Below are 57,158 nucleotides of genomic sequence, written 5' to 3' on the forward strand. Positions count from 1 at the left end.
ACGCACGACCCTACGGGTCGTAAAGACGATAAAGCCCTACGGGCTTTCAGAAATCCCTACGGGCTTTCAACCCCATTCCTTCGGAATGGGGTTGGGAATTCCTCCGGAATTCTCGCACTACACCGGAAAATGGTGTGACTGGTGCTCAGCGCCTGCGGGCCCCCGGGGTGACGGGAGGTCAAGATGCGGTAGGGCGCCTGCCCGCACGGCTCCGCAGTGCGGGCAGGCTCAGCCCCGGACGACACGCACCGCAGCATTCGACCCACCGTCACAGACAACTACGCACCAACAAGAGAGGATCGGGTCGTCCGAGCCGGAAGGTGAACCGCGTGCATCATTCTCGGCCGTAGCTAAGGACTGGACTCAATACACACCACCTGCATCACTGACAGCCCGGGGTAGAGACCGTTAATTTCGATGGCCCCCGCCGAACGGCACGGCCCCCGCCACCACATACCGAGGATCACTGAAACTGCGCAGTACCCAACCAACCTGCGCAGGCACGGCAGGAGCCAAAAACACCACAGGCCAAACGGCTGGACCATCCCAACCCTGCACAGATTCAGTGAGCCACCCAGCCAAAAACCCGCTCACCCGAACTGCATAAAACAGGGTCAGAAACATGGCCACCGCGCAGGTTCACCGAACCTCCAAAGCTCACCCAGTTGGGAAACACTCGGCACCACCTCGGTGATGATGCATCAGAAAAGTGGCGACCTGCCGCATGGTCAATCAACCAGCTCCGGTTTCCCCTAACTGAATTCCCCTTGCAGCTCCTGCTGTCCACGGCTTGGTTCGGTGCGGGCGGATATGTTCTATCCGGCGCGCGCCGGGTACGAACTTCGGAACGTAAGAGGACTCGCCGAGTGAGGTAGCTCTGATGCGGGCTTCGATCCAACGATCGCACCACCTTTTGTTCGCTCGCACGAAGGATATACCTCTGAGGAAAGCGATCATTTGTTGATTGTCGGCGGGAATCGTCTGCTGACTGGCGATCCGGGACAGGCTGCTGAGGGGGAGGAGCATCTCTCCGCCGCTCCGTGCCTGGACGGCGCGGAGCGGCGGGGCTCCGGCCCGTTCGTAAAGAGTCCATAAAGCGTATTTGAGTTCGTCTGAACTGATCACCTTCTCAGGTGTGATTTTTTCGACTTCGAGAGTTCCGCGCTCTTCCCTACGTGCCATGATCCAACGATCACGTAGGCCTTCCTTAATGCTGAATTCATCCAGGGTCCTGCCTCTATTTCGGAGAATGGCGTAGTGGAACTGCATGACCCTGCCCCACTTAGGTACCGTTGCGCCCGCGGCAGTTCGCTTAAGCGTCGCCGGGGAGGCGTCAACGTGCTGGGCCATTTCCTCATAGGTGACACCTGCGTTGTCGCGGTACGACCGCAGGTAAAGAGCCAGGCTCTCCAGGTGCGGGGGGCCATTCACCGGGCGTTCTGGGCGTCCCACTTCGGGCGCCCTTACCGGTTGCCCGAGGCAGCGAGGATGCCGTGCGCGATGGCGACCGCCACGCGCCGGCCTCCGGTGACCGCGATGGTCGCGAGTGCCCCGATTCCTCCGCAGCCTCCGAGGAAGGTGAAGACGTCGGTCACCGGCATGTCACCCACGATGTACAGCAGGCAGCCGATCATGGGGAAGGCGATGAGCGGCAGCACGTGTGCCGCTGTCAGGCGTCCCTGCCCGGGCAGATCGGCTTGTACCGGGAGCGCCGGCAGCTGAGGGGCGGTGATGCCGGTGTTCTTGGGTACGGCTCGGACGCTGTTGTTCTTGGTCATGAGAAAGCCTCTGTTTTCAAGGGGCGGGTGCGTCGACACGAGGTCGACGAACCCGCCCGCCACTGGATGCAACCCGCTTTTCTCGTGGCGCAGTTGGCGCTGCGTCACGCACGAGCAGTACCAGTGTTCCAGGTGACTCGATGCCGCCCCAACCGGATGCCGCACCCCATATGACCGTTAAATTTGTATTGTGAAAAGTTGGCTCATCCCTGTGCCAAGCGGTGCTATGACGTCATCGCAGTACTGCCGTGGGCTGACCTGGGGAAACACAACCGCCGACGGCCTTGTGCGGGCTGCTCAGCCTCCCCATCCGCACGATTGGCTCGCCGCTGTCCAAGTTGGCTTTGCGCTGTACTACAGAACTGAGCAACACTTAGGAGCGCATTGCCGTACGTACGGCAGTGCGCGAAGCCCTGGTCCACTGGATGCAACCAAGAACGAGGGCACATACGGCGGGACCCGTGTTGGCGCACGCCCCACCACACAAGAAGCCTCCGCAGCCACACAGCTCCGGAGGCTTCTGTGCGCCCTGGCTCGATGGCGCGCAGAAGGTGGGCCATTCTGGTCTACGGCCTCTGGGCAGGGAGGACGAGGCGTCGTCGGTGTCCGGGTCGTAGACAGTGCCAGGTGCGGCGGCGGCGAGCAGCTGGGCGAGGTGTTCCCCCCTCCGCGAGCTCCGCCCGGCCGTGGACGTCGTCGGCCAGGTCCTCGTGCTATGCGCTGCGCCATGACCAGCCGCCGGAGCGCCGTCACCCGGACCGGGTGATTGCCGTCGACCGGATCGACTACTACGACGAAGAGGCGGTCGTGGCGTTCTGGGCTTCGCACCAGGAGGGCGTAGGGACAGCCAGGTTGGGCGTCTCCGGGCGCAGGAGCGGGGCCGAGGGCGGAGGGCGCGGCGCGGGGCGTCCGGTGTCTCAGAAGCGCGCTCAGGCCGTTGAGATCGCGCTCGCGGAGCTACGCCGGGCCGGGGGCTACCAACGCGGCCTGGCCGCGCGGTTGGCCCGCACGCACGGCGGTGGCGCGAGCACGTGGGAGCGGGCCGTCGCCGACGCACGGACCACGTACGCCGCCGAGGTCAACGAGGACTAGGACGAGGCGCAGCGGCCGGCGTCGCAGCTGCGCGGCGTCGAACCATCCGGCCGCTTGGGCCAGCACCGGGTGGCTTTATCGAGCGGTAGTGGCTCTGGCACAACTTCTGTGAACTCGTACCGGCCTCGACCATGGCCTGCCTCGGAGTAAGCCGTTAACCTGCCGGTTCTTCAGGACGGCCGGCCTCCGTCGCCGAGCGACGGGTCGCCTTCACGGAAGTTGAGCCAGAACCGCGGTAGTGACGTCACCTGTCGATGGGTTTGGGAGGCGCCCCGATCTGCGGTGGGATGATGTTGATGAGTTTAGGGTTCTGGCACAGATCTTGGAGAGCGGTCGCGGAGGGTGACGGTGGCGTTCGATTGACTCAGAGCGCGATCGGCCGGTACTTCAGAGCCTCATCGACAATCTGCTCCGCAGACGGGTCCTGAGGGATGTCCGAGGGATGGAAGACCAGGCCACTCACCCGGGGATGCGACACGTTCGCCTCAAGGAGCCGCAGATAGTAGCCGCTCTCCGCAGAGGCAGACAGGAGTCTGCGAACGATCTCAGCGAGCTCGTCCCGGGTGATGTCCGCAACCACGGGGCGAGCCGGCCGGGCCGCCTCCCTCGCGAACTGCTCCAGGCTCCTGCTTCCGCCGTACTCAGCGAAGTCGAGAGCCACGTAGTCGTGCCCGGTCATCGCGTTGAACGCCTCGATCGCCTCGCCCGCCACTTCTGGGCGGGCGACCAGCAACTCAGCGATCCGCTCAACCTCAGCGCACAGCTCGTTCAGTCGCTGCTTGCTCACGGGCGGGGGCAACAACTCCGGTCTCAGGTCCACAGCGGCATTATGTCCGTCGGTGCCGACACGCCCCAGCCAACCTCTCTGGGTTCTGTCAGTTCTTGGTCTTGGCGAAGGGTTCGGAGGGCTTGGAGTGCTACTGGAGCAGGATCATCTTGCGGAGTAGTTCGAATCCGGCTCGGCCGTAGAGCTGCCTCTTGATTTTCTTGATGCGGTTCACGGCGCCCTCGATCCTGCCAGAGCTCCAGTCCAGAGTGAGCCCTGCTGTCACGGCGTCGAGGTCTCGGAGCAGGTGGAGTGCGAAGCCGGTGAGGCCGGGTAGCTGGCTGGCATCGACGGCGTCGATCCAGGCAGGGAGCGTGCTGCCGAGGCGGTCGGCAAGTATCTCGCCGAAGTCGCGGACGTGTCCGGCGGCCTTGTCCAGCTCGGGGCAGCGGGCCAGGACCTCCTTCAGGCCAGCCCGCTCTTCTTCGGTCGGGGTTGCGGGGTGCCGGGTGAGCCAGCCGGTCACCTGCCGCACCGTCGGCGGCCGGGGCGGCGCGCCGGCCGGAGCCCCGCGGAGGGTGGCGATGTGGGCGCGGACCATCTGGTAGGTGACGGGCGCGTTGGCGGCGACCAACTCGCTGTGCAGTCGGGTGACGCTGGTGCACCCCTCGGCGAACCGCCGCTCCAGGTAGGGCTTGTGGAGGTCCAGTCTGCTGGGCCGGGGCCGATTCTCGCGGAAAGTGTCCTGCCATCGTGCGGCGTTCGCGTACCGGAGCACGGTGTTGAGGCCCCAACCCAGGTGCCGGGCGATCGCCCGGCGTGAGTGGCCTTGGGCAAGGAGCCCGTGGACCAGTGCGTGTGCTGCCTTCTTCCGGTCGGCCCGTCGGCCGACGGGCGCCGAGCCGTCCTGCGGCCGACCGGGGTCGGGGCGGGTCGCGTCTGGCACCGTGCCGGTCGATGGGTTGTTCAGGCAGTCGCGGTGGGCGGCGACACAGGTCTCAACGGCTCGGCCGAGGCCCTGCCACAGATGGAACCGGTCGGCGACCTGCAGAGCGTCGGGGGCACCGCGGCGGGCGCCTTCGGCGTAGGCGCCGGCTCGGTCCCGGCAGATGATCTCCACGCCGGGGTTGCGGATCAGCCAGGCGGCCAGTGGCCCGGCCTCGCGAGTCGGGAGCACATCGACCACGCGACGGTCTTCGACGCTGGTCAAGACGGTGGAGTAGGTCTGGCCGCGACGGATCGCAAAGTCGTCCACGCCGAGCACACGCGGCGTGCTGAACCGGGGATCGGGCAACGCCATGACCCTGCGTAACAAGGTCATCCGTCCCGCGCCGAAGCCCAGCTGGGCGGCCAGCCGGGCCCCGGCACGCCCGGCCAGCGCGAGCCCCACCCGCTCCGGGGCGCGGTTGAGCCGCGTTGTGAATTGTGCGTGCGGGGCGGCCAGCCGCGAGAACGGCTCGGCAAACGTCCGGCGCGGGCAGTCCTCCGCTCCGCAGATGAAGCGCCGGACCGTCAGCCGGATCACAAAGCCCTGTTCAGCGATCGGAAGGTCTCTCAGCCTGCGCTGGTACCGGTCGTGGACTCGGTCTGAGAAGCGGCCGCAGCCCGGCCAGGCAGACCCAGCCGCGCGGCCTCTCGCCACCACCTCGACCGTACCGAACGCGGCCGTAACCGCCTCGACATCCACATCGTCGATCCCGGCGAACACCAGCGAGTCCCAGAACGGTGCATTGGTCTGCATGACCGGCACGATCACGGTCAACAACCGACCACAGCAGCCGCCGGCAGACACCTGAGGGAGCGTCAATTCCGATCGTCGAACGACAAGGCGTACGCGGGCTCACGGGAACCAGTCTCCTCGCAATCAACAGCGAGGTAACACTCCGCGACGACTCCCCAAGATCTGTGCGAGAACCAAAAAAGGGGCGAACTTGCAGGTCCGAGCCCCGTGGACCGGGGCAAACCAGGTTCCAGGATGCACGTCCTGTCCGACGCGGACGGACTGCCCCTCCGCGCCGGGCTCTCCGCGGCCAACACCCACGACAGCCAGGCCCTGAAGCCGATGCTGTCCCATTTCCACATGGGACACGAATCCCCCGCGACGGAATCCCAGCCCCGCCGTCTTCACGCAGACAAGGCGTACGACATGCCCCACCTGCGGCGATGGCTCTGGGGCAAGCACATCGGAGTCCGCATCGCACGCAAGGGCATCGACTCCAGCGAGCGGTTCGGCCGGCGTAGGTGGGTCATCGAACGCACGATGTCCTGGCTGACCGGCTACCGCCGACTCAACCACCGCTACGAACGGAAACCAGGCAACTACCGGGCCTTTCTCGGACTGGCAGCCGCTCTCTGCTGCTACAAACGATTCCTCAAACTGACCATGTAGAACACGGTCTAAGAGCGGATGTCGGCATATTGGGCCATCGCTGTCAGCCGACCGTCGTGATGTGAGGGGGTGAAATCAGCGTGATCGTGACGTCCCCGGTCATCGCAGTGACGCCACTGGAACCCGAGCACGAGCCGGCAACCTGTGGGTTCATGATGCCCCTCGGGTGCTCGGAGTAGCCGGCGAAGCGGGTGCTGCTCGAGTCTGCGACGTCCTTGTTGGCGAACTGGTGTGAACCCGCGGCGGTGATGCTGGCGCTCTCGCCCAGATTGATGACGGTCTCCCCTCCGATGGCGTCATGCCAGGAGTAAGTGACCTGACCGCGGAACTTCCCGTTCTGAGTGTTGCATTGGCCCTTGCTGAGGACGAGGTCCGTGTAATGAACCTCGACGACGGACGATCCCTCTCCTGGCACCGCAGAGAGCGTTTCGGGCAGTCCAATCTGCTCATCGGTGACGGCGTTCTTATGTACCACGGCGCAGGTGGTGAATTGGTTGCTCCCCGTCACGGTTGAATCCTGGGGAAATGTCTTCAGGGGCGGGCTGAAGTTCATCTGCGCCGGCCCGGTGCATGTGACGACGGTTTTGGCAACGAGTGGGCCTGGCGAGGTGTCGGCCCATGTCGTGCTTGCCGTCAGCGGGACGAGCAGCGCGGCTCCCACCACCACACGCAATGGCTTGGTGTACATCGAGGTACCTCCTTCTTAGGCGTCGGCGCGCCTAGTAGGCGTCGAGAAGTAAATTTAGGGATAGGTCGCGTGATCCATCTCGCAGGCGGGACTAGCAGTCATGTCGGATTCCCTCTTTCGGTCGCACCCGCATGCCCAGGCCCCTACCCACACGCCGAAAGTGCAACTGCGGTTTCCATATCACCGCTATGGCGCGATATACGATGACGCGGAGCGTGCGGAGGCCGAGAAAGTCCATCTAGGGAGATATTGCTATATGCGAATTGTCATTGTAGGCGGCGGTATCTCGGGGCTGGTGGCCGCATTGAGCCTGCAGGCAGTCGGACTGGAGGCCGTGGTCTTCGAGGAGGCCGAAAAGCTCGATCCTGTGGGCGTCGGAATCAACCTGCTGCCTTCCGCGGTGCGCGAGCTGAGTGAACTCGGGCTGGGTGCGGCGCTGGAAGAGGCTTCCGTGATGCCTCACAGGCTCGCGTACTGCGACCGGGCTGGTGATCTCCTTTGGCAGGAGGCCCTAGGGCGCCCGGCCGGTTTCATGTGGCCACAGTGCTCTGTGCATCGCGGCGTATTGCAGACTCTTCTGCTGAGGGAGGTGGACCGACGTATTCCTGGAGCGGTGCGCACCGGAAATTCCCTGCTTGGTTTTGAAGCCGACGAGACGGGGGTAGACGCTCAGTTGTACGACCGGGCCGCTGGTCGGAACGTGACGTACCGAGCCGATGTCCTCATTGGCGCCGACGGCATCAATTCACGGGTCCGTGAGAAGCTCTACCCCTCAGAGGGACCGGCTTTGTGGAATGGTGTGCACATGTTGCGCGGCCTGAGTACGGGCGTGGGCCTACTCGATGGGCGCACCGTCATCGTGGCCGGCGGCACACCCGGTGCCAAGTTCATCGCTTACCCGATCCTCGCACCCGCTCGGCCGGGCGATGTAAGCCGTCTGGAGCCTGCGCTCAACTGGGTTCTGGAAACGCGCCCTCCGGAGCCGAACCACGAAGATCTGGTGGTGCAACGCATGACCGCTGGTCAGGTGAGGCACCAACTGCGGGACTGGACTATCGACTTCATCGACATGGACGCCCTGCTCTCGAGTGCAGCAGGCATCGCTCGCTTCCCCATGCTCGATCGCGACCCACTACCGCGCTGGAGCTTTGGACCGATCACGCTGCTCGGCGACGCCGCTCACCCGATGTACCCGATGGGGATGAACGGTGGCACCCAGTCCATCATCGACGCCCGAGTCCTTGCTCACTGCCTTGCTCGCACCTTGGACCCGTGCCGGGCGCTTCATGACTACGAAGCGATCCGGCGACCGAGACTCAACCGCCTCGTCCGCGCCAATCGCCTGCTTGGCCCCGAACGCATCATCAAGCTCGTTGAGCAACGGGGCAGTCACGGCGCATCCGAGAGTCTCAACCGCATCGCGGCCCATTACAAGTCCCTGACGCAGGCCCTCCCCGCGGACGTCAACCATGCCCCCTCCTGGTCGTACCAGCTTGGGTTGGAGTAACCCGCTGCTGATCAGGCCGCTGGGGCGGCGGGTGAGCGAGGCTGACCTGAGCGAGCATGGATGGAGAGTTCGTACGGCATCCTGCGGTTGTGCCGCGAGAAGGGACGGGCGAGTGCGGAGCGGCGGTCTGCTATCCCGTCCGGTACTTCCAAGCGATGGCGTTGATGACCTGCCGATGGTCACGCCACCTTCCACCTCTACGAGGAGTCCGGTCCGGCAGCAAAGGCTCGATCCAGGCCCACTGGGCGTCAGTCAACACACCCGTACAACGACGGGCAGCCTTCGCCGCAACGCCTGAGAACCCGGCCACGGACTTGTCGAGCACGCCGCCCACGGCACCGTAGATGCTGCAGCGAACGGAGTGTCCGGCCCTACGGCGGAGCCCGAACCCCACGACGAACGACGTTGCGAAGAGTCCGCCGAGGATCATGGCCACGACTGGGCCGTAGACGAAGTACACGACGCATGCGACGACAGCCCAGACCAAGATCGGGAGGAGCGAACCACGCAACACTGCCCAGAACCTCACCTGCTCTGGAGCTCCGGGCAGGGCACGTTGACGCCACACCTCTATGTGGTTCCTGGTCGCACAGTTCTCACGCCGCATGGACCCATCACACCACTGGCTGGTCGCTGATCCGTAAGAAACGGCCTAGCCGTGGGTGCGAGTCCTCTTGGGGGGTGTGCATCCCCCAAGAGGGCCATATACGCGTCTCTGCCGGTGTGGCAACGTGAAAAGCGCCGTAAAACCGCTGCATGAGTTGACTCCGCACACACCGGACCGGCCGCCCTCTGATTATACCTACGTGGTCCCGCACTCAAGCGGCGCACTTGTGCAGCAGTCGGTCAGGCGTCCTAGGAGGACACTGTGACGAAAGGCCAGTGCATGTCACGTATCCGAAGACTTCTCACCTTCTCTTTCTCCCTAGCCGCTCTCACCGCAGCGGTCGCCCTCCCCGCCGGTTCGGCCCAGGCCGCACCGGCGAAGGCCGCCGCCACGGTGGTCTGCACCGGTGGAGATTCCACGCACTACTCGCCCCCGCTCGGCCCGCTGCCGCGGACCACCAACGTGGGCATCACCGAAGAACTGACGTGCCTGGGTGGCCCGTTTCTCACCGGCGTCGCCACCGCATCCTTCATTCAGCAGGCCAGCTGCCTGATCCCATGGCTCGCAAGCACGATCCCCCCGGCTGACGTGATTACGTATCACTGGAACAACGGCCAGAACAGCACCATCACCTACACGCTCACCACCGTCACCCACGCCGCCAACTCGACCATCGTGACTGCGACAGGCACTGTCACTGCCGGCTACGCGCAGGGCTCGGCTGTGGTACGCGAAAAGGTGACCATCGACCTCGACGTTCTGGGCTGCCTTACCTCAAGCATCGACGAGCAGAACGCCAGTGAGGTCCTCACCATTCTCCTCTGACAGTGAACCGATTTCATCCTTTCCTGCAGGGTGATGGTGCAGGTCAGCGGGGTGGTGTGACGAGGCGAGGCTCCTGGTCGTTGCGGTGGTGTTGTCTACGCACCACGCTTCGCCCGAGGAGCCTCGGTTGGTCCCGTATCGTGCCACGCTCGACGTCCCTCGTGAGCTGGTCGAGCATGTCTCATGGTGTTCTATGCCCGAAGGTGTGAACGCGGCACGCGGTCGCGGAGGTTGGGTTGCCTCCACCAAGCGCTGCTGGCGCTGGTGCATCTGCGCTAGTGCTGTGACCGGATTGGTTCGCCGGGTTGGTGGTCGGGGCGGTTGGATGTGCGGTGACGTCCGATCCGACCCGTGGAGGTGCGGTGGTCGAGCCTGTCCGTGTACGCAGACTGACCGACCAGGAAGGGCGGAAGCTTCAGCAGATCGTGCGCCGTGGTGACACCAGTTCGGTTCGCTACCGGCGGGCGATGATGCTGCTGGCCTCGGCCGGCGGGAACCGCGTCCCGGTCATCGCCCAGCTGGTGCAGGCGGACGAGGACACCGTCCGCGACGTGATCCACCGGTTCAACGAGATCGGCCTGGCCTGTCTGGACCCTCGCTGGGCGGGAGGCCGTCCCCGCCAGCTCACTCCTGACGACGAGGACTTCGTCGTCGCGACGGCCACCACCCGCCCGACCAAGCTCGGCCAGCCCTTCACCCGCTGGTCCATCCGCAAGCTCGTCATTTATCTGCACCGGGTCCATGGCCGCGTCATCCGGATCGGCCGCGAGGCGTTACGGTGCCTGCTGGCCCGCCGCGGCGTCACCTTCCAGCGCACGAAGACCTGGAAGGAGTCGCCAGACCCGGACCGTGACACCAAGCTCGACCGGATTGAGCACGTCCTGGACCGCTTCTTCGACCGCGTTTTCGCGTTCGACGAGTTCGGTCCGCCGGGAATCCGGCCGACCGGCGGCTCGGGGTGGGCCGCTGCCGGTCATCCTGAACGGTACCCCGCGACCTACCACCGCACCCACGGGGTCCGGTACTTCCACGGCTGCTACTCGGTCGGTGACGACACGCTCTGGGGCATCAACCGGCGAAAGAAGGGTGCCGGCAACACGCTGGCCGCCCTCAGATCGATCCGGGCGGCCCGCCCAGACGGCGCCCCCATCTACGTGATCTTGGACAACCTGTCCGCGCACAAGGGCGAGAAGATCCGCGCCTGGGCCAGAAAGCACCGGGTCGAACTGTGCTTCACACCGACCTACGCGTCCTGGGCAAATCCGATCGAGGCGCACTTCGGGCCGCTGCGGCGGTTCACCATCGCCAATTCGAACAACCTCAACCACACGGTCCAGACCCGGGCTCTGCACGCCTACCTGCGCTGGCGCAACGCCAACGCCCGCCATCGAGATGTCCTGGCGGCCGAACGCCGCGAACGCGCCCGTGTCCGCAGCGAGAAGGGCGTCCGCTGGGGCGGACGAGCGCGGATGGCAGCCTGATCACTCGCTGACATCCAAGGTCGCGTGGTCCGCGACTCCCAATTCAGACAGCACAGCCCGGAGCCGCTCCAGGACCGCGGTCGCGTCCGAGCCCTCCGCGATCTCAAGGTCAAGATGGCAACGACCCATGCCGCTGCCCGCGCCCGTGATCTCGCCGTCGAGCTCGAACGCCGCTTCCAACGCCTCCTCGACCTCATCACGGTCGATCGGCAGCCCCACGAAGACGATCTCCACAAACACCACGGTCCTCCGTCTCAACCCGGCGAACCTTAGCGGTCACAGCACTAGTGTGATGCGCCAGAAATCCTGAGGGTTAGTAAGTACCCTGTTGTCATGTCGCATTCGGGGCCTTCTGCTGTGGCGATCACGTTGTCCGAGGCCGAGCGTGCCGAGTTGTTGCGCCGGACAGAGATGCCGCACCGGCGCCCGGCTGAGAAGGCCCGCATCATCCTGGCGTGCGCTGAGGGAATGTCAAACGCCGGTGTCGCACGGCTCGTGGGTGTCCAGGCCAAGACGGTCGGCAAGTGGCGTCGGGCTTTCGCGGCGGAGCGAATGGCCGGGCTTGAGGACGCCGGGTGGATTGGCCGGCCGAAGGCCGACCTGATCCTCGACGAGACTGAGCGCAGGCAGCTGCAGCAGTGGGCGCGGCGGGCCAAGACCGCTCAGTTCCTCGCGTTGCGTGCCAGGATCGTGCTGCGCTGCGCGGAGGGCGGGACGAATCAGCAGGCTGCGGCCGACCTCGGCATCGACAGGTCGACCGTGGACCGCTGGCGGGCCCGGTTCATCGCGAAGCGCCTCGATGGTCTGGATGACGAGCCGCGCTCGGGCCGGCCGCCCTCGATCCTCCTCGACCAGATCGAGGAGGTCGTCGTGGCCACCCTGGAGTCGGTCCCGGGCCAGGATACGCACTGGTCGCGGGCCTCGATGGCCCAGCACACCGGCCTGTCGAAGTCGACGGTCGGGCGCATCTGGAAACGGTTCGACCTCAAGCCCCACCTGCAGGACTCCTTCAAGCTGTCCACCGATCCGCAGTTCGTCGCCAAGGTCGTCGACGTCGTCGGCCTGTACCACCACCCGCCCGAGAAGGCGGTCGTGCTCTGCGTGGACGAGAAGAGCCAGATTCAGGCGCTGGACCGGTCCCAGCCGGTGCTGCCGATGATGCCGGGTATGCCCGAACGCCGCACCCACGACTATCTGAGGCACGGCATCACCAGCCTGTTCGCCGCCTTCAACATCGCCGACGGCACCGTCATATCAGCACTGCACCGCCGCCACCGGGCGATCGAGTTCAAGAAGTTCCTAATCCGGATCGACAAGGCGGTGCCCGCCGGACTCGACGTGCACCTCGTCTGCGACAACTACGCCACCCACAACACCGCCGACATCAGGACGTGGCTCGGCAAACACCCCCGTTTCCACGTCCATTTCACCCCCACCGGCTCCTCGTGGATGAACCAGGTGGAGCGGTGGTTCGGCCTGCTGACCGACAAACTCATCCGCCGCGGCGTCCACCGGTCCGTGAAAGCCCTGGAGGACGACATCACTGCGTGGATCGCCACCTGGAACGAGAACCCGCGGCCCTTCACCTGGACCAAGACAGCCGACGAGATCCTCAACTCTCTCGCCGACTACCTCACCAAGGTCGGAACTACCAGCCAGAAAACAGAGCAGAACTAACCCTCAGGATTTCTGGCGCATCACACTAGAACGAGACGCTGCCCCAGCTCGCGGCGGAGTTCGGGATCTCCACCGCGACCGCCTGGCGGTACGTGGACGAGACCCTCGAGGTCCTGGCCTCCTGGGCGCCCGGAGTGCAGGAGGCCCTCGTCGGCCTGAGCGAAGGGGACTTCGTCATCGTCGACGGCACCCTGAACCCCATCGAGCGCGTCCGCGCCGATCAGCCGTACTACTCCCAGAAGCACCGCAAGCACGGCATGAACGTCCCGGTCGTCGCACGACCGGACGGCACCCCTCCGTGGTTCTCCCACCGCAACCCCGGGCCGCACCCACGACCTGACCGCCGGCACGGGCCCACGGCATAGCCTGCCTCACCCGGCAGATCCTCGTGCTCGCGGACCGCGCCTACCAGGGTGCCTGCGCCACCTCTCGCAGCCCGAACTACCACCACAGCGAACACCCCGAGCACGACCAGCAGTTCAACCGCGGCCACGCGTCGCCTGGCGCGATGTTCCGGCCGAGACTGTGGGCTGCTCCGGGGCGACGGCCTGGCGCCGGCTGCGGGACTGGACCGAGGCTGGCGTCTGGTCGCGTCTGCATGCCGCCCTGCTGACAGAACTGCGCCGCGCTGAGCTACTGGGCCTGGACGACTGCGCCGTGGACGGGTCGCATGTCCCGGCCCTGAAGGGGGGATCACGTCGGCCCTTCGCCCGTCGACCGTGCCCGTCCCGGCTCCAAACACCATCTGATCGTCGACCGCCACGGCACACCGCTCGCTGTCACGCTCACTGGTGGGAACCGACATGATGTCACCCAAATGCTGCCGCTGCTGGACGCAGTCCCAGCAATTCGGGGTCTGCGAGGACGCCCCCGCCGCAGGCCCCGGCGCCTGTATGCCGATCGGGGCTACGACTTCGACAAGTACCGCCGCGTGCTGTGGAAGCGCGGCATCAAGCCAATGATCGCCCGACGCGGCGTCGCACACGGCTCCGGGCTGGGCAAGGTGGGCTGGGTCGTCGAGCGCGCCTTCGCCTGGCTGCACCAGTTCAAGCGGCTCCGCATTCGCTACGAACGACGCGCGGATCTACACCAGGGACTACTCGAACTGGCTTGCAGCCTCATATGCCTTCGCCGCCTCCGGACTTCCTTCTGAGTGATCATCATGGGGAGGCAGCCGGAGTCGGTGTAGGAGGTGCCAAGCCGGGTTCCTGCCCTTGAGGGCTGCTCTGAGGTGAGGTCGAAGGTGACGTTCCCGGAGCCGCTCCAGTCCGGTGCTTCCACGAGCGTGAGGGTTCCATCTTCTGCCTCAACGACTCGCACCGTGATCCCGCCGCGGGAAACGCAAGGGAGAAGTGGGGATCCATCTCCATGAGAAAGTCCCAGCCCTCGCTCTGCGTCGTATCGAGAGCGAGGGCGTGCCGACCGGTTGCCCGCCCTTTGCCGGCCCCGTCGACAGTGACGGTGATGTTGACGTCGTGCATCTCAAGGCATGTCGATTGATTGGCCCACCATTCGAGGCGGGCCTGACCCACGAATCGATCCATGAGCACACTATGCACGGTGCCTAGACCGGACGGGCGAGTCGGTGCGGCCGCCGACCGGCGTGGTCAGGCCGCGAGACAGAGTCTGCCCTCGCCCGCACCAGCAATGCTCGCCACCCTGATTGCATTTGACCCGCCGATCGCATCTGCGCCCGTCTTGGATGCGGGCCGCCCGGGCGCGGGTTCTGGATGCTCGGAGTCAGACGATGACTAGCGTCGACAAGCCGGACACTCGGGTCAGGCCGGTGGTGGTGAGACACGGCAGGGGGTTGAGCAGATCGGGAATGAACTCGACGGTGACGTTGACCGTAGACCCGGCGTACCGGCCTGCGGTGACCGTCCCCAGAGAGGCGTAGACCGAAGTCGCTCCGGCGACATCGATCTCCACACCGGTGACCTGGACGGTGGAGTTCTGCCCGTTGCTCCAGTGCAGGTTCGCTGTCGCCGTGCTCGGGAAGGCGACGCAGGTGGCGCCCGGCACGAAACCGCTCTCCGTGTAGGTGACGGAGGTGACGCCGTCGTTGAGCGGGCAGGAGGAGTAGCTGCCGTTGGCCTGGTACGTGACGTCGCGCGGTTGTGTCAGCCGCAGGCCCGGGCTGTAGTCGATGACCTGCTGCCCCACACACGTGACCAGCGCGGACGGCCCCGCGGCGGCGGCCGGGACGGACGTGGCTGGCAGGATCGCGCCGAGCAGTGCGACCAGTAGGGCGCCCACCCGCAACAGCCGGACCCCCGGCCTGCGGAGGATGCGTATGAGAGGACGGTCGGTTAGTTTCATGTCTGCTCCAGCCAAGTGCACTCGGACGAGGTCTGCGCCTCGGGACAGCCGGGACGGCTGCCTCCGCGGGTTTCACCGTCCGCCTGGCGTGAGATGGCGTCCAGGGAGTGTGCAAGGGCAGAGAGAGCGGGCGTATTCACACGGGCGCGTAGCCGCGAGCCCCGGCGCGCGCAGCATGCGACCGCGCGAGATCTGGTTCAGCTGTGCCGGCGGCTTGCGGGTGGATCGGTGGTCCGGCGCGGCGGCGACACGGGATTCCCCCGATGTCCGGCCCGACCAGTGCGATGTGTGCCTCTCAAGTAGCTGCATTCTCGTAGAGATCGTCTCGCGGTCCCCTCGGATGCATCCCCTGCCAGGCGCAACGAAGACGGAACGGCCCTTGCACGCATCCCGTCATCGGAGAGAACCCGGTCATACCCCTGTGATTTGCAGGGTGACGGTGGAATTTACCGATGGCACTGTCCCTACCCCTAGGGTGCAGGCGAGAATGGTGGTTGCGGGCGCGATTTGCACTTGTTGCACGGCGGCTCCTTCGAAGAGGCCTTCGGTGACAGTTCCTGTCGTCACGTTGACGACGAGAGCACCGACGATCGTCGCCGTTGTTGTCGCTTGGTAGATACTGGTCTCACCGCTGTTCCATGTGATCTTCTGCTGGTTCTGCACTTGCTTCAGCAAGTCAAGGCAGGAGAGCTGAGAAGAAGTCTGACCGCTTGCGGTACCAGAGGTGATATCTGGATGGGTGAGTGACACGCAAGGGCCATAGTTGGCCTGCGTACTGATCGTCACAGCCTGCGGGGTTCCGGTCAGCGCCGGACTGAATGTCGTCACTCTATTACTGGGAACTGTACAGGTGACCTCTGTCAGCATCTCAGAAGCGGCTCCGGCCGACGTCGTTGTTGCGGCCACAAGCAGGAGAGCTGAGCCAGTGACCACTCCCCATGCCCCACGTCTCGATAAAATTCCCATCAGCTGATCCTTTCGCGCATATATCGATACCCCGTGGAGACTCATGATGCATCCATTGCGACGGCAAGTCAGCCTGCTTACCAAGATTTACCCGTGCGGGTTATTAGGGTGCGCGTAACCCTTCCATATCAGACGCTACCCATGCGGCTTATGAGGCTCGTGTCGCCTGGTGTTACTTTTCGCTGCAGGATGCTCAGCAGCCAGCTTTTCGACCAACAGTCGGCGGAACCGCAACTGAATCGACTGCGCCTTTGCGGCAGCCCGGCCCGGGGGGCCACGAACTGCGATTACATGCGCATGGGCCCGCTGCGGACACTGCCGGGCCGCACTTCTTCTTCACTCTCGGCTACTCCGCGGTACCACAAGACGGCCGACGGGTCGGCTACGTGATTCTCCGGTTGTGTCTGAGTCGCCACGTGATCTCCCTCTGATCCGGGAGTCGCGTTCGTACGTCGTGCGCGCGAGGGTTTCCAGAACGCCCAGAACAAAGCCTGTCCCCCGTCCCTCAACTTGCCTACACCTGCGGTTGGAAAAGGTGCCTCGATGACCCAGGACCGAGTTTCGTCGAGCCTGTTGAGAGCCAGTTGTCGGCCTGTTTTCGTGCTCTCACGCGTTGAGCGGTGTGTGGTGTACGGATGCTTTCCACCACTGCGCGAGGCAGGCGTCCAGGGAACGGTGCCGCGCTGGCTCCTCAGGGGGGTCAGACGATGACGAGGGTACCGACCGGGAAGGAGTAGTTGGTGATTCCGGTGCTCGCACATGCGGTGAGGTTCAGACTCGCACCTACCAGAGTTTCGGTGACGGTGTGTCCGGCGAAGCGCCCACTCGTGATGCTCCCCAGTCGAATTAGGGTAGTGACCCCATTGACGGCCTCGAGGTTCTGCGTGAACGAGAAGGCGCTCGACTGCCCGTCACTCCAGTGGAGCGTGACCGCCCCAGGGGCGGTATTGAGCAGGTTGGGGCAGCTTAGGCCGGGGACCACGCTGTGCTCGGTGTGCGAGACGGATCCGAGGAGGGGCAGTACACAGGTGTACGAAGTGACGCTGTCCACCGTGACAGTCTGCGGGACATTGGTCACTCCGGGGGAATGGTTGGAGTTCTGGCTTCCGGTGCAGGCCACAAGGGGCGAGTCGGCGTCGGCGGAGCCTGCGGTGGCGACAATCCCGAGGACGGATAGAAGCATCACGGCCAAGCCGGCTCTCAAACATCTGGAGAAACGTTGCATGGTGTATCCCTTTCTGGGAGTGTCTTCCGCCCCTTTGGCGGGTGTCAGGAACGGGCACTAGCAGTATCGGCAGGTTCGGGCCCAGGAGGATGGGCGCGAACCGGTCAGTCTGCGAGGTGTTCATGTGGCCTGAGGGGCTCATGCGCGCGGCAGGTGCCGGCATTGGGGGAGCAGAGACCGGAAGTGGCGGCAGTGACCTTCGGGAGTGGCTGGATATGCGGAGGTGGTATTGCGTCGCGATACTGCAGCACCTCACGCGTGCTCGTCCTCAGGAGGTGAAGTCCGAGATGATGTGATCGAGGCACCGTTCGACCACCGCAGCGATGGTTAGTGCGGGATTGACAGCGGCTGTAGACCCGGGCATGAGGGCGCCGTCCAGGCAGTACAGTCCGCGGTGGCCGCGCAGTCGGCCGTAGAGGTCGGTGCTCTTGCCCAGTACGACGCCGCCGACAGGATGCGCGACCACGGGATGTGACGGGCGGTCGGCCGGCACCGGGTGTGCGCCGGGCATGTAACGCGCGACATGGCGCACGAGGTTCTCCACGGCGCGTACGGAGGTGGTGTCGTACGAGGCCTCCCATTTCAGCCGGGGCTTACCGTCGGCTGTCAGGGTCCATCGGCCGAAGCGGTCGGAGAGGCCCATGCCCAGGCAGACCAGAATCCCTGATCCCACAGGAAAGGACATAGGTGAGTGCATCACGGCGGCGGTGCCGTCGGCGTTCCGCACGAGTACCGCCGGGGGGCCGCCTTGCGGCGCGCCGACGGGTATGGGCGACGTCTTGACGAGGACCAGGTGGTCGCCGTTGGACCCCCAGCCGTCACCGACGGACTCGTGCAGCCCGGGCAGGGCACCGGTCTCGCGTGCGGTTAGGAGCATGCGCGGTGTGTGGGCCCCGGCCGCGAGGATCAGCTTGTCGCAGACGAATACCAGGCGCTCGACAGCTGTCCCCTGCGCGTCCAGACGTTCGGCGGATACCCGGTAGAGGCCTTTTCGGTCCTGGGACATGTGGGTCACCCGATGGAGCGGGCGCACTGCAGTCTTTCCGGATGCTTCGGCCCGTGCCAGGTAGGTGCGGTCTACGCTCATTTTCGCGCCGCTGTTGCAGCCGGTGAAGTGGTACTGGCCGACCGTGGCCGAGGCTGTCTCGGTACCGTCCAGTTCGCTTCGGATGACGTCGAAGTCGTAGTTGCTTGTGATGGTTTCGGCCGAGAGCCCTGACCTTTTTGCGGCGAGGCTCCACAGGTGGTTGGACCGGTATGGTGCGCGGGCGAGCAGGTCGTCGTCGAACGGAGCGGCCACCAGGCGCTTGCGCGCGCGGGGGTAGTAGACGCGGTCGAGTTCGTCGTAGTCGAGTCCGGCGGGGAACATCCTCCGGAAGGGTTCAGGCCGGGGTTGTGCAAGCACACCTCCGTAGACCAGGGTTCCCCCGCCGACTCCTGCGCCACTGATGATGACGACGCCGTCCTGGGTGTTCACGTCCAGCAGTCCGGTGGAACGTGGCAGTGCCGCAGAGAGGGCGCGGCGGAGCAGGGACGGCACCGGCCCTCGGCCCGGTGGCAACGGGGTGGAGTCGTCGTCCAGCCATGCCAGCCGGCTGTCGAGGGAGGGGAACGAGGGAAAGGTGTCCCCGGCAGGGGTGACAGGCCACCGTCGGCCTCGCTCCAGGACCACGCTTCTCACGCCTGCCTCGGCCAGCCGGAAGGCCGCGATGCTCCCACCCACACCGCTGCCGATGATGACGACCCCATGCCGTTCCTCGCGCTCGGTGCGGGTGCCGTCGGCGACCAGCGGTGCCGTACGACCGGCAGGCTTCGGAAAGCCCGTTTGCCCGTCCGATCCGCTGTCCCCTTCCTCGGGTGTGGGGCACTGCTGTGGTACGTCGTTCACGGAGGTCCTCCCTTGCCGGTGTTCTTCCGGGTCGTGGGCTTCGGGCGTTCGTGGTCGTCGCGGACGAAGGAGCCGAGGGCGTCCATGAACTCCTCGGGGCTGTCGAGGTGGGAGACGTGTCCGGCACCCGCCAGGACGGTGAGGCGGCCTGCCGGCAGGCGGCGTGCCGCGGCCCGGCCCTGCCAGACGGGGAAGAGCTGGTCGCAGCCTCCCCAGATCACCAGGGCGGGTACGTCTATCTCGTGCAGGCGGTGGGTCACGATGATGTCTCGGCGCTGTCCGGTGATGTCGCCGCACTCGCGGAAGACCTTCATCGACGTGCGCAGTGTTTGTCGTGACCGGGCCAGCCGGAACTGGGCGGCCCATGTGGTCGCGGGTATGCGCCAGGGCTGGCGGAGCAGCAGGTTGCTGGAGAACGTGAGCGCGGTGGCGCCTCCGGGGAGAGAGGCGATGGCGGACAGCAGGTCGGAGGCGCGCTCTGGTAGCAGGGCCAGTATGACGGCGCCAGGATGGACTGCCCGGCCGAGTCCGCAAGCGTTGACCAGGGTCAGTCTGCTGACGGCGTGCGGGTGGCGCAGGGCGAGTTCCGCGACCACGAGGCCGCCGTAGGAGTGGCCTACCGCGATGACGGAGTGCACGTCCAGGGCATCAAGGAAGTGCATGAGGAATGAGGCCATGGTCGAGGGGCGTACGTCCGGGCCGGGGCTGGTGCCACCTAGTCCGGGCAATGAGATCGCGATGGCACGGTGGGTCAGGGCGAGTTCCTGCATGACGGGGAACCAGTCTTGTGGGTCCGATGCGATCCCGGGCACCAGTAGGACCACTGGGCCCTCTCCGGCTTCGTAGTAGAGGGTGGAGAGTCCCTCCACCAGCACGCGTCGCTTGGTCGGCTTGTGGTCGGTCATGCGATTCCTCCTGGAGCCGAGCGTGGTGCGATCTCTCGCCGTTCGGGGCGGTCGGAGCTGGGTGGGCGTCTGGTGTGGTCAGGTGAAGACCAGGTCGTCCGTCACCGCATCGCGCCCGGCGAGCCACAGGCCCAGTGCTTCTCTGGGGCCCTGGACCCTCGGTACGGACGGCGAACGGGCCCCGATCGCGGGGTAGCCGTCGGTGGGAACCACTCGGTATCGCAGGATTCTCAGATTGGTGGTCAGGCTCAGCATCGCTCCGTCCCAGAGGATGAACGTCGGCACGGTAGCGGGGAGGTCCCTGTTCAGGTCGAGGCCGCGCACGATGTCCTGGTGATGGACCGCGAGGTCTCCCAGGGTGACCGCGGCACCGATGCGGCTGGTCAGGGACGGTTGGTCTGCCCAGATCCTGGCTCGCTCCATGAGGTGGTCCCGGTGGAGGTGGCGGGCCCTCGCCACCTGTGTGCGGTTGGCGGCGTGGAGGAAGGGACCGTAGGGGAGGTAGGTGGCCAGGGGCTTGTCCACGGCCATGAGGTGTCCGAGTATGTCCCTGGGTGACCATTCGGTGCACAAGGTGGGTCCGGATTCGAACTGCTCGTCCGGCAGCTGTTCCAGTGTGGTGATCAGGCGGTGCCTCTCGGCACGCAGTTCCTCTTCCAGGGGAAGTTCCATCGTCTACGGCCTCCTGTCGGCTCATTCGGAGGGGATGGTCTGGATGCCGGTGCCGGTCGGCGTGGACGGCGGAACGGCAGCCTGGCGTGAGGGTGCGGGTCAGCCGCTGATCATTTCGTCGAGGCTCTGTTCCAGGCAGTGGTGGAAGAGGGCGGGGTCCGTGACGGCGGCGGGGTCGAGGTTGGTCCCGATGGCGCACGTGCCGTCGTGCGAGGCCATGGAGATGTTGGCAGCGGCGCCTCCTCTGGGCGCCCAGGCCACCGCGTTCACCACCTGGGCGCCCGCGGCGAAGGTGGTACGGGAGAAGCCGGGGACGCTGGTGACCACGATGTCGACTCCCCTTCGAAGCACCGGGGGAACGGCCAGCCGGTGGATCAGGCCGGGTATGCATGATCCGAGGTCGGCCAGAGTGGTGTACACGTCTCGGGCCAGGGCGTCGCGCGCCTCGGTGATCGAGGCGTGCACGGCCGACATGCGCGCCGGGGCCGGCATGTCGCCGATCGGCCCGGCAATGCGTACGGAGGCGATGATGTTGCCGGCTCCGGTCTCATCAGACCGGCGTATGTTCACCGGCACAAGGGTCGGCACGCTCCTGCGAGTCACTCCCTGATACTCGTGGTACCGGTGGAACGCGCCGAGAACCGCCGAGATGTAGGCCGAGGTGACGGATACACCGGCGCTTCTGCCCGCCGTCTTGAGGTCCGTCAGCGGGACGGTGACCAATCCGTAGTGGCTCGCGGCGCTGCGTTGGCGCAGAAGCGGTGAAGGGGCGACGGGCTGGAGCAGCTGGGCGGCGGAACGGGCGGCGAGACGGGCGCGTTCTCCAGCCGCGTGCGGCGTCGTCAGCCATCGTACGGTCCCCTGGAAGAGCGCCCGCGTGCCGCCCGTGAAGCCGTGGGCTGCCGAGGACAGGGGGAGGCGCGCGTTCGGGGTCGTGCGCCGTTCGACGTGTTCCTGGGGGTATCGGGGGGCTGGGGGGCCGGTCGGTGCGGCATCGGGGAGGAGCCTGTTCATGACCGAGACGATGGTGACCGCGTCACCGACACTGTGGTGCCACTTGAGGAGGATCGCGGCCCGCTGCTGTTCGTAGCCCTCGACGAGAGTGGCCTCCCACGGCGGGTGCGAGGGGTCGAAGTCTGCGCCCGCTCGCCACTCGACGAGGTCCAGAAGATCGCGCAGCCCCGCGGGCTCGGGGAGGCTCAGCCGGTGGACGTGCCGGGTGAGGCGGAAGTCTGGGTCCGGCATCCATGCGGGGGTCCCGGTCCGCACCGCTGTGTCCACCACGCGGTGGGTGAGCCGGGGAAGTCTGCGGACGATCCACCGGCAGCTGTCGAGAAACACGTTCCAGTCGGGTGGCTTGTCGAGGAACCACAACCAGGTGACGTGCGGCCGGGTCAGCGGGTTCGTCCCCATGCGCCAGAAGAGGGTGTCGGTCCCGTTCATGGGGCCAGGAGAGGACCATCCGGCGATCGCCTGGGATCCGTGCATCAGCGCTCCTTCGGGGACGGTGTGACGGGGGCAGCGTGATATGTCGTGTGTCTCATGGGAGGCCGGCCAGTTCTTCGGACCGTTCCCACACGGCGTGCTGCAGGCCGGTGCGGAAACGGTGGACGGTGGGCGGCAGGAGAACGGCTCCGGGCGTGGTGGAGTAGAAGCCGCCACTGCGGCTGGCGTAGCGCGGGTCACTGGCCAGGCGCAAGGCCTGCTCGGCACCCTGCCGGGCACTCCTCACCAGTGGGGTGCCTTCCGCGAGGGAGAACAGGGCGGTGCCCATCGGTATGTTCCGGGTGAGCCCCGTGGACACGAGTCCGGGGCAGAACGCGTTGGCGGTGATGCCTCGCGAAGGCCACCGGCGGGCGATCTCCTGTGTGACGAGCACGTTCAGCAGTTTTGAGCGGGCGTACACGGCCAACGAGCCGATCGGGCCGTACGAACCGGGGTCGGCGAAGGTGCGGGGGTCGATGCGCACGACGCTCCGGTGTGCCTCGGACGCGACCATGATGATCCGTGCTGCGGAGCTCCGTTCCAGCAGATCTGCAAGGAGGTTGGTGAGGAGGAACGGGCCCAGGTGGTTGGTCGCGATCATCCTGTCGAACCCGTCGGCACTGACCGCCGGACGCAGATCGTGTATGCCCGCGTTGTTGATCAGGACGTCGAGGTGTGGCAGGCGTTCGTGCACCTCGTCAGCCACCCGGCGCACGTCCTGCAACGCGGAGAGGTCGGCCACGAGCATGCGGACAGCGGTGCCGGGCCGGTCCCTGTTCAGTTCGGCCAGGGTCGCTTCGCCCCGGGTCCGGTCGCGGCAGATGAACAGCAGATGCGCACCTGCGGCGACGAGCCCGCGGGCGATCTCCTTGCCGATACCGGACGTCGCGCCGGTGACGACACAGTACGTGCCTTCCATGCCTCTCCCCTCGTGTTGTGCCCTGGTGTCCCCCGGTCCTGTCATGCCGGCATCTCCACCAGTGCGACCCCAGACATCACCAGCAGGAGCCGGCCCTCCGGCGTGACGGCCCGGTGGACGCCGTCCGCATCGACCGACACCACGAGTCGGTGTCCGTGCCGTAGGAGCAGGTCGTGGTCGTTGGCACCGCACGTGTACAACTCGACACGCGACACCGAGCGCGGTACGAACACCTGCCGGTCGCCACCGTCGGTCGCGGTGAGAGCAGATGTCCGGAGCGCGGCGCACATGAGCAGTGCCGGTGTCGTCATCGTGCGCAACCCGGGGTATCCGGCCAGGTCAGGGGCCCAGGTACCGCGCGCGAGGCCGTGGTCCACGGAGCAGCGGGAGAGGTTACGGAAGGGACCGCGCAGTGATACGGGGGCGTCCAGCGCTGTGTACGGGTCCTGCGCGAGCGAAGGGTCGTCCGGGGGCGGGGGGTCCCACCGGGGAGGGTCCCGGCGAGGATCGCGGGACAACAGCACCTCGGTCGTGAAGTGGCGGAGTCTTCCCGTGTGCATCCGGCCGTCCGGGCCGAGGACATCCGAGTGGATGCTCACCGCTACCGTCGTCAGGTGTTCGTCGCCCACTCGCTTCCGTGCCGTGCGCGCCCTTACGCGCAGGGGAGCAGGCCTGCTCCGGCTGAAGGGCCGGATGAAGGTGTCGAATCGGGCGTCACGGAAGCCCGTGGCGAAGGTTCCCGGTACCAGCGCTTCCGCGGCCTGCGCGGCGATGTCCAGGATGAAGGTCGCGGGCACCGTCGGCTTCCCGCTGACCAGGTGGTCCTGGAGGTGCGGTTCATCGTGGGGTGCCATCGGGTATGCCCATTCCGCCTGGCCACTTCGGTCTTTCGGTGACGCCCACCAGGTCGGCCGGAGCCGGCTCGCTGGAGGTGCGAGCGGCTCGTCGTGGACCAGGCCCGGGAAGTGGCGCCGCAGGCGGTCCCGTTCCGTCCTGCCCAGATAGACCGCCGTACCCCCTGTTCGTGGGGCGGCCGCCAGCTCGTCCAGGAACTGGGCCGTGCCCTCGGCCGTCGTTATCGGTGTGAACTGTGCCTGAGACGCCACGTGTTCCTGGAACAGGGCGTCGGATCCCATACCGGTCTGCCGCCACATCGTGAAAGCGATGGTGATCTCCTTCGAACTCTCGGCCGTTTCGGCGACCGCTTCCAGGTAGGCGTTGCCCGAGGCGTAGTCCGTGTCGCCCGGGGCACCCGCCGATCCTGAGTAGGAGCCGATGTTGCACCAGAGTTCAGGTTGGTTCTCCCCGAGTGCCGATCTGAGGTGAAGATGGCCGAGCACCTTGGTGTCACGCACCGCGCGGAATCCGTCGAGATGCTTCCTCTCCAGGACGGTCGAGGCCACTTGGCCGGCGGCGTGAACGACGAAGTCGACCCGGCCGTCGGTGCGCACGACGTGGTCGACCGCCCTGCGCACCGCCTCCTCGTCCCGTATGTCGCACGCGATGTAGTGCAGCCGGTCCTCACCGAACCGGGCCTTGAGAGCCCTCAGAGTGAGGTGCAGCCGCCGTTGCTTGAGCAGGGCGTCCGCTCGGGAGACCACCGACGGTAGCGGCATCTCGGGCAGGCTTGCGTGCAGCCGGCGAATGAGGGTGGCGCGGAGACCTGCGGGTTCCTCGCCTGCTAGGCCTTCCAGTTCTGGGGGCATGGGTGTCTCCGGCGTACGGCCCAGAAGCCACAAGGTGGGCCGGGCATGCGCGGAGAGCGCAGTGAGCAGGGCTTGCACGATATCGCCCGCGCCACCGGTGATCAGACCGACGGATTCGTCATGGAGCGGCAGGACGGTGGGCTGGGCCGGGTCGGTGAGAGGTACCGGGTGCAGTGTTTCGGTCCAGCGTCTTCCCTGCAGGTAGAAGATGGCGGCAGCCGGAAGTGGGCGGGCGGTTCGTTCCCGCGCCGCGCGAGCGAGGAGCTCGGGGCCGATGGAGTCGTCGGTTGTTAGTGTGAAGGCGAGCGTGCCTGGGCGTTCCCAGCGCAGGCTCTTGACGAACCCGTCGAAGAGCGCGGAGACGGGATGTGCTGTTCGCTGGCTCGGGGCCCCGCCGAGCAGGACGGCCAGTGCGCTTTCTGGTCGCCAGCGCGACCAGAGCCGTCGGGTGATGAGGAAGACCGCGTCGTGCAGGATCAAAGCCTGTCGCGTGGTCATGGCGGTCAGGTCCCCTATCACCGTGAGGTGGGGGGCCGCCGAATCGACTGCGGTCAGCATCCTGTCCACAGAGGTCGCAGGTATGAGCCCACCGCTCGCGTCCGGCAGGTCCAGCACGAGCGAGTCACTGTCGCGGAGGCTGCTTACGACCGCAGCCCCGGCGTCCGGCGCGGCCAGCAGCACGACTCCCCGCCGGGGCAGGGGCGGCTCCGGTTGCGTGCCGCCGATGCCCGGCTCGGGTGCGGTAGGCGTGAGCGCCTTTCTGTAGCGGTATGTCAGGCGTTCGGGCCCCGGTTCCGCGTCCGTCACCGTCCCCAGGTGGGCCTCCTCGGCCGGCTCGGCCAACAGGGCGGTGTCCTGCGACTCGGCCGGCAGCCAGGTGGGAAGTTCCTCGCGCTCCACGGCACGCAGGAGTGCCAGCGCGTGGTCGGCGGCGAAGTAAGTGCGCTCCTCTTGCGACGGCGGCTGCTTCTGCCGGGGGGTGTCGAAGGACAGGCGGGCCAGGACCGGCAGCCCGCGCTCGGTGGCGGTGTCGCGTGTCGCCACAGCCAGGAGGAAGGCGCCTTCGCCCGGGGGCGATGTGCCGGCCCCTGCCACAGTGGCGTTCGCGCCGGTTCCGTTGCCGTTGACCGCGACGACCAGCGCCAGGTCGAGTTCGCCGGTCATGAGGTACCGGCGAGCGACGCGAAGGGCCGAGAGGGTGCTGTCTCTTCCGGTGTCGATGGCCATGGTCGGACCGTGCAGGTCGTAGCGCGCCGCGATGCGGGAGGCGATGACGTTCGGCAACACACCTGCCTGCGAGTCCTCGGTGGTCGCCGGCAGTCCCTCACGGGCCCGTTCCAGGCTCCGTGCCACCTGGGAGAAGGCCGGGTCGGAACTGTGCCGGCCGAGCAGCCATGTCGCGTCGTCGGCGTAACAGCGCACCGCCGTCCCCATGAGACCTCGAGGCATCCCGGTGTGCGCGGCAATGACCCCGGTCGTCTCCCGGACGTCCGCCCACAGTTCTCCGTGCTCTGCGGTGAAACGGGCCGCCACCTGCAGCGCCATCAGCTGACAGGGGTCGACGACCGGAATCGTGCGCCCTGACATCCGCACGTCGGCGGGCAGCGGTGCCGGGTAGGGCCGGGCAAAGTGGGCTTCCGGTGGTGCTGCCTTCCCGCGCAACCAGTCGCGCAGCGAGGAGGTGGTCGGTTCCCCCGGCAGGTGAGCCGACCAGGCCACCAGCACCATGTCCTCCGAGCCGGGCCGTTCCGGCGCGCCGGAACGCAGGTGGAGCCCCTCGGGGTTGTCGGTCACGAGCAGGTGCGCGTTGGTCCCGCCGAAGCCGAAGGCCGACACTCCTATGATGCGCGGCCTGTCCTGCCCGGGCGGAAAGTGCACGGCTTTCCCCGGGACCCGGACACGCCCACCAGCGGTCCTGGTCTCCGGTTCTTCGGCTCCCAGCTGCCCGGGTATCCAGCCGTGGCGCAGAGCCAGCAACGCATGCATCAGGGAGAGGACACCGGCGGCCCATCCCGTGTGGCCGAAGACCGGTTTGTTGCTGGTGCACCACTGGCCGGCGTCGGAACCGAGCCCCGCGAGAACCTGTGACTCGACGCCGTCGCCCGCAGGCGTTCCGGTGCCGTGCGCGACGACCCAGTCGACCTGTCCGGCCTGCACACCGTTCACGGATCGGGCCCGCTGCACGGCGCGTTGCTGACCGGCCGGGTTGGGAGCCGAGATGGACTTTCCACGGCCGTCCGCGGCTCCTCCGAAGCCCAGAAGGACGCCGAGGACGGTGTCGCCGTCCTCGCGCGCCCTCCGCAGCGTCTTCAGCGCCACCAGCCCGGCACCGTCACTGAACAGCGTCCCGTCGGAGGCTCCGGTGAAGGCGCGGACACGACTGCGGGGGGAGAGTCCGTTCAGCTTCGCGAACATCACCGCCATCGTCGGGTCCACTACGTTGAAGCCACCGCAGTAGGCGACCTCGCACTCACCGGCGAGCAGGGCCTTGCTCCCCAGGTCGATGGCGTACAGCGACGAAGCGCAGGCGGTGTCGACCACAAGGGCCTCGACCGGGTGCTCGGTGAGTCCCCGGAAGGCCGTGCGTACCACGGAGTCCGGGCCGGCAGCCCGGTCGATCGGCACCGCGTGCCGGTAGTGCTCGAACAAGGCGGCGCGGACCCTGTCGCCCACGCTGTCCGGTGCCGACGTGGCGAGCATCTCCACCAGCACCGACTCGACGAGGCTCTGGCTGCCTCCCGGCCATGCACCGACATAGGCTCCGCAGCGGTAACCGGGTCTGATCCGGACACCGGATCGTGCCTGGAGGACGGTATGCCTCAGCCAGCGGGCCGCCTGGTCGCGGCCTGGGCCTGAGCGGCTCTCCTCCTCCGCCAGGGCGGGGTCGGGCCGGAAGTCGTGCAGGTACCCTGCCCGGCGAGCGTACGTGCGGTCCGGATCCTGCGGGTCATGAGACCAGAACCGGCTCAGTTCGAAACGCCCACCCGGTTCGGTGAAGACGTCTCGGCCGCCGTTGACCGTCCTCCACAACTCACCTGGACTGCAGGCGCCGGGCACGGCGACTCCCATGCCCACCACTACGACGAGTTCGCCCGTCTCCGCCTGGCTGGTCATCGTCGCTGCTCCTCCACCAGATCGGCGATCTTGCCCAGCGTGGTCGCGCGGACCCTCTGCTCGGCCGAGGGCTCGGGCAACTCGTAGTGGGTGCGCACCCGCTGGAACAGTGCGAGTTGTTTGACCGAGTCAACGCCCAGATCGGCCTCGAGGTCGATGTCCGGGGACAGCATCTCCACCGGGAAGCCGAGGTCCTGTGCGTACATGTCCGCCAGGTGGGCAAGCACGTCGGCACGGTTGGACAGCGCTTCTTGCGGCGGAGATGCGACAGCGGCCTGCGGGGGGCCGGGCAGGTCCTGTGACTTCTCGGCATCCTGTTCCGGCCGGTCAGGGAGCGGACGCCGGCCCACAGAGAACCCCGCCTCGCTCAGAGCGGAGGTGATGCTTTCCACATCACCGCGCCTGGGCAGCAAGGGCAGAGTGCGCGCCGCCGAGGGGAGCGAGGACCTCGCGATGCCCGTGAGCGCCTGCCGCGCACCGGCCTCGATGAACGCCGTGGTGCCCTCCCTGAACAGAAGGAGCAACGCATCGTAGAATCGCACCGGTGCCACCATGTTGCGGTCGATCACCTCCCGGACATCCGCGACCGTGCGCACGTACCGGCCGAGGACCGGGGAGTAGACCGGCACACGAGGCTCCGAGAGAGGGACATCTGCTGTGTAGCGGCGGAACAGATCGGCGGCGAGGTGCAGCGCGGGGTTGTGGAAGGCATACCGGGCCCGCAGTCGAGTGGCCCGGAAGCCCAGACCGACTGCCACTTCCTCCACCGCCTCCAAAGACGCCTGCGGGCCGGAGACGACTGTCTGACCAGGGCCGTTGTCGATGGCCAGGCGGAGTCCGGGATCATCGAGCAGGCCCACGAGGTGTTCGGTCCGCCATGCCGGGATGTCCAGGGCGAGGAGACCGCCCTCGGCCGGTTCCGCTTCGTGAAACGCTCGTGTACGCGTGCACGCCATGTGAGCGACGTCGGCGACGGAGACCGCCCCCGCAGCGGACAAGGCGGCGAACTCGCCGAAGCTGTGGCCCACCAGGACGTCCGCGCGTAAGCCGAGCCCGGTGAGTATCTCGAAGCCTGCGGCGTTGACCGCGTAGATCGCCAGGTCCAACTGATCGCTGCTCTTGGCCAGGAGGTCGTCCAAGGATGCCGCGTCGCGCTCGAGGAGCAGGGAGGCCACGGGCTCAAGGGCGTGCTCCGCGGCTACCCCGTCGATCGTCTCGAGTGCCTCGGCCGCCCGGGGGAAATACCGCGCCCGATCGGCGAGCACCCCGGGCAGGTAGGCACCCTGGCCGGGAAACATCACAGCCACGCGTGAGGACATGCGTACACCTCTTCTTGGTGGGGGTGAATCTGTGGGCCGGCGTCTGTGGGCCGGCTAGCGCTGTTCGGGCAGGGAAACTCCCTGCTCGGCATAGAAAGCCCTGGCCACCCCGAGGGCGTTCAGGGCTCGGGGGAAGCCGGCATACGCGCTGATGTGGCCGAAGAGAGCGACGACCGAGGAGGGAGGGACACCGATGCGGTGCGCGATCGCCAGGTGGATCCTCAGTTCTCCTTCGCTGTCACCGAGGACGGCCAGGGCCGCCAACGTCACCAGCTCACGGTCACGATGGCCTAGACCGGGCTGGTGATGCAGGTTGCCGAAAACTGTCTCGATGACCAGGCGGGCGGTGCTCCTGCTGATCGGCTCCAGGTCATCGAGGAAAGCCCGCACGGCCTCCGCTCCTGCCAGTTCCGTGGCGGTCTTCAGACCACGCTCGTACCGTGTTCCGTGGTGCCGGTGGTCCGTCCCGAGTGGACTGTCAGCTGCCATCAACAGTCATTCCTTTGCATCCGGTCGCGCTTGTGGGGTAGGTCGCACACCTTCGTTACCGGTAACCGTCCGGCTCGTATCCGCGACTGACGGCTGAACCGCCATCTCTGGTTCGGTCCCCTTTCCGGCTGGTGACCAGGGAGGTAGCCCCGAAGCTGAGGACGGCCGCATCTTTAAACCGTCTCCGCTTCGCACCAGTCTTCGCACACACCGGGCGTCCGCCGAGGCGTGCCCCGATTCGCAAGGCCGGGACAAAAATGCGCGTGGGCGTCCCAGCCGTCGCCGTGACTGCGCGGGTCGAGGCGGAGAGGAGAAACGATTCGTCAACCGTCGAAGGCGTCACACAACGTTGTCTTCAACGTGGGCGGCGCCAGGTCGACGGCCTGAGGCGGCAGTGGCTTGACCAGGTCGCCGAGCGGTCTTTCCGTTCGACTCGTCGACTCTCCGCCTGCAGCGAGGGGCATGTCTAGCGGCGCAGTCGGAATACCGGGAGCGCGCGCGGCGCGCGGGGCGCTCGGACTTGCGCCCTCGTCCTCCTCGGTGCGTGGCCCGCGCCCCCCGCAGACATCTCCGGCTGTGACTGCGCCGGGGTGTTCCCGCTTGCTTTCGTCCAGCTCTGTGGCGGCAGAGCCGCTCGCACCGGCCGTTCCACCCCCCGGCAGCAGGAGTTATGCGGTGCCAACCCGGACGTCCGGGGACCGAATGGGGTTTTCGCGCACACTCGGGGCACTCGGGGCCCGCGTGTCGTGCGTGCGAGTCATCACGGGCTAGTCCGAACGGAGGATGGTCACATGCCACCCGCCGAGAGCAGCATGGCCTCCTCTCATCACGCCTGAGCAATCCCTCTCGGCGGGTCCGGCGGCCCCGGTGGTCGCGCAGCGTCCCCTCGCACGCACTCGGGCTCAGGCCCCGGCGCTGCAGGTGCTGCGCTTCCCTCACGAGGGGCGCGCAGGATCGACTCCCGTGCGGCCCGCTTCACACCGTCGGCAGCGACTGCTGCCATCACTGAACCCCGACGCCCCAGGAGGCATCGATGTCAGCTCCCCACTCCTTACGTACCCCTCGTCGACTGCTCGCCGTCCTGGTGCTGTTGCTGGCCGGTGTGACCTGGACATACACCACCCCGAACGCCGCGGCACGGACCACGGCGAGTCTGGTGACCTGCCCTGTGGGCACGCAGACGACGGCCTACAGTCCAGGGCTCAAGCTCCCCGCCACCCCGCCGGCCACCGTGTCCCTGAGTACCGGCGGATCCCTGGGGCCATGCGTTTCGCTCGACCTCAATCACACGGGAGCCAGTTTCTCATTGACCGGTTCAGGACAATTGAGCTGCCTCGGCGGTAATTCCTCCGGGGCGGGCCGACTCGACTGGGTGAACCCCGGAACATCGGACTCGTACTTCGACTTCACAGGCGGGATATCACTGCGTCCGGACGGAGTGACCGTGCTCGTCCTGACAGGAGAGGTGACCTCCGGCGACTACACCGGAGCTACCGTCATCGAAACCGTCGTACTGGCCAGCACCGACCTGACCGCCTGCCTGAGCCCAGCAGGGCTGACAAGCGTATCCGGACCCTTCACCGTCAGCTTGGTCGGCATCTGAGCATCCTCCGGCCTTGGACCCCCATCGAGCTGCCCGGCTGAGCGGTTCGGCCGGCATGGCGTCGGTCGCATGCCGGGCTGGCCGTCAGAACTACGCCGGCTGACATCTCACTGCCCGCGACCATGACGCACTTCCCCTCAGCGTCCCCCGAGCACCCCTTACACCGGCCACCTCCCCTGGGCAGCGTCTCGCGCTGGCCAGGGCGGGCGGCCGGCGGCGGAGGTTGCCTCGCGGCACAACCCGCAAGGTCCCACGTGTAACTTTCTGGTCGGGGGTACCGAATGCGGTCCTTCCCTTCGGTGGGGCGTTGCCCGGCGCATAAGGGGAACACGGATGGTATCCCCTGTTCCGAGACACGGGGCGTGGCTGCGACTCGGAGTGCGTGGAACAGGCATACCCGAAGTCCCCAAGGGGCTCCCATGAAAAACCTGCATCTCTTCGATGCCCTAGCTAAACCCGAAACACTCGACGACCCCTACCCGTTCTACTCCTGGCTGCGTGAGCACCATCCCGTCCATCTGGACCCGGACGGCACCGTCTACATCTCCCGATACGAGTACGCCGTCCTCTTGAAGGACCCTGCCCTCAGGGACGCACCAGTAGACGACACGCGCTCCTACACCTTGCGCACCCTAAACCAGGCTCTGATCAAAGCCGTTCCCCCGCGGCATACCCAGCTACGCCGGGCCGGAGCGGTCGCCTTCGACCGACGCCTACTGGCACGAGCCGGTAACCAGGCACGGGAGACAGCGGAGCGGTTGGCCCGTCAGCTCGCCGACACCCTGGCAAGGGATGGCCGCGCAGATCTACACACCGCATACACCCTGCCGCTCACGCAGCGCACGGCAGCCGCCGTCTTCGGCATACCAGCAAGGGACTTCGACCTGCTCGCCGCGTTGCCGGCCCGCATGTTCGGCGCTCTCTACCCCCATGCCACTCCGGCTGGCGTCGCGGATGCCGATGAGGCCTCTCGCACCCTGTTCGCCTACCTGGCAAACGCAGTTCACCACCGGGGCTTTACCCGCGGTTCCGGCTTCGCCCGGCTGGTCGATGCACGCGGCTCTCTCCCTCCGGATGAAGTCGTCCGCCTGTGCTGGATGTTGTGGTGGGGCTCCTACACCTCAGCTCTCGCCGCGATCGACCTGGCCGTTCTCACCCTCATCGAACGGCCAGGGACCATCACACTTCTCCACCGCGACACCAGAGCCTGGGTCGAGGAAGCGCTGCGCTACCGCAGCCCTCACATCATCAACTCCGCGAATCTCACCACTCGGCATGAGATGTCCATCGGCACCACCACCGTCGAAGCCCACACCCCCGTCAGGTTCCTCCTGGCGGCCATGAACCGCGACGAGGCCGCTTTCCCGCAAGCCGACACCTTCGATCCCCATCGCACCGGCACACGGCACCACATCGCCTTCGGAGAAGGCATCCACTCGTGCATCGGTGCTCAACTCGCCCGGATGGAGATCGCCACAGCCCTGACCGTCCTCGCCACCCACCTGCCGCGCCTCGCCCTTGCCGGTCCACCCACCTGGCGCCCGTACACCACCCAGCGCCTTTGCCACAGCTTCCCTGTGGCGCCGGCCACCCGTACCACCGACGACTAACCAGGTACGCAAAGGCTGCGTAGCCGAAGCTCTGTGACACCACTGCCGCCCCCGGCGTAGGGCGCCTGCGCAGGCCGTCTCGGTGGCCGTGTCACATGGGAGGCGTCTCTCTTCGTGCCAGCCACCCGTGCTGATCCCGTATGCGGTGGCCTTGAGGTGCCTCATGTGATCACGACGGCGGGCCCCCTGGACAGCCCTCTTTCACCGGGCTGAGCGTGCGCCGGTTCGGCGAGCTGATCACCGCTCCGCGACGCGAGGGTGCCACCAGGAGAAGGGGGCGGCCCTAGGGTCGCTGGACGCCCGAGAGCTGCTCTCAGCGCGGTCGGGACCCGGCCTTGGTCCTCGGGTCTCATGGGAGGCTGGCCAAAGTATGCAGAGCGGTGTCGCGTGTCACGCGGCCCCACCCCGCGCCGCGCGCATGGGCGGCGAGTGCGGCGTCCGGCTCGAAAGCCACCGGGTTGCCGACGGCTTGCAGGAGTGAGAGGTCGGAGGCGCTGTTGCCGAGAGCCAGAGACTGGGTCAGGTCCAGTTGCAGTCGTTCGGCGAGGTGGTTGAGGATACGGAGCTTTTCTCCCTGTCGGCCGGGCGCCCGAGTGAGGTAGCCCTGGCAGCGCCCGTCGCGAACGGCGATCTGTGCGCCGTAGCAGTGGTGGACATGGAGGTCCCCACCGACCCTGTCGAGTGCTTCCTGCGGGCTCCCGGACAGCAGGACCACGGTGTATCCGCGTGTGGACAACGTGCGCAGCAGGGTCGGCACGTAGGGAAACAGCGCACCCCGCTGGGCGTCCCAGGCCCGGCGGGAGGCCTCTCGCAATTGGCGGTGCGGCATACCGGCCACCGCCTGCGTGTAGGAGGCGTACACCTGATCCACGGTCGTGGCAGCGGGGGTGTGGGCACGGTCCGCGATGGCTGCCAGCGCACGGCCCGCCGCATGACTGCGGGCATGCCCGGCAGCGACGAGTTCGCGGAGCACCGAGGCACCCAGCGTTCCGGGGTGAAGCGTACCGTCGAGATCCAGGACGGCCGCAGGGGTCAAGACAGGTCCCTCAAGGCCGGGGGCAGATCCTGTGTGGGACTCGTCGGCCAATCCCATGGACGGGGGCCCAGCATGCGCAGCCTTCCCAGCGTGATCACGCTCCACGGGGAGAGCCTGGCCCGGCCGCCGTCGATCTCCCGCAACAGATCGCTCCAGCCCACCCACCGCACCCTGTCGACCTCGTCCCGATGCGGCTCAGGCGGTGCTGCCAGGCTGACCCTTACTGCCGGGCCCACCTCGTTCTCCACGATCCCGTTGCCCATTGCCGCCCGGTAGCGCACCGCCCCCAGCACCGTGTCAATGCGTACCGCGGTGGTACCCAGTTCGGCGGACAGCCGTCTGCGCACCGCCGCGTCGAGAGGCTCCCCCGGGAGGGGGTGGCCGCAGAAGCTGTTGGTCCACACACCCGGCCACGTCCGCTTGGACATCGCGCGCCGCGTCAGGAGGAAGCGGTCTTCCTCGTCGAAGACGTAGGCGGTGAAAGCCAGGTGCAAGGGCGTCGCCGTGTGGTGTACCTCTGCCTTGGGCGCCGTCCCGGTCGCTCGCCACCTCTCATCGAGCAGGACGACCACTTCTTCTGGTTCCGGATCGGACACAACGCACCTCCGAGGGACTGACCGACGAGTACCGCTCTGCGCGTGTCAGCCTGCCCGAGGTCGGCCTCCTCGCACGGGCGCATCGGGGGCATGGCGGTGGTACACCCCAGGCGCACTCGCGAACAGTTGGACGTCGAAAGCCCCCCGTCCGGCCATCCCGATCTTCCATCCCGCGAAAGGCTCACGGCCCGCGAACCCGCACCCGCACACGAAGGGGGGGCGGAACGGCGAGGCCACGCACAGCGCGTGATGCAGACGCTTCCTCGGCGCCGGAAGCCCGGGAGCCCTTTCCACCTTCTCGTTCAGCCGAGCAGGAGACCGAGGCAGCCGTACGAGGGACACCAGAAACGGCAGCGCGCCTCAGTCGCGTCCCGCAGCGTGCGCCCGTACGCGCTCCCGGCGGGCAGCGCAGCCACGAGCGCACCTCGTAGGACGTCGGCGCGCGGGTGGTACGCGCGTGCCCCCGTCTCTGGCTGGCGCGCCTTCACAGAGTGCCGGTCACCGAGAAGAGTCCCCCAAGGAGACGTCGTACAGCCGTTCCGGAGACAGCACCGAATGCCGGCGTACGACCCCGAGCGAGCCCCGCGTGCAGGGCCCCGCATCCGTCGCCTCTCCGGCCAGCGGCCCGCTCCCCCATCGCAGCAACGCGAAGGAGCAACCATGCCCGTGCTGTGCCGACCCGCCGTCTGGGTCCCCGATCACGTCATCTCCATGGAGGAGACGCTGGCGCTCGCACGCAGCCTCCACCCCCACCACCCACGGCTTCGCTCCGTCTTACGCATGATCGAACACACCGGCGTCGCCGAGCGCCATCTCATCCAACCGATCGAGGTGACTCTGGACCATCCCGGGTTCGAGGCCCGCAGCAAGATCTACGACTACGAGGCACGGTCCCGCATACCGGCCGTCGTCGAGGAGGCCCTGCGCTCGGCGTCGCTGGCACCTCGCGACATCGACGCGATCGTCTTCGTGTCCTGCACCGGCTTCACCATGCCACCGCCAACCTCGTGGATGATCAACGAACTCGGATTTCGCAACAGCACACGACAAATCCCCATAGCGCAGCTCGGCTGTGCGGCGGGTGGCAGCGCGATCAACCGGGCACACGATTTCTGCCGCGCCTACCCCGGTTCCCACGTCCTCGTGGTGGCGTGCGAGTTCTGCTCGCTGTGCTACCAGCCGGACGACAGCGACATCGGATCCCTGCTCTCAGACGGCCTGTTCGGAGACGCCGTCGCCGCAGCTGTCGTGCGCGGGGACGAAGCATCCGCAGGTATGCGGCTGGAACACAACGTCTCGCACCTCGTCCCGGGGACGGAGGACTGGATCGCCTACGAAGTGAAGAACACCGGCTTCCACTTCAGGCTGGACAAGCGGGTGCCAGGGACCATGTCCGCACTCGCCCCCACCCTTCGCACGTTCGCCCGGGACCATGGGTGGGATGCCTCCGACCTCGACTTCTACGTCATCCACGCCGGCGGCCCCCGCATCCTGGACGACCTGAGCCGCTTCCTGTCGGTGGATGCCGCGGCCTTCCGGTTAAGCAGGGCCACCCTCACGGCGTACGGAAACATCGCCTCAGCCGTCGTTCTCGACGTCCTGCGGCGGCAGTTCGACGACGCTCCACACGAAGGAGCCACAGGCCTGCTGGCCGGATTCGGGCCCGGTATCACCGCCGAGGCCGTACTCGGCACCTGGAACAACGCCCGGTGACAGCACCATCCGCCCTACCCACCCCCACCATCTGCACCTACCCCCATCCCTTCCTCGCGTACGCCTGAGGAGCCGCTATGCCTAACCCTCCGACCGACATTCCCCGCACCTTCGAGCTGGGTGGCGACCTAACCGTGAACCGCCTCGGCTACGGCGCGATGCATCTGACCGGCCCCGGCGTCTGGGGCCCGCCCGCCGACCCCGACGCCGCGATCCGCGTCCTGCGCCACGCCGTGCACGACCTGGGCGTGAACTTCATCGATACAGCCGACTCCTACGGCCCCGGCTACAACGAGGAGATCATCCGCCAGGCCCTCCACCCCTACCCCGACGAGCTGGTGATCGCCACGAAGGGCGGGATGCTGCGCACCGGCCCCCATGACTGGGTCCGCGCCGAGGGCCGCAACCCATACATCGTCGCGCTCGGGAGGCCCGCCTACCTTCGCCAGCAAGTCGAGGTGAGTCTGCTCCGGCTCGGACTCGAGCGCATCGACCTGTACCAGTTGCACCGCATCGACGACCTCCTGCCACTCGAGGACCAGCTCGGCACACTCGCAGAGCTCCAACAGCAAGGCAAAATCCGCCACATCGGCCTGTCCGGGCAGCCAGGAGTGACCCTCGCCCAGCTCGAGGAGGCACGCCAGACCGTGGACATCGTCGCGGTGGAAAACCTCTTCAACATCGCCGACCGATCGGACGAGAACGTCCTGCGCCACACGCAGGACCGCGGCATAGCGTTCCTGCCGTGGTTCCCCCTGGGACACGGCGACCTACTGGGCCCGCGCGGAATCCTCACCGAAGTCGCCGCCCTGTTCGGCACCACCGGTCCCCGGCTGGGCCTGGCCTGGCTCCTGCGGCACGCACCTCACACACTACTCATCCCGGGCACCACCTCCCTGGACCACCTGGAGGAGAACGTCTCAGCCACCGAGCTGCGGCTGACCGACGATCAGTGGGACGAGGTGGAGGCACTGTGCGAGAAGGCAACGCCCTGGCGCCCCGCCCCACTCCAGACCCGGCACGAGGAGCCCCGATGACCGCCCTTGCCGAACATCCCAACGCCAGGATCCTGCGAGTCGTCTACGCGGACCTGGCGAAGATCGCGGACTACGCGGACCAGGACATCATGGTGCACCTCGCGGACCGGACACCGCTCGAGCCGCGCCTGTGCCGAGGGGCCGCCGCCGTACTGGCCCATGAGCAGGCATTGATACGCATGACCCACGGGACGCTGGTCATGGACGTGCATCAGATCGCCGCCGACGACCATTTCGGTGCCGTTCTGGGCGTCCTACGCGCGACGCGCCCCCGGCCGGTGGCCGTGCCGTTCTGCGGACTGTGGCGGTTCATAGACGGACGCGTCGTCGAGCACTGGGAGAACGCGGCCGACCCGGCCCTACTGAGCGGCATCTTCGCCCCGCGTCCAGACCCGGCGCCCCGATGAACCACCGATCAGACACCGTGGTGAACCGCTCGCCGTGCCGGAGCGGACCGCCGCTCCCTACGTGGTGCGGCATACCGGCTGTCGGTGGGCGCCATGCCTAGGCGGCCCGATCCCTCACCCCTCCCTGAGCCGCGCTCCGCTGGTGCCGAGCAGCGCCTCACGGCGTTCACGGCCCCGATCGCCCATCCGTCGGGCGCGCCGAATCTGAACATGGGCGAGCTGGTCACGGCTGTGCACCGCATCATCCCGCCGGCCGCCCGCTCGACTGCCGCCCGCGTCCTGGGCGGCCCCCGAAGCCCCACGCACCACCGCCCCGAGGAGAAGACCGTGGAGACCGACATGCCCGACTACGCCGCGAGTTGGGAGACATACTGGACCGCGGCGGAGACCGCCTGGGAGCCGTCGCTGTGGGACACCGAGCCGGAGCTTGCCTCTGCGGTCGATCTGCCGCGGTTCGCGCAGTTCCTCGGTCCCGGAAGGTGTTTGCTGGATCTCGGCTGCGGCAACGGGTCCCAGACACGCCATCTCGCCCGGCACATCGGACGGGTGATGGGCGCGGACGCGTCAGCCGCAGCCGTACGGGCGGCTTCCGCTCAGGACCCGCACACCGAGTACCTGGTCCTCGACATGTTCGACTCCCCCGCCGTCCGGGCCCTGCACGACCGGATGGGTGACGTGGACCTGTACATGCGCACAGTCCTGCATCAGATCCTGCCCGAGCACCGCCCTGCCTTCGCGGAGTCTCTGCGGACGCTTCTCGGTGCCACAGGAGTGCTGGCGCTGGTGGAGCTGATCCCGGGGGCGGAAGAGCACTTGGACGACCTGGTCGCCAGGTACGGGGCACCGCCGAGTCTGAGCCGTGTACTTTCCGCGGGAATCCGGCCCGGCGGCGTCGACCAGCACGAGGCGCTGGCACTACTGGGGCCCGGCCGGTTCACGGTACTCGCCGAAAGCGACGCCAAGGTCCACCTGACATACAGGTTCCCGGACGGGAACAGAGTCGGCCTCCCCGCCTACTTCACGGTACTGGGCCCGCGACGGCCCGGCGAAGTCATCGACCTCGCCTCCTCCGCGTCTCGCTGTGGGCGGCGGTGAGGCAGTGCCCCTCACCGCCCTGGTGACAAGCGACGTCGCCCGGTGCCCGATGCCGCCCGACGAGTTCCGCCGCAGGTGCGGAAGGCGCCCACCCCTGGACCCCCGGAACGCTGCTGGAGACTGCGGGTCAGCGCTGTGGCGGCCTGTAGCCATCATCGGCGGCCAGGGACCCGCCCGGCGGCCGTGCCGCCGCCGGGAATGTAGACGGTGTCTCCGACCGTGGTCGCGGCGGTGCTGTAGCGCGGCCCGGGCATCGGGGGCCAGGCGCTGTCGGCGGTTGCGGGCCTGTCGGCGTACCCTCGGCCCCTTGAGTATTCCGCAAGTCCAATAGCCGCACTTGCCCGTATCTCGCCGTCATCGAGGGTGTGGCAGGGTGGCGGGCGGCCCGGGGTGGCCGGCTGGTTCGTGTGCCCGGAATCGGCGACGGAACGGGCACCCCGTGCGTAGTTGCCCCTCAGGTGGCCTGCCTTGATACGGCGGCGGCCAGGAGCGTGACGACGTCGGTCTCGTACGAGTCGGTGAACTGCTGGTGGTCGCTGACGGCGAACGGGCCCGCCTCGCGGCGACCTTGAACCTTGGGCGGACTGTGGTCGCCCGCCCCACCAGCGCGGCGTCGATCCGGTCCGCGTCCCAGGAGGCGTCCTGGGCCTGGGTGTACGGGCCGAGCCGGAGCAGGGTGAAACCCTGGCGGGGGTCGGCACGGCGGGCTTCGACGTAGACGGCGTAGTGCGCCGGTGGCATGCCGACGTCGTCGGGGAGGTCCAGGCTGAGCAGCGCGTAGGACGGGTGCCACAGACCGAGCATCTTGGTCGTCTCGCAGCGCAGCCATCCGATTTTCCGGTAGTGCTCGCCGTAGTGGGTGTACTGGCGGCCGGGATGCTGGAGGGCGACGGCGATGATGTCGGGCCCGTGGTCGTCGCCCGGCCGGGTCTGGGCTCGCTCGATGAACGGACCGACCCGTACAGCGATGTCGTGGGCGCAGCCGGGCCTCCAGGGCTCGGGGTGGCGCAGTGCGGCGAGCATCGCGCGGAACGCGTCGACGGCGGCCTGGTCCTCGTCGGCGAGGGCGCCGGCCGGGGTGGCGCAGCGGTGGAACAGGTTGCGGATCATCGAGTCTCCTGGTCTCGGGTGGTGGTACGGGGGCGGGGCCTTGAGGTGTGCTGGGCGCGCAGCAGGAGCTCGCGGTTGCGGCGCTGCTGGGGCGGGTGTGAGGGGGCTGGGCCGGGGGCCGGTGCGTGCCAGAGCGGCGAGGCCGGCGGCTCGGGGTAGGCGCGGGCGGGCGTAGGCATGTGGAAGCTCCTTCTCGGCTCTGACACGGGATGGGAAAAGCCCGGGACCGCCGTTACAGCGGCGGTCCCGGGCGCCTTTGCGCAGGGTGGGTCAGGCGGCCAGGCAGTGACTGCCCAGGGACGCGGGCGCGGGGGCGGTGTAGTCGGCCGGATCGGCCGGGGTTCCGTCCCAGCACTCCAGGCCTGTTAACCGAACTAACTCAACTGTCTTCGCAGGTCATACCGGGTATCTGCTAGCTTCCCAATGTGCTTGTTGACCAGCGGCCCGGAAGGGACCTGCGGAGATATGTTCTGCCTGAGTTGGGTCAGTTGCTGAAGACGGGAGATCCCTGGGAGCCCTACAGGGTGTCGGCCTGCCCGGTCCTCATGGAAGTCGTGCGACCATTCGTCGGCCAACAGGGCCACGAGCGGGAACGAAGGACGATGGAATACATCAATCTGGATGCACTGGTCGGCAACCTGTCAGGCGTCATATCCCCGGCTCGATACCTGGAGCGCCTGCCGTCGCTGGCCGACGATCTGCCAGCTGGGGCCCGGGTATTCGCCACTGCGCCAGAGCACTATGACTTCTCCAGCAAGCGGTGTGTGAAGGACCTGGAGCTCCAGCACATCCGCAGCGTCGGAGCTGACGACCAGCAGATGGAGATCCAGTTCCGACACAACTGCTGGAAGCACGACGAAGACCTGGTCATCCGTTACACAGGAGTATCCAGCTTCGATGGCGGAAGCATCGAGGACAACGACTGGGCGACCGCCGGGACGGTCATCCTCGACGAGGTCCTGCCCCACCAGAACGGTTGCAGTCACGAAATCGCGTTCTGGAACGGCTCACTCACCGTCGTCTGCCAAGACCTCGTCGCGACCTGGACCCCGGCCGACTGCCCCGACAATTCATAGACCAGCAAGTCCCCCGCTCGCCGAGATTAAACGGCAAGTTAGACCGTGTCCTACATGGCCAGTTGGTAGTTATACTGGGCATGGGGAGTGGACGGTGGGGATGGATCGTTCCGGACGGACTGTGGGAGATAGCGGGGCCGTTGCTGCCGCCGGCTCGGGTGCGCCCGCAAGGGGGCGGGGTCGCGAACATCAATGATGAGGCGGTTTTCGCGGCGATCGTCTACGTGCTGGTCAGCGGGTGCGCCTGGCGGGCCTTGCCGCCGTGCTTCGGGGCGTCGAAGTCGACCGTGCACCGCCGGTTCGTCATCTGGTCGAGAGCCGGGGTGTGGGGCCGGCTGCATCAGAAGATTCTCCAGCTTCTGGACGAGCGGGACTTGATCGATCTGTCACGGGCGGTCCTGGACTCCGCGCACGTTCGCGCTAAAAAGGGGGCGAACTTGCAGGTCCGAGTCCCGTGGACCGGGGCAAGCCAGGTTCCAAGATGCACGTCCTGTCCGACGCGGACGGACTGCCCCTACGCGTCGGGCTCTCCGCGGCCAACACCCATGACAGCCGGGCCCTGAAGCCGATGCTGTCCCATTTCCACATGGGACACGAATCCCACGCGACGGAATCGAAGCCCCGCCGCCTTCACGCTGACAAGGCGTACGACGTCCCTCACCTGCGGCGATGGCTCTGGGGCAAGCACATCGGGGTGCGTATCGCCCGCAAGGGCATCGAGTCCAGCGAGCGGCTCGGTCGACGCAGGTGGGTCATCGAGCGCACCATGTCCTGGCTCACCGGATACCGCAGACTCAACCACCGCTACGAGCGGAAACCAGGCAACTACCTGGCCTTTCTCGGACTCGCAGCCACCCTCTGCTGCTACAAACGGTTCCTCAAACTGACCATGTAGGACACGGTCTTAGGTGACGATCACGCGTTTCCCGTAGGTGGCGCGGGTTGTCAGTGGCGAGTGTCATGATCGGATCCGTGGAGCGCTACACGGCTGATCAGATCCAGGTAGTCACCTTCGAGGAGCACGTGTGGGCGCGTCCTGCGACGTATTTCTGGTCGCCCGGGACAGTCCTGAGCTTCCGACAGAGATTCTTCAGCAGGTGGTGTGGGACGCGCTGCACCACCGCAACGGCACCCATGGCCACATCAGCGTGGAGATCGGATCGGACCTGGTATTCAGCGTGGAGGATGACCAGCGCCGTACTGCTGACGAGCGGGGAACACCCCTCCCTGGATTCTTCGGCTCCCTCCCCGAGAAGGAGCGGTGGGCGCCTGCAGTGGCTGCGGTCCTCAGCGTCCGTACGGCTGTTGAGGTGCGGCTGGACGGGCGGGGCTTCCGCCAGGAACTGGCCGGGGCTGTGACGGCAGGTGTCTGGGAGGAGTTCGCCACGTTCAAACCGTCCGGTACGCGGACCACGTTCCACCTGGACCCGTCGTACTGCGGCCCCGACGAGGCCATCGCTGGTCACTGCTCCCAGAAGAACTGCACGGCCGGGAGTGCGACGCGCATCCCTCCCCGGTCACCTTCCGGATTCATGACCTGCGCGAAGAGGTCGAGGAATCAGCTAGCGAGTAGGATTCGCTTCCTCAGGAGTTCGGGCTGCCCGCGAGTCCTTGACGATGCACCAAACCAGTGCGCGTGGGGCGTCCGGCCATGCGGCCGGACGCCCCACCTTCTGCCGTTACGGGATGCCTTTCAGGAGTGCGGGCAACCGCATTCGGAACAACGGCGTTCAGGACGTCTCTGCTTCGATGATCCGGTGGTCGGAGAGCGCCGGATCGGTCACCCGGCAGGTGTACTTGAGCCCCCGCGGGCCGAAGACGTAGTCGATCTTGTTGCTTCCGTCAGTTGGGGCACCCGTGTGCGGTTTGGTCGGGTCCGTCTGCCCACACTCCTGCCCGCTGGAGTAGAGGGAGTCAAGGTAGTTGACGTCGGCCGAGGTGGTGTTGAGGTCGCCGCCGTAGTAGGTGGTATAGCCAGCGGCCGTGTAGTTGCCCACCTGGCTGCGCATCTCTGCGGCTTGCTTGGGCCGGAACAGATTGTTCGGGTCGCTGTCGTCGCCGACGAGCTTGCCGTCGGAGTTGATGTAGGGACCGCTGCTGAAGTGGGCATTACAATACGCGGAACCCTCGTCGGGGACGACCGCGCAGAGCATCGGCCGCTGCTCCTTCTTGTCGGGTACAGGCTTGTCAGGTGAGGGCAGGACCGTGCCCTGGTACCAGGTGTTGCTGTCGGAAACGGCGAGAGCAATGCCGAAAGCGCCCCGGTCGGCGTTGTCGGTGCCGTCTGAGCAATTCTTCTGCGCCAGGATGTTCGTGCCCGTGACCTTGTAGTACGTCGGCATGAACCGTACGTCCAGCCCCGGCCACTTGTCCTCGAGTGCCAGCTCCAAGGGCTTGGCCTGCTTCTCGCAGATCTCCTGGAAGAAGATGGCGTCCGGCCGCCGTGTGCCCAGGGCGTTGAACAGCGCGGTTGCAACCTTCGGTGCCATCGTCGTCGGCGGGGCGTACTTGAGAGGGCAGTCGGTGTTGTTGTTGGCGCAAATGTTCCACGACACCACGTTGTGAGCCTTGACCGCCGGTGTGGAGGGTGCGGGCATGTGAGTGGGGTCCGACTGCGGCGCGCTGATCGGCTCAAGCGTGAAACGTTCCCAGGCGCCGAGTTCGGAAGCAGGTCTGTCGGTCCGCGCGCGCAGCAGGCCGCGGTCGGGGTAAGTACCCAGCTCCGCGGCCACGAACTTGCCGTTGTGGGCCTTCAGTCCGTACTCGCCGGTCGTCAGGGGCACGAGTGAGAACCGCTGCCAGGAGCCCGTGCTCTCAACTCGGGTGCGCAGCAGATTACCGCTGGCATCGTCCTCCGCCGTTACGTACCGGCCCGTGGCTTCCGAGCGGAAAATGACTGAGGCTCCGAACCCAGAGCCGGATACATAGTCGGTGTGCAGGGTGAACTTCTCCCAACCGGCAGCCGTGGTGCCTTTGGCTCTCAGCTTCATATCCCCGTCGGCGCCGGCGTCCACCGTCACGTACAGGTTGTCGACCTTCAGTGCCCACTGCTGCCCTGCCGACCCCTGCGGTGCCTCCGCAGCCACCGCCGGGGGCGCGGCCAGCGCCGCCACGGCGGCCATCGCGGACAGCAGAGCCGCCAGCGCGAACCGTATTCGTCTCACCTTTGTCGCTCCTCACACGTTCTGTGCACGCATGTCGATCATGAACATCCGGCAACGTTACGGGGATGAGGCTATAGGTGATCACCTGTGGCTCGGCGACGGGACTTGAGGGGATCCGGGCCGGCGCAGTCAACGTGAGGTGCTGCCTCAGTCTCGTTCTCGACCGAAGGGCGCGGCGCGGCGCACGGTGCGGTGGCGGGTTTTCGACTAGGACTACGCGGTCAGCTACAACGGCACCGCCTGGTCCGCGCCCATGAACCTGGGCAGCACCACCGACAGCGCCTCGGTCCTGAAACACGGGCCCTTCACGCCTGCCTGCGAGGGCGCAACGCCAACGCCCGCCATCGGCGATGTCTTGGCCGCCGAACGCCGCGAATGCGGTCGCATCCACAGCGAGAAGGGCATCCGCTGGGGCGACGTCCCCTCCAAGGCGTCGCCTGACCGCGCCTCGAACTTAGGCCGTGTCCTACATGGTCAGTTTGAGGAACCGTTTGTAGCTTAAGACCGTGTCCTACATGGTCAGTTGGTAGTTGTGCTGGGTATGGGGAGTGGACGGTGGGGATGGATCGTTCCGGACGGACTGTGGGAGATAGCGGGGCCGTTGCTGCCGCCGGCTCGGGTGCGCCCGCAAGGGGGGTACTCCAGCAGCGGTTCGTGTCCTGAGCTGTGTTTTCGGTAGTGGCGGTGGCGGGCGATGGCCTGGCGACGTCTTCTCCAGGCGGACCAGTTCAGTGCGTGGGTGACGGGATCGTGGTCGGCTCGGGGATGAGGCAGGAGAGTGTCCAGGAGCCGGCGGATCTCTGCCACGGTGAGCGGGACGAGGGCTGATCCGTTTCTGCAGCCCCTTTTACGGCCTCGACGGTGACCTGGGCGGCGAGTGCGGTCAGGACGGCGTGGGCGAGCATGGCGAGGGTGATGTGCCGGTACCAATCCGGGTAGCGGCGGACTTCGTACTCGTCCAGGCCGCATTCGTTCTTCGCGGCCTGGAAGCATTCCTGGATCGCCCACCGGCTGCCGGCGATCCGGGCGAGTTCGTCGATCTCGGTGCCGACGGGCGCGTGCGCGAGGTAGTAGGCGATCTGACCGGGGTCGGAGAGACTGCGGCGGGCCAGCACCCAGCGGTGATGGGTCGGCGGATCCGGATCGAAGATGATGTTGGCGGGCAGTTTCGCCGCGGTCCAGTGATAGACGCGTGGGCCCTTCGCCCCGTCGCCGCAGGACAGCTGCTGCCAGGCATCGGCGGGGGCTTCGGCGATGAGCTGGTCGATGCGTCAGACCCCGGCCATGGACTTGATCTGCTGGGACTTGGGCACTGGTACCACGTAACTGAGGCCAAGCTGTTCGAGCAGGCGACGGAAGTTCCAGTCCTGCCCGTAAGCCTCATCCGCGGTCACCCAGGCAGCCGGTAGACCCGCTGCCAGACAGCGGCGCACGATGTCTCTGGCCAGCTCCCCCTTCGTCGCGAAGCCCCGCTCGTCGGGGATCTTCGCCGCCCGGCAGCGGCCACGGTCGGAGCTCCAGGAGGACGAGCGCTGCGGCTGAATCTTCCACGACCTCTCCGCCCGCACCCGCTCACGACGCGCCGCTCCTGGGCCTCCTGGATCTCCAGCTCCCGGACGCGGCGCTGGGTCTGCCCCAGGTGGGGGGGAGGGCCTCCTGCCGGACCGAGGCCGGTACCTGGTCGTGGTGGGCCTTGCTTCCGCCAGGGTCGCGTGGTCAGTCTGAGTCGGGGCGGTGTGACGTGGTGTGTAGTGCGGTTTGGCCGGCCGTGTTGGGTGGTTCTCCGCGGCGGACCGAGCCGGGGGCGCGGGCGATGGGCCGCCGGGCGCCGGTGGCTGAGGAGAGTTGCCAGGGGACGCTGGTCACGGTTACGCCGGGCGTGAAGAGCAGGCGGCTCTTGAGCCAGAGGGCGGTCTGGTTGTGGAGGAAGTTCTCCCACCAGTGGCCGACGACGTATTCGGGGATGAAGACGGCGACGACGTCGTGGGGGCCGTCCCGGCGAACGGTGCGTACGTACTCCACCGTTGGTCTGGTGATCTCGCGGTAGGGGGACCGGAGCACCTGGAGAGGCATCTGGATGTCGAATTCGCTCCACTGCCTGCGCAGGGTGGTCACGGACTCCGGGTCGACTGCGACGGTGAGCGCTTCGAGGTGGTCGGGCCGGAAGGCGCGGGCGTAGGCAAGGGCTCGCAGTGTCGGCTTGTTGAGTGTGGAGACGAGCACGATGGCCAGGACTCGGGTCGGAGGGGTGCTGTCCTGCCGCGGGTCGGTCACGGCGAGCTCGGCGGAGGTCCTGTCGTACTGCCGGCGGATACCCCGCATCATCAGCCACAGCCCGGCCGCGGCGACGACGGCCAGCCACGCACCCTGGGTGAACTTGGTGGCCAGCACGATGACCAGGACCAGTCCGGTGACGACGACGCCGACGGAGTTGACCGTACGGGCCAGGTGGTGACGGCGGCGCTGTGCGGGGTCGGTTTCGGTGTGCAGTGCACGGTTCCAGTGCCGGATCATGCCGGCTTGAGAGAGGGTGAAGGAGGTGAAGACGCCGAGGATGTAGAGGTGGATCAGACTGGTGACGTTGGCCCTGAATCCGTACAGCAGGAGCCCGGCGACGATGGCCAGGGCGATGATGCCATTGGAGAAGACGAGCCGGTCGCCGCGGTTGTGCAGCTGGCGCGGGAGGTAGCTGTCCTGGGCGAGGATCGAGGCGAGCAACGGAAAGCCGTTGAAGGCAGTGTTCGCCGCAAGGATCAGGATCAGGGCCGTGACTGCCTGGATGTAGTAGAAACCGAAACTCGTGGACCCGCCGAAGACAGCCGCAGCGAGCTGTGCGATGACGGTGCGCTGAGTGTAACCGGCGCAGTTGGGCAGCCCGGTCAGCCGGCAGGCGTCGTCCGCGATATGCACCTTGGCCACGATTGCGAGCGTGGTCACACCCACGAACAGGATGACCGCGATGATGCCCATGGCAGCCAGCGTGTTCGCGGCGTTGCGCGCCTTGGGCTTACGGAACGCAGGCACCCCGTTGGAGATGGCCTCCACACCCGTCAGCGCCGTGCAGCCGCTGGAGAACGCGCGGAGCACCAGCATGACCAGCGCGAGTCCGGCCAAATCCAGATCGTTCTTCTGAGGGGTGATGCCGTACTGGGAGCTCTCCGCGACCGGGACATCCCCCACGACGTAGCGCAGCAGCCCAGTGCCGATCATGATCAGCACCCCGCCGATGAAGAGATAGGTAGGAGCGGCGAACAACCGGCCGGACTCACGCAGGCCCCGAAGGTTCAGCGCGGTGAGCAGCGCGACGAAGCCCAGCGCCATCAGAACGCGGTAGCCGGCCAGGGAAGGCAGTGCCGAGATGATGTTGTCCACTCCGGAGGCCACGGAGACCGCCACGGTCATCACGTAGTCGACCAGCAGCGAGGCCCCGACCACCAGACCGGCGGAGGGGCCCAGATTGGTCGAGACGACCGCATAAGACCCGCCTCCGGTCGGGTAGGCGTGGACGACCTGGCGATAGGAGAGCACCACCACCGTCATCAGCGCGACGACCGCAGCCCCGATCCAAGGGGTGAAGTGCAGGTACGCCAGCCCTCCGAGAGTGAGGACCAGCAGGATCTCCTGCGTGGCGTAGGCCACGGAGGAAAGCGGGTCGGACGCGAAGATCGGCAGAGCCAGCCGCTTAGGCAGCAGCGTCTCACCCAGCTCCTCACTCGGACGGGCACGCCCGATGGCCAGGCGTTTGAGGATCTCGATCGCCGTCGGCACGGCGTGATCGTAGACCGGCTTCCTGTGCCCGGTCCCGTTGGCGCGGGCAAAAACTCGAATCACGGCCCCGTTTGCAGTGCTCACGCGTCCGCGATCGCTGTGGCGCCGCAACTGGACGAGCTATTGGCGGACCTGGGATGGTTCCGGTTCTGCCCGCACCCGCGACCGCCCGCTCAGCTCCGCACGGTCGGATGCGACACGCGCTGCCGACCGCGAACTGACCCGGGTTTCGAACCAAGACACGCAGCCGTCCCCGCACCCAGCAAGACGGGGCGCTGCCGGTGTCTCCGTGTGATTGGGCGTAGCTGCTTCCTCGATCGCAAAGAAGGCGCCCGTGTAGACCTCGGCACAAGTGGAAGAAGGGGGTCCACGGCGATACCTGCCTGCACGCCGAGGACGACCAACAGTGCGATCGGCCCTCCGGCCTGGCCGCGCTCACGGAACAGCCGTATGTCCAGCAGAGAGGCGTCGAGCCGGTGAAGTTCCCAGGTGACGAAGCCGATGCCTGCGAGGAGGCCGGCACCGAGGCTGATCCGAGTAGCGGGGTCGGTCCAGACCGCGCTCGGAGCCTTCCTTCAGGGCGAAGATGAGGCCAACCACGGCGGCAGTGGAGACCAGCACCGACGGCAACGGCACCCCACGCAATGCACCCCGCCTCTGCGATGCACGGCGTCACCGCCCTGGACGCTAAACCGCCTTCCGAGGTCCTGAAGCGGGGAGCAGGTGCGCCAGTACGGCGGCCGCATTGAGCCGTTGATGCCTATCGGCGCTGCTCCCATTCGGTCCGGGTGTATTGATACTCGACTTCACGTGCTCGGATCCCTCGATCGCCTCCGGCCAACCCCCGGTGAAGCTTCGGACGAAAGACAGGCCCGTTTTCTCCATGACGCGACGCGAGCGGGTGCTGACGGCCATGGTGTTTGCGGTGACCCGATCGACCCCCAGTTCCGCGAACCCCTTGTGGCCCAAGGCCCGGGCCCCCTGCACGCCTACCTGCGCTGGCGCAACGCCAACGCCGCCACCAAGATGATGTCCTGGCGGCCGAACGCCGCGAACGCGCCCGAGTCCGCAGCGAGAAGGGCGTCCGCTGGGGCGGACGAGCGCGGATGGCAGCCTGATCACTCGCTGACATCCAAGGTCGCGTGGTCCGCGACTCCCAATTCAGACAGCACAGCCCGAAGCCGCCCCAGGACCGCGATCGCGTCCGAGCCCTCCGCGATCTCCTCCGAGCGCTGGGGCCGGTCCGGCCGAAGGTCAGTATCCGCCGTTGGTCTTGGGCGTAGTGGTGATCTTCTTGCCGTCGGGATCCACGACGAACCACTTGGCACCGAAAGCGTCGACGCCTTGCCCGTTGGCGTCCCCGGCCTTCTGATCGTCGGCGAACCGGTACAGCGGGTGCCCGTCGTACGTCACCTGCTCGGAGCCGTCGTCCCGCTTGGTGGTTTTGAGCAGATCCTTCTTCAGCCCCTTGCCCGCGGTGGGGGTCGACTTGACGGTGAAAGGCGGCCAAGCCGTGGCACAGTCGTCATTGCACTTCGACTTGTCCTTCGTGTCCTTCTCGAAGAGATAGAGCGTCCGCCCCTTCTCGTCGACCAGCATCTTGCCGAAGGTCCCGTCATTGACGTCGACCGCAGGAGTGCTCGACGAGGTCGCTGCCGGTACGACGTTGGTGTCCGGTGCCTCGGCGGCGCTGCGGGTCTCCGTGCCGCTGGCTCCGCCTTCGCCCTCGTCGTCCGAGCACCCCGCCGCCGCGCCGGCGACCAGCAGGGCTGCGACCAGCGTGCCGGCGGTCCTGACGTGCCGTTTCATAAGGGTCTCCTCGAGCGTCGACTGTCCTTCGGACAGCATGCGGCCCGTGATGTCGGCGCCGCTGAACCCAGCACACAGGAAGGTCGAACGACCGGCCAACGCGGAGGAGCTGATCGGCGTAAGGCCGGACAGGCCGCGGGTACACACTCCGCAGGCTGCCAGGCGGCAAACCGATCGTTGATCTCCGTACGTTGCTACGCACGGACGCGGCGGATCACTAGCTTCTGGCCGGTACCGAGGCTGCTTCGGACCGGTTTGCTGGGCAACTGCGGACGGTTGCGGCAGGCGGCCGCACGGCGGACTGCCGCAACGGTCCTCAGCTTCGAACACCATGCGGGCTCATCTCCCTCAAGCACTTCGACGCGCCTGCCCGGGGCCGCCAATCCCCTCAATGGGCGGTGCCCTACGGGACTGGCCACCGCAACACGTGCGTGCCGATGCCAGCGACTGCCTCGTGGTGGCGCGAGGACGCCGGCGCCGCGGGCGGGACGACGCCCTGGAAGAGAGAGAGCGGCAGGAGCGCTTCCCAGCCATGCAGTCGTATAGCGACGAATGCCGTCCCATCGCTGCGGACCTCCACGCCACGGATGTCGGTGGGCTGCCAATCGGCGCCGTTGTGGTCCATGGATCATGATGACGGGCCGGATCGCTCTTGCCCGGTTCTGACACGGCCACGCCCTGCTCGAGAGTCCCGGCGCCGGTATGGAGTTACAGACAGGTCCCGGATCTCGAATGAGCAGTCGGCCGCCAGGTCAGTAAGGGCGGTGTGTGCCTGGTGGATCGACTCCGAACTCCCCCGGCCTCGGTCGCGGTGCGTGGTGACCGCCGCCCCGGCCTGTCACCGAAGCGTCACTTCCCCTGCGCGCCTGCGGTCTCGTCGTCAGCGTGCGGGGCGCCTCTTCCTCCTGGGCCAGAGCGAAGTCGCCCCGGTCACGCGGGAGGTGCCTCGCGAGGCAGAGGCGGACCGAAACCGCCGTCCCCTCGTCCATGTCGGCTGAGAGGCATGTTGGGAGACAAGAGCTGGCTGACGCCCCTCCAGCCTTGCCCCACAACTCGCTGAACTCCTACATCAGCCCCGGCCCCGGCCGCCTCCGACACTCCGACTGATCTCTGTCACCCCGGGGCGGCGCCGCCGCATGCCTGCGCTGGTTGCGGCGGCCGTGTGTGCATCGCAGATAACACGCTCCCGCCGACGGACGGTCCTCGACCGGGTAGGCAGGTCAGTCGTCGAGTGCCTGGTAGAGGGTGGTCCAGAAGTCATGGATGGCCCGTGCCGAGTCCGGGGTGGACATTCCGGTCTGGGTGAGCAGGATGCCGACGAGCTGGTTGTGCGGGTCGGCGTAGGTTGTGGTGCCGGCTCCGCCGTCCCAGCCGAACTGGCCGACGGGTGCGTAGTCACCTCGGTAGGTGCGTACCGCCATCCCGAAGCCCCAGCCGCCGTGCTGTCCCTGGCCGTGTGACAGGTGGACGACGTTGCGGGCCCAGGTTTCCCGGGCGGCCAGCTGCTCGGGGGTGAGGCGGTTGGTGGTCATCAGCTCGACGGCAGGCCGGGACAGGATCCGCTCGGTGCCGTGCATCCCGTGGTTGAGCAGCATTCGGAAGTAGGCGTGGTAGTCGTCGGCGGTCGAGTCGAGTCCACCGCCACTGGAGGGAAATGCCGGAGGCTTGCTGTGGTGCCCCGCTTCGGCGGGGTCCTCCACGGTGAATCGTCCGGTCTGCGGATCGGGGGCGTACAGGGGCGGCAGCCGGTGGATTTTGTCTGCGGGCACGTGGAACCCGGTGTCCGTCATCCCGAGCGGTTCGAAGATGCGCTCGCGCAGGAACGCCTCGAACGGCCGGCCGGTGACCCTGGCCACCAGGACGCCGAGCAGGTCGTCGCTGACGTTGTACAGCCACCGCTGGCCGGGCTGGTACATCAGCGGAAGCGTGCCCAGGCGGCGCATCCACTCGTCCGGCTCCACCTGCGGCAGCAGCCATCCGTTCTCGCCGTAGACCTTCTGCCCGAAGTACGCGCCCATGAGCGGCGCGTTCATCGCAGTCATGTCCAGCCCGAGCCCACAGGTGGAGGTGAGCAGGTCCCGCACAGTGATCGGACGCAGCGCCGGGACGGTGTCCTCCAGCGGGCCGTCGGGCCGCTTGAGCACCTGCCGGTCGGCCAGTTCCGGCAGCCACTGATCTATCGGGTCGTCAAGCCGTACCCGGCACTCGTCCACCAGGACCATGGTCGCTGAGACCGCGACCGGCTTGGTCGTCGAGGCCATACGGAAGATGGTGTCGCGCCGCATCGGTTCGCCGCCGTCGTGCAGCATCGTCCCGATCGTTTCGACATGGGTGTCCTCACCCCGGCTGACCAGGGCGACGAGTCCTGGAATCTTCTTGGACTCCACATGCCGCTGCAGTACCTCGCGCAGTCGGCGCAGCCCTGCTTCGGAGAAGCCGTTGTTCCCGTTTCCCATCATGAATCTCCTTGGACGCAAGTGGTCGGTGCTGCGGGCATGCGGCGGCAGGCGGCCGGGCATGGCCCCGCGGCCGCGCGGTGCAGACAGGTGATGAACGTGGTGCTCGGCCCCCGGGGGAGGCACTGAGTTGTGATCAGACCGTCGTGTCCTGGCTTCCGGTCTCGTTGCCGGCTGCGCGCTCGATGTCGTCGGTCAGCTGCTTGCGGGCGCGGGCGGGGACGTAGCCGCCCTCCGTGTAGTTCTGGGCGAACGCGTCGACGAACGCCCCCGGGTCTTTCCCGACGATCTCGCGGATCGGTGTTCCGTCCGCTGCGGCCTGTTCGAAGAGGTCGGCGAGATCTTCGAACATGGCCGCAGTGCTGTCGCCGTCGTTCGGCACGAAGTGCATCAGGTGCCGCTCGATCGCCTCGACAGCGGTGCGGTAGTTGCCGGGAAGCTCCTTGACGCGTGCCTGGTATGCCTTCCAGCGCTTCTTGGGTCCGATCATCCTCGCGATGAACCCGGTCTTCTCGGCGTCGGACATCGTTACTTGCCCCCTTCGCGGAGCTGTTCCAGTCGTTCGGTGAGGAAGCTCCACGTCCCCCAGAACTCTTCGAGGTACTCGTGTCCCTGAGCGTTCAGGGAGTGCACCTTGCGCGGCGGCCCCTTCCCGGAAGGGACCTTCTCCACGTCGACCAGACCACGCTTCTCCATCCGCAGGAGCAACGCGTAGATGGTCCCCTCCGCGATGTCGGAGAAACCCTGCTCCCGCAGCCGCGCCGTGATCTCGTAGCCGTAGGCGGGCCGCCCGGACAGGGACGTCAGGATGATGCCCTCCAAGGTGCCCTTGAGCATCTCCGTCAGCAGCTTGGCCATGGAACACCTTCCCGCTACTTAGCGATGTTGAGTACCGGTACACAGTAATGCCGACTCCAGTACTTAGCAACACCGAATAGTTAGATCACCGCTATGCCGTGACACCGGTCGCGGCCCGCACAGCCCGCACGTCGGCGGCCAAATCGTGGCCGCCGACGTGCGGGTCGCCTGCGTCAGCGGTGATGAGCCTGGACGGGATCTCCACCGCGGCGGTCTCCCCTCGCCGTTCGGGCCGAGCAGGGCGAACACAGCCCCGGCCGGGATACGCAGATCGAGACCGTCGAAGACGGCCTCTTCCCCGTACTGCTTGCATAGGCCGACGGCGGCGACCGCGGTCGGCGGCAGGTGACCGTCGGGGCGTGTGCACGTGGGCATGACAGCTTCAGGCATATGGCCTCCTCTCGAAGGCTGGACGCAGGGAGGAAGTGGACCTCGGATTGCGTGAGGCTCGTGACTACACGTCAGCCGTGTCGCCCCGTAGAGCGGTGCCGAGGTCTTTTCCAACTGCACGTGAGCGGTTCACAGCCACGTTCTGTTGGTGAGATTTGACCTCACCTAGGCCGCTTCTTTCGAATCCAGGAGTGAGGTACATGCCGACGTCGGCCCGGTCCAGCCGAGCCAGCCCGGGGTCGGACGTCTATTCCGCAGCCACGATGCGCTCCACTGCGGCCGTCACCAGTTGTTCACGCTCCGCCTCCGTGAAGACGTCCGGCAGGGTGAGCTGTTCAACGATTAGCCAGTTCAGCGTCAGCATGAGCAGCTTGACCGCCGTGGCGTCGCCAGGAAGGCCGGAAGCCTCGTGATAGGCGACGTTGGCGTCAACATCGGCTCGGACTCGCTCAGTGAGGACCTTGCGTAGTTCGGGGCGGCGGGTTGCCTCAAGACGGAGTTCCAGCAGCGCGAGGTATCCGGTGCGGAAGGAGGCGATGCGGCCGACGAGCTCGCGCATCAGTTCTGCGTAGGCCTCCCGGTCGCGGTTTGCCGCCTGGTGGCGGGCGATCGTGGCCTCGTCGGGCTGAAGTCGCTCGTAAACCCGCGCGCCGGCCTGAGTGAACAGGTCGTCGCGGCTGGTGAAGTAGTTGGAGGCCGTGCCGGCGGGAACGGCGGCCTCGGCATCCACGGCCCGGAAAGTCAGGCCGCGTGCGCCTTCTCGGGCCAGCACCTCGATCGCCGCGTCCACGAGGGCCGCGCGCCGCTGGTCGTTCCGTCTCACCATTGACACCACTCCATATGTAGTACTACGTTTCAGCCACTACAAGTAGAGTACTACGCATGGGGAACGTTATGCGAAAGCTCGTGTACTACATCGGCATCTCGCTCGACGGCCGCATCGCCGGTCCCAGTGGTGAGTTTGACTTCTTTCCGCAGGGCGACGAGCAGCAGGCCGCCGCCTACTCGACCTGGGTAAACGCGCTGTACCCGGAGACCATCCCGACCGCTTACCGTGCGGCCGTCGGCGTCGCCGACGCACCCAACCGGCGGTTCGACACCGTGGTCATGGGCCAAGGCACCTACCGCCCAGCCCTCGACAACGGGATCACCAGTCCCTACGCGCACCTGCGCCAGTACGTCGTGTCCAGCACGCTCAAGCCGGGCACCGACCCAGCAGTCACCATCGTGCCGGGCGACCCGCTCGCCCTCGCCCGCGAACTCAAGAACGAAGCGGGCGCCAGCCTGGACATCTGGCTCTGCGGAGGCGGCCAGCTCGCGGGCACCCTACTGCCCGAGATCGACGAGCTGCTGATCAAGACGTATCCGGTCGTCGCCGGAACCGGAATCGCGGTAGTCGACGGTTCCTTCGACCCCACCGTCTTCGACGTTGCCGAGCGCACCGCCTTCCCTAACGGAGTCACCCTCACTCACCTCACCCGCCGCTAGGCGGTTTCGGCTCATACATGTAGGCCAGCGAGGGCGGCCGCGAGAACACCGCGACCCGCCCCACGGCTTCGTCAACCGGCGTCCGCGGCCGCCGCCACCTGTTCGGCGCGGGCGCGGGTGGCGGCCAGCCGGCGGGACATCAGGCCCGGCCCAACCCTTCCGGTCGTCGGCACAGAGGCAAACCGGAACTCCCCGGAGTTCACCGCATCTCGCCGAACGGCGGCACATCGGATTCGACCGCGTCCAGGCGGAGCCGTTCGTAGCGCAACGGGTGGCACCACACTCCATGGTGCTGTGACACGTCCCGCGCTGACCTCCGCGACGGGGACGGGGTCGACCAGGGCCGGTTCCAGGGGGTTCGGCTGTTTGGGAGGCGCCCTGTTCCGCGGAGGGGCGGTGTCGACATGTTGGGGAGGTGCTGGGGTTCTTGGCAGGGCAGCATTGAGGTGCTCCTGATGGAAGGGCAAATGCGCGCTGGCCAAGGCAGCTGAGCCGCCGTCGGCTCGGGGCTCTACGCCTTGTAAGGGTCCGCGTTCGGCCGCTTGGCGATCCGGTCGCCTACCGCGATCGTTTTCCAGAAGCGTCGGCCGACCCGGACCTTGACGGATGCACCGTCCACTAGGCGGACCTCGAGGAAGTGGTACATGTTCGAGCCGTCGAGCATGCCCCGGGACCTATGGGAGACGACCCCTTCCCAGGCATCGTCTCGTCCGGTGTCTTGTGATTTCGACATGCCGCCGAGCCTACGCGCCGCCACAGCAGCCCTGTAGGGCCTCGGATCCCGTCTTGCCCAGGACAAATGTCATGCCTCGAGGTCGGTCCGCTCGCGGAGCTGCCCGTTCCACCGGTTCTCGCCTGCAGCGCGAACGCCCGCTCCGTCTGGGGATCCGGCAATCGCGGGGTCAGGCCGACTGGGTGGTTTCCTGGGCGGCCGGGCGGGTGCGGAATGCGGCTGGGCGGGCCAGAAGGCAGACCGCGGAGCCCAGGACGTATCCGTAAACGGACACCAGGCCGTGGCCGTTGGCCTGGGCGAACCACATCACCAGGCCGAGTACGGGTACACCGGCCGCAAGGAGGGCCTCCGTGCGCTGCACCTTTTCCAGGCCCGTGCCCGCAGTGTGCAGTTCGCGCAGGACGCGGAGGAGGAGGGCCGCGGCAAGGGTGGCACCGAGGAGGTAGGTGGCGCCCGAACTGCCCGCGAAGTTGCGGGGGTCGGTGCTGTGGTGGCCGCCCGCGCCGAAGAGGGTGTCGATGTGCTCCGGCAGGAGGATCCCGGCGAGGAACAGGCCCAGAGTAATCGGGGCACCCCAGAACCGGTCGGCCAGGGCGGCGATGACGGCAAGCGTGGCGATGTTCCAGGCCCCGCCGAACAGGCCGCCGTTCTGCATGAACACCGAGGTCAGCACCCGCCACCAGCCCGAGCGGGCCGGGTCCGCGTCCAGGGCGTCCATCGCCCCGGACCAGCACACCTGGAGCACCACCCCGGCGAGTGCGAGGCCGGTCAATGCCACCGCGGTCCAGGGGATGCGCCGACCGCGCAGCGTGCCCTCACCGAGCAGGGCCAGTCCGCCCTTGAACATCAAAACCATCAGTGCCGCCGTGGTCACGTTGAAGACCAGTGCGTCCATCGCCACCACCCCCTTCGATCCCCGGTCGTGTGCTTCGGGGATGAGAGTAACCCGGCCCGCAGCAGAATTCAAACACTGTTAGAAAAGGGGGTTAGAGTGCTCCCATGAAGCTGACACGAGAGCGGATCATCGACGCGGGCATGGCCGAGTTCGCCGAGTCCGGGTACCACGGCCTGTCCATGCGCAAGGTTGCCCAGCGCCTGGACGCCCAGGCTGGCAGCCTCTATTACCACGTGCCGAACAAGGGCGCCCTGGTCCAGCTGATGGCGGACCGCGTCGCCTGCCGGGCCTACGACGCCGGCACCGCAGCGCTGTACGCTCTGGCCCCGGGTGCCGACTGGCAGGACCGGGTACAGGCCCAGCTCACCGCCCTCCGCGAGAGCATCCGCCGGCACCCCGGCGGTGCGGTCATGCTGGCCGACAGCCCCAAGGTGCTCAGCACCGGCGCCCTGTCCCTGATGGAACGGCTCCTGGAAACCCTGCACGAGGCCGGCATC

General features: G+C 67.1%; 48 protein-coding genes and 10 pseudogenes (1 of these 58 running past the window's edge). 21 read left to right on the forward strand and 37 right to left on the reverse strand.

The window, feature by feature from the left end; all coding sequences use genetic code 11:
* Positions 1-732 precede the first annotated feature (732 nt).
* The 3 genes and pseudogenes from OG379_RS00005 to OG379_RS00015 form a co-directional block, all read right to left on the reverse strand.
* A complete protein-coding gene (locus tag OG379_RS00005) occupies positions 733-1,269 on the reverse strand; it encodes a hypothetical protein (RefSeq protein WP_405668829.1) in 537 nt (178 codons plus the stop codon).
* Positions 1,270-1,281: 12 nt separating this feature from the next.
* Positions 1,282-1,452, reverse strand: a pseudogene (locus OG379_RS00010) (helix-turn-helix domain-containing protein); the annotation flags it as partial.
* 11 nt (positions 1,453-1,463) lie between these two features.
* The gene (locus OG379_RS00015; RefSeq protein WP_405657854.1) at positions 1,464-1,778 is read right to left on the reverse strand and encodes a hypothetical protein; all 315 of its coding nucleotides are present in this window, start codon (positions 1,776-1,778) and stop codon (positions 1,464-1,466) included.
* A gap of 762 nt (positions 1,779-2,540) precedes the next feature.
* On the opposite strand from OG379_RS00015, the gene OG379_RS00020 reads away from it, so the two are divergent.
* Complete coding sequence (locus tag OG379_RS00020; RefSeq protein WP_405657857.1) at positions 2,541-2,870, forward strand: hypothetical protein; 330 nt, start codon at positions 2,541-2,543, stop codon at positions 2,868-2,870.
* A gap of 364 nt (positions 2,871-3,234) precedes the next feature.
* Here the strand turns inward: OG379_RS00020 and OG379_RS00025 are convergent, their stop codons facing one another.
* Positions 3,235-3,690, reverse strand: coding sequence for a hypothetical protein (locus tag OG379_RS00025; RefSeq protein ID WP_405657860.1), 456 nt, complete (start codon positions 3,688-3,690; stop codon positions 3,235-3,237).
* Between the two features lie 97 nt (positions 3,691-3,787).
* Positions 3,788-5,377 (reverse strand): ISL3 family transposase, encoded by a 1,590-nt coding sequence (locus OG379_RS00030; protein WP_405657863.1) that lies wholly within the window; start codon positions 5,375-5,377, stop codon positions 3,788-3,790.
* 174 nt (positions 5,378-5,551) lie between these two features.
* Here OG379_RS00030 and OG379_RS00035 point away from each other — a divergent pair.
* A pseudogene (locus OG379_RS00035) lies at positions 5,552-6,025 on the forward strand (IS5 family transposase); the annotation flags it as partial.
* A gap of 43 nt (positions 6,026-6,068) precedes the next feature.
* Here OG379_RS00035 and OG379_RS00040 read toward each other — a convergent pair.
* Entirely contained in the window at positions 6,069-6,713 is a 645-nt protein-coding gene (locus OG379_RS00040; protein WP_405657866.1) for a hypothetical protein, read from the reverse strand.
* Between the two features lie 256 nt (positions 6,714-6,969).
* Between OG379_RS00040 and OG379_RS00045 the strand changes: the two genes are divergently transcribed.
* Positions 6,970-8,220, forward strand: coding sequence for an FAD-dependent monooxygenase (locus OG379_RS00045; RefSeq protein WP_405657869.1), 1,251 nt, complete (start codon positions 6,970-6,972; stop codon positions 8,218-8,220).
* 133 nt (positions 8,221-8,353) lie between these two features.
* Here the strand turns inward: OG379_RS00045 and OG379_RS00050 are convergent.
* Positions 8,354-8,530, reverse strand: a pseudogene (locus tag OG379_RS00050) (transposase); the annotation flags it as partial.
* Between the two features lie 558 nt (positions 8,531-9,088).
* Between OG379_RS00050 and OG379_RS00055 the strand changes: the two are divergent.
* On the forward strand, positions 9,089-9,652 hold the full coding sequence (locus OG379_RS00055) for a hypothetical protein (RefSeq protein WP_405657872.1): 564 nt from the start codon (positions 9,089-9,091) through the stop codon (positions 9,650-9,652).
* Between the two features lie 362 nt (positions 9,653-10,014).
* Positions 10,015-11,133: an IS630 family transposase gene (locus OG379_RS00060; RefSeq protein WP_405657875.1), complete on the forward strand. Its 1,119-nt coding sequence runs from the start codon at positions 10,015-10,017 to the stop codon at positions 11,131-11,133.
* Here OG379_RS00060 and OG379_RS00065 read toward each other — a convergent pair whose 3' ends face one another.
* Positions 11,134-11,367 (reverse strand): hypothetical protein, encoded by a 234-nt coding sequence (locus tag OG379_RS00065; protein WP_405657878.1) that lies wholly within the window; start codon positions 11,365-11,367, stop codon positions 11,134-11,136.
* A gap of 123 nt (positions 11,368-11,490) precedes the next feature.
* Between OG379_RS00065 and OG379_RS00070 the strand changes: the two genes are divergently transcribed.
* The 3 genes and pseudogenes from OG379_RS00070 to OG379_RS00080 all read left to right on the forward strand — a co-directional run bounded on the left by OG379_RS00070 (position 11,491) and on the right by OG379_RS00080 (position 13,963).
* A complete protein-coding gene (locus OG379_RS00070) occupies positions 11,491-12,810 on the forward strand; it encodes an IS630 family transposase (protein ID WP_405668339.1) in 1,320 nt (439 codons plus the stop codon).
* 29 nt (positions 12,811-12,839) lie between these two features.
* A pseudogene (locus OG379_RS00075) lies at positions 12,840-13,306 on the forward strand (transposase family protein); the annotation flags it as partial.
* Positions 13,228-13,963, forward strand: a protein-coding gene (locus OG379_RS00080) for an IS5 family transposase (RefSeq protein WP_405668340.1) whose coding sequence is annotated in 2 segments (ribosomal slippage) — positions 13,228-13,511 and positions 13,510-13,963 — 738 coding nt in all. Because the reading frame shifts where the segments join, the coding sequence is not laid out codon by codon here. The pseudogene OG379_RS00075 and the gene OG379_RS00080, both read left to right, overlap by 79 nt.
* A gap of 587 nt (positions 13,964-14,550) precedes the next feature.
* Here the strand turns inward: OG379_RS00080 and OG379_RS00085 are convergent.
* The 11 genes from OG379_RS00085 to OG379_RS00135 all read right to left on the reverse strand — a co-directional run bounded on the left by OG379_RS00085 (position 14,551) and on the right by OG379_RS00135 (position 29,817).
* Positions 14,551-15,129, reverse strand: coding sequence for a hypothetical protein (locus tag OG379_RS00085; protein ID WP_405657881.1), 579 nt, complete (start codon positions 15,127-15,129; stop codon positions 14,551-14,553).
* A 411-nt stretch (positions 15,130-15,540) separates the two neighbouring features.
* Positions 15,541-15,957, reverse strand: a complete 417-nt coding sequence (locus tag OG379_RS00090) for a hypothetical protein (protein ID WP_405657884.1) — start codon at positions 15,955-15,957, stop codon at positions 15,541-15,543.
* Between the two features lie 838 nt (positions 15,958-16,795).
* Complete coding sequence (locus OG379_RS00095; protein WP_405657887.1) at positions 16,796-17,320, reverse strand: hypothetical protein; 525 nt, start codon at positions 17,318-17,320, stop codon at positions 16,796-16,798.
* Between the two features lie 268 nt (positions 17,321-17,588).
* Positions 17,589-19,208 carry a GMC oxidoreductase gene (locus OG379_RS00100; protein ID WP_405657890.1) on the reverse strand — a complete coding sequence of 540 codons (1,620 nt, stop codon included), beginning with the start codon at positions 19,206-19,208 and terminating at the stop codon, positions 17,589-17,591.
* Positions 19,205-20,113, reverse strand: coding sequence for an alpha/beta fold hydrolase (locus OG379_RS00105; protein WP_405657893.1), 909 nt, complete (start codon positions 20,111-20,113; stop codon positions 19,205-19,207). Before OG379_RS00105 ends, OG379_RS00100 begins: the two co-directional genes overlap by 4 nt.
* 78 nt (positions 20,114-20,191) lie before the next feature.
* Positions 20,192-20,785 (reverse strand): maleylpyruvate isomerase family mycothiol-dependent enzyme, encoded by a 594-nt coding sequence (locus OG379_RS00110; RefSeq protein ID WP_405657896.1) that lies wholly within the window; start codon positions 20,783-20,785, stop codon positions 20,192-20,194.
* A 99-nt stretch (positions 20,786-20,884) separates the two neighbouring features.
* A complete protein-coding gene (locus tag OG379_RS00115; RefSeq protein WP_405657899.1) occupies positions 20,885-22,228 on the reverse strand; it encodes a wax ester/triacylglycerol synthase domain-containing protein in 1,344 nt (447 codons plus the stop codon).
* A gap of 97 nt (positions 22,229-22,325) precedes the next feature.
* Positions 22,326-23,189 (reverse strand): SDR family NAD(P)-dependent oxidoreductase, encoded by an 864-nt coding sequence (locus OG379_RS00120; RefSeq protein WP_405657902.1) that lies wholly within the window; start codon positions 23,187-23,189, stop codon positions 22,326-22,328.
* A 41-nt stretch (positions 23,190-23,230) separates the two neighbouring features.
* Positions 23,231-28,009, reverse strand: coding sequence for an SDR family oxidoreductase (locus OG379_RS00125; RefSeq protein WP_405657905.1), 4,779 nt, complete (start codon positions 28,007-28,009; stop codon positions 23,231-23,233).
* Positions 28,006-29,328 carry an acyltransferase domain-containing protein gene (locus OG379_RS00130; protein WP_405657908.1) on the reverse strand — a complete coding sequence of 441 codons (1,323 nt, stop codon included), beginning with the start codon at positions 29,326-29,328 and terminating at the stop codon, positions 28,006-28,008. The genes OG379_RS00125 and OG379_RS00130 overlap by 4 nt, the downstream gene beginning before the upstream one ends.
* Positions 29,329-29,382: 54 nt before the next feature.
* Positions 29,383-29,817: a carboxymuconolactone decarboxylase family protein gene (locus tag OG379_RS00135; RefSeq protein ID WP_405657911.1), complete on the reverse strand. Its 435-nt coding sequence runs from the start codon at positions 29,815-29,817 to the stop codon at positions 29,383-29,385.
* A gap of 1,444 nt (positions 29,818-31,261) precedes the next feature.
* Between OG379_RS00135 and OG379_RS00140 the strand changes: the two genes are divergently transcribed.
* A complete protein-coding gene (locus OG379_RS00140) occupies positions 31,262-31,420 on the forward strand; it encodes a hypothetical protein (RefSeq protein ID WP_405657914.1) in 159 nt (52 codons plus the stop codon).
* Between the two features lie 419 nt (positions 31,421-31,839).
* Entirely contained in the window at positions 31,840-33,030 is a 1,191-nt protein-coding gene (locus tag OG379_RS00145; protein WP_405657917.1) for a cytochrome P450, read from the forward strand.
* Between the two features lie 349 nt (positions 33,031-33,379).
* Here OG379_RS00145 and OG379_RS00150 read toward each other — a convergent pair whose 3' ends face one another.
* Positions 33,380-34,066, reverse strand: coding sequence for an HAD family hydrolase (locus tag OG379_RS00150; protein ID WP_405657920.1), 687 nt, complete (start codon positions 34,064-34,066; stop codon positions 33,380-33,382).
* Positions 34,063-34,662, reverse strand: coding sequence for an isopentenyl-diphosphate Delta-isomerase (gene idi / locus OG379_RS00155; protein ID WP_405657923.1), 600 nt, complete (start codon positions 34,660-34,662; stop codon positions 34,063-34,065). Before idi ends, OG379_RS00150 begins: the two co-directional genes overlap by 4 nt.
* A 660-nt stretch (positions 34,663-35,322) precedes the next feature.
* Here idi and OG379_RS00160 point away from each other — a divergent pair.
* From OG379_RS00160 to OG379_RS00175, 4 genes are all read left to right on the forward strand, one after another.
* Positions 35,323-36,375: a type III polyketide synthase gene (locus OG379_RS00160; protein WP_405657926.1), complete on the forward strand. Its 1,053-nt coding sequence runs from the start codon at positions 35,323-35,325 to the stop codon at positions 36,373-36,375.
* Between the two features lie 77 nt (positions 36,376-36,452).
* The gene (locus OG379_RS00165) at positions 36,453-37,412 is read left to right on the forward strand and encodes an aldo/keto reductase (protein ID WP_405657929.1); all 960 of its coding nucleotides are present in this window, start codon (positions 36,453-36,455) and stop codon (positions 37,410-37,412) included.
* On the forward strand, positions 37,409-37,819 hold the full coding sequence (locus OG379_RS00170; protein WP_405657932.1) for a nuclear transport factor 2 family protein: 411 nt from the start codon (positions 37,409-37,411) through the stop codon (positions 37,817-37,819). Before OG379_RS00165 ends, OG379_RS00170 begins: the two co-directional genes overlap by 4 nt.
* A gap of 210 nt (positions 37,820-38,029) precedes the next feature.
* The gene (locus OG379_RS00175) at positions 38,030-38,914 is read left to right on the forward strand and encodes a class I SAM-dependent methyltransferase (protein WP_405657934.1); all 885 of its coding nucleotides are present in this window, start codon (positions 38,030-38,032) and stop codon (positions 38,912-38,914) included.
* Positions 38,915-39,268: 354 nt separating this feature from the next.
* Here the strand turns inward: OG379_RS00175 and OG379_RS00180 are convergent, their stop codons facing one another.
* The gene (locus OG379_RS00180; RefSeq protein ID WP_405657937.1) at positions 39,269-40,024 is read right to left on the reverse strand and encodes a hypothetical protein; all 756 of its coding nucleotides are present in this window, start codon (positions 40,022-40,024) and stop codon (positions 39,269-39,271) included.
* Positions 40,021-40,203 (reverse strand): hypothetical protein, encoded by a 183-nt coding sequence (locus OG379_RS00185; RefSeq protein WP_405657940.1) that lies wholly within the window; start codon positions 40,201-40,203, stop codon positions 40,021-40,023. The genes OG379_RS00180 and OG379_RS00185 overlap by 4 nt, the downstream gene beginning before the upstream one ends.
* Before the next feature lie 423 nt (positions 40,204-40,626).
* On the opposite strand from OG379_RS00185, the gene OG379_RS00190 reads away from it, so the two are divergent.
* Positions 40,627-41,100 (forward strand): hypothetical protein, encoded by a 474-nt coding sequence (locus tag OG379_RS00190; protein WP_405657943.1) that lies wholly within the window; start codon positions 40,627-40,629, stop codon positions 41,098-41,100.
* 80 nt (positions 41,101-41,180) lie between these two features.
* Positions 41,181-41,995, forward strand: a protein-coding gene (locus OG379_RS00195; RefSeq protein WP_331735298.1) for an IS5 family transposase whose coding sequence is annotated in 2 segments (ribosomal slippage) — positions 41,181-41,523 and positions 41,523-41,995 — 816 coding nt in all. Because the reading frame shifts where the segments join, the coding sequence is not laid out codon by codon here.
* Between the two features lie 835 nt (positions 41,996-42,830).
* Here OG379_RS00195 and OG379_RS00200 read toward each other — a convergent pair.
* Positions 42,831-44,222, reverse strand: coding sequence for an endonuclease/exonuclease/phosphatase family protein (locus OG379_RS00200; protein ID WP_405657947.1), 1,392 nt, complete (start codon positions 44,220-44,222; stop codon positions 42,831-42,833).
* A 333-nt stretch (positions 44,223-44,555) separates the two neighbouring features.
* Here OG379_RS00200 and OG379_RS00205 point away from each other — a divergent pair.
* Both OG379_RS00205 and OG379_RS00210 read left to right on the forward strand, forming a co-directional pair.
* Positions 44,556-44,766: pseudogene (locus OG379_RS00205) on the forward strand (hypothetical protein); the annotation flags it as partial.
* Between the two features lie 39 nt (positions 44,767-44,805).
* Positions 44,806-44,901 (forward strand): annotated as a pseudogene (locus OG379_RS00210) (IS5/IS1182 family transposase); the annotation flags it as partial.
* A gap of 91 nt (positions 44,902-44,992) precedes the next feature.
* Here the strand turns inward: OG379_RS00210 and OG379_RS00215 are convergent.
* From OG379_RS00215 to OG379_RS00235, 5 genes and pseudogenes are all read right to left on the reverse strand, one after another.
* Positions 44,993-45,379 (reverse strand): hypothetical protein, encoded by a 387-nt coding sequence (locus OG379_RS00215; RefSeq protein ID WP_405657950.1) that lies wholly within the window; start codon positions 45,377-45,379, stop codon positions 44,993-44,995.
* 156 nt (positions 45,380-45,535) lie between these two features.
* Positions 45,536-45,832 (reverse strand): transposase, encoded by a 297-nt coding sequence (locus tag OG379_RS00220; protein WP_405657953.1) that lies wholly within the window; start codon positions 45,830-45,832, stop codon positions 45,536-45,538.
* A gap of 148 nt (positions 45,833-45,980) precedes the next feature.
* Positions 45,981-48,032 carry an APC family permease gene (locus OG379_RS00225; protein ID WP_405657956.1) on the reverse strand — a complete coding sequence of 684 codons (2,052 nt, stop codon included), beginning with the start codon at positions 48,030-48,032 and terminating at the stop codon, positions 45,981-45,983.
* Positions 48,033-48,400: 368 nt separating this feature from the next.
* Positions 48,401-48,650 (reverse strand): annotated as a pseudogene (locus OG379_RS00230) (MFS transporter); the annotation flags it as partial.
* Between the two features lie 142 nt (positions 48,651-48,792).
* A pseudogene (locus OG379_RS00235) lies at positions 48,793-49,016 on the reverse strand (GNAT family N-acetyltransferase); the annotation flags it as partial.
* On the opposite strand from OG379_RS00235, the pseudogene OG379_RS00240 reads away from it, so the two are divergent.
* Positions 49,014-49,150: pseudogene (locus OG379_RS00240) on the forward strand (integrase); the annotation flags it as partial. The pseudogenes OG379_RS00235 and OG379_RS00240 sit on opposite strands and share 3 nt — an antisense overlap.
* A gap of 136 nt (positions 49,151-49,286) precedes the next feature.
* Here the strand turns inward: OG379_RS00240 and OG379_RS00245 are convergent.
* The 6 genes and pseudogenes from OG379_RS00245 to OG379_RS00270 form a co-directional block, all read right to left on the reverse strand.
* The gene (locus tag OG379_RS00245) at positions 49,287-49,841 is read right to left on the reverse strand and encodes a hypothetical protein (RefSeq protein WP_405657959.1); all 555 of its coding nucleotides are present in this window, start codon (positions 49,839-49,841) and stop codon (positions 49,287-49,289) included.
* A 1,220-nt stretch (positions 49,842-51,061) separates the two neighbouring features.
* On the reverse strand, positions 51,062-52,297 hold the full coding sequence (locus OG379_RS00250; RefSeq protein WP_405668342.1) for a serine hydrolase domain-containing protein: 1,236 nt from the start codon (positions 52,295-52,297) through the stop codon (positions 51,062-51,064).
* 136 nt (positions 52,298-52,433) lie between these two features.
* The gene (locus tag OG379_RS00255) at positions 52,434-52,823 is read right to left on the reverse strand and encodes a DUF1048 domain-containing protein (RefSeq protein ID WP_405657962.1); all 390 of its coding nucleotides are present in this window, start codon (positions 52,821-52,823) and stop codon (positions 52,434-52,436) included.
* Between the two features lie 2 nt (positions 52,824-52,825).
* On the reverse strand, positions 52,826-53,155 hold the full coding sequence (locus OG379_RS00260; protein WP_405657965.1) for a PadR family transcriptional regulator: 330 nt from the start codon (positions 53,153-53,155) through the stop codon (positions 52,826-52,828).
* Between the two features lie 97 nt (positions 53,156-53,252).
* Positions 53,253-53,530 (reverse strand): annotated as a pseudogene (locus OG379_RS00265) (ABC transporter); the annotation flags it as partial.
* A gap of 262 nt (positions 53,531-53,792) precedes the next feature.
* Positions 53,793-54,371, reverse strand: coding sequence for a TetR/AcrR family transcriptional regulator (locus tag OG379_RS00270; RefSeq protein WP_405657967.1), 579 nt, complete (start codon positions 54,369-54,371; stop codon positions 53,793-53,795).
* 68 nt (positions 54,372-54,439) lie between these two features.
* Here OG379_RS00270 and OG379_RS00275 point away from each other — a divergent pair, with 68 nt between their 5' ends.
* Positions 54,440-55,033 carry a dihydrofolate reductase family protein gene (locus tag OG379_RS00275; protein WP_405668344.1) on the forward strand — a complete coding sequence of 198 codons (594 nt, stop codon included), beginning with the start codon at positions 54,440-54,442 and terminating at the stop codon, positions 55,031-55,033.
* 511 nt (positions 55,034-55,544) lie between these two features.
* On the opposite strand, the gene OG379_RS00280 is transcribed toward OG379_RS00275, so the two are convergent.
* Together OG379_RS00280 and OG379_RS00285 are read right to left on the reverse strand one after the other, a co-directional pair.
* A complete protein-coding gene (locus OG379_RS00280) occupies positions 55,545-55,766 on the reverse strand; it encodes a hypothetical protein (RefSeq protein WP_405657970.1) in 222 nt (73 codons plus the stop codon).
* A 169-nt stretch (positions 55,767-55,935) separates the two neighbouring features.
* On the reverse strand, positions 55,936-56,661 hold the full coding sequence (locus OG379_RS00285) for a hypothetical protein (protein ID WP_405657973.1): 726 nt from the start codon (positions 56,659-56,661) through the stop codon (positions 55,936-55,938).
* A 104-nt stretch (positions 56,662-56,765) separates the two neighbouring features.
* On the opposite strand from OG379_RS00285, the gene OG379_RS00290 reads away from it, so the two are divergent.
* Positions 56,766-57,158 carry the 5' portion of a TetR/AcrR family transcriptional regulator C-terminal domain-containing protein gene (locus OG379_RS00290; RefSeq protein ID WP_405657976.1) on the forward strand. The gene runs 240 nt beyond the window's last position, so 393 of the gene's 633 nt are visible here — the first part of the coding sequence; its start codon is at positions 56,766-56,768; its stop codon lies off the right edge, out of view.

Source organism: Streptomyces sp. NBC_01166, assembly GCF_045039765.1.
Taxonomy (GTDB): domain Bacteria; phylum Actinomycetota; class Actinomycetes; order Streptomycetales; family Streptomycetaceae; genus Streptomyces.

Coding starts and splice junctions, on each gene's coding strand:
- OG379_RS00005 (WP_405668829.1), bottom strand. CDS start 1,269: ATGCAGTTCCACTACGCCATTCTCCGAAATAGAGGCAGGACCCTGGAT.
- OG379_RS00015 (WP_405657854.1), bottom strand. CDS start 1,778: ATGACCAAGAACAACAGCGTCCGAGCCGTACCCAAGAACACCGGCATC.
- OG379_RS00030 (WP_405657863.1), bottom strand. CDS start 5,377: ATGCAGACCAATGCACCGTTCTGGGACTCGCTGGTGTTCGCCGGGATC.
- OG379_RS00040 (WP_405657866.1), bottom strand. CDS start 6,713: ATGTACACCAAGCCATTGCGTGTGGTGGTGGGAGCCGCGCTGCTCGTC.
- OG379_RS00045 (WP_405657869.1), top strand. CDS start 6,970: ATGCGAATTGTCATTGTAGGCGGCGGTATCTCGGGGCTGGTGGCCGCA.
- OG379_RS00085 (WP_405657881.1), bottom strand. CDS start 15,129: ATGAAACTAACCGACCGTCCTCTCATACGCATCCTCCGCAGGCCGGGG.
- OG379_RS00095 (WP_405657887.1), bottom strand. CDS start 17,320: ATGCAACGTTTCTCCAGATGTTTGAGAGCCGGCTTGGCCGTGATGCTT.
- OG379_RS00105 (WP_405657893.1), bottom strand. CDS start 20,113: ATGACCGACCACAAGCCGACCAAGCGACGCGTGCTGGTGGAGGGACTC.
- OG379_RS00110 (WP_405657896.1), bottom strand. CDS start 20,785: ATGGAACTTCCCCTGGAAGAGGAACTGCGTGCCGAGAGGCACCGCCTG.
- OG379_RS00115 (WP_405657899.1), bottom strand. CDS start 22,228: ATGAACGGGACCGACACCCTCTTCTGGCGCATGGGGACGAACCCGCTG.
- OG379_RS00120 (WP_405657902.1), bottom strand. CDS start 23,189: ATGGAAGGCACGTACTGTGTCGTCACCGGCGCGACGTCCGGTATCGGC.
- OG379_RS00125 (WP_405657905.1), bottom strand. CDS start 28,009: ATGACCAGCCAGGCGGAGACGGGCGAACTCGTCGTAGTGGTGGGCATG.
- OG379_RS00130 (WP_405657908.1), bottom strand. CDS start 29,328: ATGTCCTCACGCGTGGCTGTGATGTTTCCCGGCCAGGGTGCCTACCTG.
- OG379_RS00135 (WP_405657911.1), bottom strand. CDS start 29,817: ATGGCAGCTGACAGTCCACTCGGGACGGACCACCGGCACCACGGAACA.
- OG379_RS00145 (WP_405657917.1), top strand. CDS start 31,840: ATGAAAAACCTGCATCTCTTCGATGCCCTAGCTAAACCCGAAACACTC.
- OG379_RS00160 (WP_405657926.1), top strand. CDS start 35,323: ATGCCCGTGCTGTGCCGACCCGCCGTCTGGGTCCCCGATCACGTCATC.
- OG379_RS00165 (WP_405657929.1), top strand. CDS start 36,453: ATGCCTAACCCTCCGACCGACATTCCCCGCACCTTCGAGCTGGGTGGC.
- OG379_RS00170 (WP_405657932.1), top strand. CDS start 37,409: ATGACCGCCCTTGCCGAACATCCCAACGCCAGGATCCTGCGAGTCGTC.
- OG379_RS00175 (WP_405657934.1), top strand. CDS start 38,030: ATGGGCGAGCTGGTCACGGCTGTGCACCGCATCATCCCGCCGGCCGCC.
- OG379_RS00180 (WP_405657937.1), bottom strand. CDS start 40,024: ATGATCCGCAACCTGTTCCACCGCTGCGCCACCCCGGCCGGCGCCCTC.
- OG379_RS00185 (WP_405657940.1), bottom strand. CDS start 40,203: ATGCCTACGCCCGCCCGCGCCTACCCCGAGCCGCCGGCCTCGCCGCTC.
- OG379_RS00190 (WP_405657943.1), top strand. CDS start 40,627: ATGGAATACATCAATCTGGATGCACTGGTCGGCAACCTGTCAGGCGTC.
- OG379_RS00200 (WP_405657947.1), bottom strand. CDS start 44,222: ATGGCCGCCGTGGCGGCGCTGGCCGCGCCCCCGGCGGTGGCTGCGGAG.
- OG379_RS00245 (WP_405657959.1), bottom strand. CDS start 49,841: ATGAAACGGCACGTCAGGACCGCCGGCACGCTGGTCGCAGCCCTGCTG.
- OG379_RS00250 (WP_405668342.1), bottom strand. CDS start 52,297: ATGGGAAACGGGAACAACGGCTTCTCCGAAGCAGGGCTGCGCCGACTG.
- OG379_RS00255 (WP_405657962.1), bottom strand. CDS start 52,823: ATGTCCGACGCCGAGAAGACCGGGTTCATCGCGAGGATGATCGGACCC.
- OG379_RS00260 (WP_405657965.1), bottom strand. CDS start 53,155: ATGGCCAAGCTGCTGACGGAGATGCTCAAGGGCACCTTGGAGGGCATC.
- OG379_RS00270 (WP_405657967.1), bottom strand. CDS start 54,371: ATGGTGAGACGGAACGACCAGCGGCGCGCGGCCCTCGTGGACGCGGCG.
- OG379_RS00275 (WP_405668344.1), top strand. CDS start 54,440: ATGCGAAAGCTCGTGTACTACATCGGCATCTCGCTCGACGGCCGCATC.
- OG379_RS00280 (WP_405657970.1), bottom strand. CDS start 55,766: ATGTCGAAATCACAAGACACCGGACGAGACGATGCCTGGGAAGGGGTC.
- OG379_RS00285 (WP_405657973.1), bottom strand. CDS start 56,661: ATGGACGCACTGGTCTTCAACGTGACCACGGCGGCACTGATGGTTTTG.